This window comes from Nostoc sp. DedQUE08 (assembly GCF_034530895.1).
In the GTDB taxonomy this organism is placed as follows: Bacteria; Cyanobacteriota; Cyanobacteriia; order Cyanobacteriales; family Nostocaceae; genus Nostoc.
The window spans coordinates 1-57,671 of sequence record NZ_JAVRCD010000037.1; the positions used below are offsets into that span (position 1 = coordinate 1).

The following is a 57,671-nucleotide window of genomic DNA, read 5'->3' on the forward strand; positions in this document are numbered from 1 at the left end:
TCGCCTACATTTGTGATGACCCGTAGCCAAAAATGGATAAAGTCGAGCTTAGAGGTTGTTTGAAAAGTGGTTGGCTGTGATTAAAATTACCCCCCTTAATCCCCCGATACATTGGGGGTAAACCAAAAATCCAGTTCCCTCCCCTTTACAAGGGGAGGGTTAGGGTGGGGTAAAAAATATTTAATACATCAATCATGACTTTTCAAACATCCTCTCATACACAAGTTGGTAGTTTATGACCGCGATTATGAATTATTGAATTACTAAAACTGGTAAAGTGTAGCAAATTCAATATTATTTAACAATATTATTTTTAGTAGTGCTGAGTCTGAGTTATGAGTGCTGAGTTATGAGTTATGAGTTATGAGTGCTGAGTTCTGTATGCTAAGTGTTGAGTGCTTTTTCATGCAAGGCTTTTGAAACTCGTTTCACTGAGACTGTCTTAAATGAATACTTATTGTTCAGCAATTATTTGAGATAACAATGACAATCTGGCTTATCAATCAGTGACTCCACCAAAGCATTTAGGGCAGTTGCAGCTAAAGCACCACCTCCCAAAGTGCCTTCAACTGTAATATAAGGTATCCCTTGTTGCATCAGTTGTCGCTTGGCTGCGGGAGCATGACTAAAGCCAATGGGCATTCCAATTACTAATGCAGGCTGAATTTTCTGGTTGGCGATTCCTTTACAAGCTTCCAAAAGTACTGAGGGGGCATAACCAACTACCAACACACAACCCTGACTTACTTGCTGCAATTTTGTTCGCCATTCTCGATGCTGCCAAAAGGCGAGTTCTGCTTCAGTGGCGGTGGTAATATGGGGGTTATCAATCAAGGTTTCGGTGCGGCATCCCAAGTGAAGTAATCGGGTTTGATCTAAAGCAGCAGCAACCGTTTGAGTATCGACAACAATTTCACAACTTGCAGATAAAGCTTCTCGACTAGCTGCGATCGCCTCTCGACTCAATTTCACAAAGGATACTAAACTGACATCGCCACAAGCCAAAACCAACTGAGAAATTAAATGCTGTTCAATTTCCGAACGGTGAGACAAATCAGGTAGTAAGCGTTGTAGCGATTCAGTAAAAGCTTCTGAATGGGTATGAATTTCAGCATCCAAGCCACTCCAGAGATTTTCCAATCCTCCCAATCCAGCTTGAGTTTCGACATCAAGTAACTTCAGTTGCGCCAAAACTTCCGCCTGGATAATTTGACAATGGCGATCGCGCCCCAATAATCCTTCTAATGCTGATGCAGTTTGTCGCAGTTGAGAAATTTGTTGCATCACCGCGCGATATTGCTGCTGAAGTTGTCCCATGAGGTTAACCGTTGTGTCGGCTTCTGGTTCCACTTCCAAAATATTGCGAATATGGTTTAGCTGAAACCCCTGCTGTTTGAGTGCGACAATCCGTTGCAACCGGAGAACATCTTTTTTGGTATAGAGACGGTAATTGCTTGGCGATCGCACTGGTTGCGGTAAAAGTCCCAATTGATGGTAATGGCGCACCATCCGCGGAGTTAAACCTCCACCAACCGCTTCCGTAAGTTCCTTAATAGTTAAGCAACCAGCATTCATAAATTTACTCCAAAACAACAAAGATAAAGATTTACTCTGCGTACCTCTGCGCTTCCCTCAGCGATCCTTTGCGTTTCAAAATCATTATCAAGCTTGACATTAACATCAATGTCAAGGTTTAGCGTGAGAGAGTCCTTATTAATATCACCTCTCATGCTCTACCCCCAACGTTTGGGCCAATTCACCAGAGAACACGCAGATACCGTAGCCGCCCTTTTGTGTGGATTCCTATTATTTCTCGGATGGTTCGCCTTGCATCTCGGTTGGTTGGGATTGGCGTTCCTGCTACTACCCGCCGCTTATATAATTGGCGGTTATGAAAGTGCGCGGGAAGGATTGACTACCCTCTTCAAAGAAAAAGAACTCGATGTAGATTTGCTGATGATTGTCGCCGCCATTGGTGCTGCTAGTCTTGGCTTATGGCGAAGAGAATATCATTTAATTATTGATGGGGCAATTTTGATTCTGATCTTTGCCATCAGTGGTGCATTAGAAGGCTATGCAATGCAGCGAACTGAGCGGAGTATCCGCAGTTTGATGAGTTTAACACCAGATACAGCAAGGGTTTTACTTCAGGGAAGAGAAGAAGAAATTCCGATCGGTCAGTTAAAGGTGGGTGATGAAATTGTTGTCAAACCTGGAGAGCTAATTCCTACTGATGGGATAATTTTATCTGGTTACAGTACCCTCAATCAAGCTGCAATTACAGGCGAGTCTTTACCTGTAGAGAAAACAGTGGGCGCAGAAGTATTTGCCGGCACGCTCAACGGCTATGGTGCATTGCAGATTAAGGTACACAAACCAGCCCAAAGCAGTTTAATCCAGCGTGTAATTCGTTTAGTAGAACAAGCAAAGACAGAAGCACCTCCTTCGCAAGAGTTTATCGATCGCTTTGAGAAAGGATATGCCAAAGTCATTGTAGTAGCTGGGATATTACTGGCAACTTTACCGCCATTTCTTTGGAGTTGGGATTGGGAAACAACAATTTATCGGGCGCTTACTTTCCTTGTGGTGGCTTCTCCCTGTGCGCTGATGGCTGCAATTATGCCCACACTGCTTTCGGGAATTGCCAATGGTGCAAGACAGGGGATTTTATTTAAAAATGGGGCACAGTTGGAGAAGATTGGCCAAGTCCGAGCGATCGCATTTGATAAAACTGGTACTCTGACAACAGGACAGTTGCAGGTATTCCAGGTAGTTTCAATTAGTAAATACACGCAACAAGATGTGTTAAAAGCTGCCGCTAGTGTGGAATCCTATTCAGAACATTCCATCGGTAAGGCAATTGTACAAGCGGCTGGTGAAACAGTTCGAGTCTTCTCTGCGAGACGCTCCGCGAACGCGGAGCGTTCCGTTGGCGCAGCCTCTCGAAGAGAAGGAAAGGCGGTTCCCGTCGAGTCGAAACTGTTGAACCCGAAGGGTGATTTAGATTTGGTTGATGCAATCCAAGTGCAAGCCATACCGGGACAAGGAATTGTGGGAATTGCTCAAGAACAACAAGTGATTGTGGGTAATGCTGTTTTTGTACAGCAGTATGTCACAAATTTCCCTGAAGAACTGCGAAAAATGGCTCAATCTTGGGAGCAAGAAGGTAAAACTGTGGTTTGGGTAGCGAAGAACCCCACCCCCAACCCCTCCCCGCAAGCGAGGAGGGGAGCAGAGGTGATGGGTGTAATTGCTCTTGCAGATGAAGTAAGAGCGGAAGCCGCCGCAACCATTACCCGCTTGAAGAAATTGGGAGTTGAACAAATTGTCATGTTAACCGGCGATAATCAGGAAACTGCTCACAGTGTCGCCAAAGCAGTAGGAATCGATCGGGTATATGCCCAACTTCTACCAGAAGATAAGCTGAATATTATCCGCCGTTTACAGCAACAATATCAAACTGTGGCAATGGTAGGCGATGGCATTAATGATGCACCAGCTTTAGCGCAAGCATCTGTGGGTATAGCAATGGGAGTATCCGGTAGTGATGTGGCATTAGAAACCGCAGATATCGTACTGATGGCAGACAGGTTAGAAAAAATTGCTGTAGCGATACATTTGGGCAGGCGATCGCAAGCCATAGTAAAACAAAATATAGTTGTAGCGTTGAGTTTCATTATGTTGCTTTTAGTCGGCAACTTTCTCGGAAATATTAACCTACCCATCGGCGTCATTGGCCATGAAGGTTCCACAGTATTAGTTACCCTCAGTGGACTAAGATTATTGAAATAAGATAGGACGCAATATAAGCCCAAAAGCCAGTTGTAGAGACGCGATTTATCGCGTCTTCAAAGACCAGAAATACCCAAAATCACTGAAATTGATGAATTATATCATGTCCGCTTGATTGCTTATTAAACCCGAAGAACCCCACCCCGCCAAAGCTGTGCTTTGTCTCCCCTCCCCGCAGGCGGGGAGGGGTTGGGGGTGGGGTTCTTTTATTATGGGTAATTTGGCGGACATGATATTAGAAACTCTCATCGGGTCAAAAAACAATATTTGAGTATGGAGTGTTACCAATACTCAATTCGTATTAGACGTAAATTATTATTTTGACTTCTTAACTCTTAACTCCTAACCCCTAACTCTTAACTCTTAACTCTTGCTCATGCAAACCGATCCAAAACCAGGAACACTTTACGTTGTCGGCACACCAATTGGCAACCTGGAAGATATTACCTTTCGGGCGGTACGAATTTTGCAAACTGTGGATATCATTGCTGCGGAAGACACGCGTCATACTGGTAAACTACTACAGCATTTTCAAGTTAAAACACCCCAAGTGAGTTACCACGAACACAATCGTACCAGCCGTATTCCAGAATTATTAGAGCATTTAGTTAATAATAAAGCGATCGCTCTGGTGAGCGATGCGGGGATGCCGGGTATTTCCGATCCTGGATATGAACTAGTGAAAGCCTGTATTGAAGCGGGAATTCCTGTAGTTCCCATTCCTGGCGCTAGTGCAGCAATTACCGCTTTGAGTGCAGCTGGATTACCAACAGATCGGTTTGTCTTTGAAGGCTTTCTCCCAGCGAAAACTCAACAGAGACAAGAACATTTAGAATCTCTGCAAACAGAATCTCGCACCTTGATTTTCTATGAATCGCCGCACCGTTTGCGAGATACTTTGCAAGACTTAGCTCTTGTTTGGGGAAGCGATCGCCAAATTGTGCTAGGACGGGAGTTAACTAAATTGTATGAAGAATTTTGGCGGGGGACAATTGCCGAAGCGATCGCTTACTACACTCAACGAGAACCCCAAGGTGAATATACATTAGTTGTAGCGGGAATTCCAGCCAGTCAGCCCCAACTGACAGAAGCAGAATTGATAGCCGAATTGAAACAGTTAATTAGTCAAGGAATATCGCGATCGCAAGCTAGCCGTCAGTTAGCAAAATTTACTTCCCTTCCCCGTCGCCAACTATATCAACTAGCTCTTTCTATAGTCTCCAGTCCTGAGCCTTGAACGGCTAATATCGCTTTTTTGAAAATTAAAAATCTAGATGTTAAATGTCTTTAAATGTCTATATTTATTTTTTCTTCCTTTTCTGTCCTTCTCTACGAAATACTACAGATTCTTGAAAAGTAACTTTTGCTTTCCGGTTGGGGTGCATGTTAAAGGGAAAGTAAAATTCCATACCGTTACCCTTTAACCCACTTCTGTAATAAGTCCTATGCTTACCCATACAGGGAAGCAAGCTACACTAGTGTCTCATATAGAATGCGGTTAGCTTCCTTATCTACATCTTGTATGATGTCAAATAGGATTACTATATAAATAGTTGAATGTACAGAATGTGACTAATTTGTATATTCATCCTCAAAGATGACTTGACGAATATTCAAATGATATCTAAAGATTTATGATATTAGTTCTTTAGATAGATCGGAAATTTTAGAAGCAAACTTTAATATGAAATAGTCAAATGCAAATAAAGCAGATTTTTAGTGAAGGAGAAATTCGATGACTAACATTATTGCTTGGTTGGTTTTGGGTTTAATCGCAGGTGCGTTAGCTAAGTTATTTTATCCTGGAACCCAAGGTGGCGGTATTATCTCTACAATTATATTAGGAATCCTTGGAGCCGTATTCGGTGGTTATTTGGGTCAAGTATTACTAGGAAGTGGTTCGGCAGCAGCTGCATCTGCCGGAGCTTTATCTCTAGGAAGTATTTTATTTGCTGTTATTGGTGCAATGATACTAATTTTCCTTTGGGGTTTACTGACTCGTCGCGCTGTGTAATTACCTCAAATTGAGGTAACAATCTTGGGAATCACTTCTAACTGCAATAAACCGATAAAATGACATTAGAGAAAGAGCGAAGAACTATAGGAGTTTTCGCTGGGTATTCCGATGCACAATTGGTACTTCAGGAACTAAAAGCTTCTAATTTTCCAATGGACAAAGTTTCTGTTATTGCACGGAATACAGAAGAAAGTGATATTGCTGGTGTTAGAATCATCGAAAACACTGGCAATACATCCTTAAAAGATGCTGCTGGAGCTGTTGCTAGTGATTATTTAGGAAATATTGCTGATTTATCAGTCGATCTAGTCCTCTTGGTAATTCCTGGTATAGGCCCAGTCATCTTAGCCGGAGCGGAAGTAACAGCGATCGCTACCACTTTAGCAGGTGGTTTATCCAGTTTGTTCCTAAGTTTAGGAATTACTGAAAAACAAGCACAGGGTTATAGCGATCTTGTCTGTAAAGGTTACTATTTGGTGATAGTAACCGGTATAGACATAGAACTTCGTCTTGCCAAGAGGATTTTTAATCGCCGCGATATTCAACAATGGGGAGTCTTTGAGCCATACTCGACCCCAAATAATCGCTACAAATATGCACTCGGTATTTTTTACCGACATCAAGATGCACAAGCAGCGGTTACTGAATTGAAAACCGCCGGCTTTCCAATGAGTCAGATATCAATAGTTGTTAAAAATACAAGCAATCTGGGTGATATTTCTGGGGTGAATATCAGCAGCTCCCAAGATAAATATACTACTTTAGGAATTTCTGATGAGCTAACTAAATATTATGAGCATCATCTGACTCTTGGCCATTACTTATTAGTACTAAAAGGCACTGATATCTATGTAGCAGGTGCAAGAGCTATTTTAGAGAGTAACAAAGTTCAACATTTTAGTATTTATAGTCAATCCGAGCTTGATGCAGCTAGAAGCGATCGCCAGGTGATTAATAACTTCTAGTTAAATATTAAGTTGATATCAACAGATTTTTCGACACGCCATGATTGTGCGTGCATGTTCCTAAAAATACTTTTGTACTATAAATTATATACTTCTATTGAAACCTTGACTTTGTTGTGGAATGGATGCTGCTGGCGATCGCTAAGGTTACGGTTTGCGTAGATTGATGTATAATGGCATAGATGTCATATGCAATTGCGAAATACACTATATCTAGTGTCTAGATAAATTACGTTTTAATTAATTGAATTTTACCGATTAGGCTGTTTAATTTTACTATCCAGTCTTTTTATTAATTTCAGAGTTATTGAACCATTACAATATAAATTTAAAGATATCATTTTTTAGCTAATGTTAAATTTAGAATCTAAGCAAAAATTTTTACCTATCCCCGGCAATATTAAATTAAAAATATAATCAAGTAATTGCTTCTTTTGAAAGAAGTTATACTATTGAATGGCTTCTTGTCAAAATCTTAGATAAAAATATTAGTATTTAGTTATATACTTATTTAAGTGCCTTACATTTGTAAAAAGTTAGGATACAAATGATAATAGTTGGGGTGCAAAAAATTAGGTATATCCTAGATAAACTAAATATCCCCCATTGATTTTGCACAGCCAAAACATAATCAAAATAGTCTCAAAAACAGAAATAATTTGAATACGTGCCTGGAGTAATGTTAAACCGTTTGAAGATTGGACCCAAGATTGGAGTGAGTTTTGCCTTGAGTTTGGCAACTCTGACCACCATTGGTTTCATCTCCTACCAAAGCACCAATGAGCTTATTCAAACTTCGCGCAAAGAAAGCCATACTTACCAGGTGTTAAGTCAGCTAGAAGACCTCAACTTGCAACTGACAAATGCTGAGACAGGCCAACGCGGTTACATTATTACTGGAGAACAGCGGTATTTAGAACCTTATAACGCTGCTATTCAAGTACTGAATCAAAAAGTTAAAGAACTTCAAAGGTTAACGGCAGATAACCCCAACCAACAAAATCGGCTTGATATTTTACAGCCACTACTAACCGAGAGAATGGCTGTAATGAAAGATGTCATAGAGCTACGGCAAAGCCAGGGCTTAGAAGCTTCTCAAAAAGCTGTTCTGACAGACCAGGGTAAACAACTGATGGATAATATCCAGAAAGTTATCCAGGCGATGAAAAATGAAGAGAATACACTGCTAAAACAGCGCTCTGAGAAGGCACAAGCAGCTGGTCAGCAAACGCTCGCCAGCATTTTCTATAGTATTCCCTTATTTTCTTTGCTCTTAGCTTTGATTGGATTCGCCTTGACCAGACATATCTCAGTACCGCTGAAGCGAGTTTCTGATTTGGCAGAAAAAATGGCGGATGGGGATTTATCGGTAAGTTTACCAGATAGCGATCGCCAAGATGAAATTGGTGTGTTGACGCGCACCTTTAACGAGATGATCGTTAATCTGCGAAATACAACTCAAAAAAATGAGGAGCAAAACTGGCTCAAATCTAACTTAGCTGAATTTACTCAGATGCTCCAAGGGCAGCGAAATCTGGAAAGCGTGTCTAGTCTGATATTGTCGAATTTAGCACCACTAGTTGGGGCATCACAGGGCGTTTTTTATCTGATGGACTCCATAAACGACCAGCCTGTGCTGAAGTTGCTGAGTGGTTATGCTTATAAAGAGCGAAAAAACCTAGCAAATCAGTTTCGTTTGGGTGAGGGATTAGTGGGACAATGCGCCCTAGAAAAACAAAGAATCCTCCTCACAGAAGTTCCCAGTGACTATATCCGCATCGCTTCCGGCTTGGGAGAAGCACCACCGTTAAATATTATTGTCTTGCCCATACTATTTGAGGGGCAGGTAAATGCTGTAATTGAACTTGCCTCTTTTGGGCCTTTTAACCAGTTGCACCTAACATTTTTAGAACAATTGAGTGAAAATCTGGGTGTATTTTTAAATAACATCGCTTCACAATTGCAAACACAGCAACTACTTGAAGAGTCTGTTGCTTTAACAGAAGAACTGCAAACCCAGCAAGAAGAACTACAGCAAAGCAATCAACGCTTGGAAGAACAGGCGCACGAGTTAGAAGAATCACAATTCCTTGTCAAGCAATCTAACGAAGAATTGCAACAACTAAATGAGGAGCTAGAAGAAAAAGCAGAATTGTTAGAAGTTCAAAATCGGGAAGTGGGCCGCAAGAACCAGGAAGTCGAGCGAGCGAGGAAGTCTTTGGAAGAAAAAGCTGCACAACTGGCTCTGTCTTCCAAATATAAGTCAGAATTTCTGGCGAATATGTCTCACGAATTGCGGACACCGTTAAATAGCCTATTAATTTTAGCAAGGCTGCTAGCAGATAACTCTCTTAACAACTTGACCGACAAACAGGTAGAGTACAGTCGGACTATTTACTCGGCTGGGACTGACTTGCTGGAATTGATCAATGACATTCTAGATTTGGCAAAAATTGAGTCCGGTACTATGTCGCTCGATATTGAGCAAATTGCTCTTGCAGATTTGGAAACATCTCTAGAGCAGACTTTCCGGCAAGTTGCCCATAATAAAGAAATCAGTTTTACTATTGAACGGGATGAGAAGTTACCCCCAACAATTTATAACGACTCCAAACGTCTGCAACAAGTCCTGAAAAATCTCCTCGCTAACGCCTTTAAATTTACAGAACAGGGAGGTGTAAAGTTACAAATATTTCAAGTTGATAATTCCACGATCGCTTTTGCCGTCAGCGACACCGGCATAGGCATTCCAGCCGAAAAGCAGAAGATTATTTTCGAGGCATTTCAGCAAGCAGATGGCACAACTAGCCGCAAGTACGGCGGAACTGGTTTGGGCTTATCCATTAGCCGGGAATTAGCTCAACTGTTGGGAGGGAGAATTGAACTACTCAGCCAGCCAGGACAGGGAAGCACCTTCACCCTTTACTTGCCCAAACAACAGGAAAAGCACGGTCAAAATATCACCACACCACCCCTTGAGCCAACCACCCCAAGCCGTACAGCATCGACCATAAAAGAACTGCCAATGGTGGAAAACAGACCCCCAACTGTAGACATCTCTCCATCAGCGAAAGTACTTCCCAGCTTACCCCACGAGATTCCAGATGACCGAGAAATAATTCAACCAGGCGATCGCATTTTGCTAATTATCGAAGATGACGATAAATTCGCCCGCATCTTACTAGATATGGCACGTCAGCAGGGTTTTAAAACTATTGTTGCTTTACAAAGCAAACAAGGTCTAGCACTGGCAGAACAGTTTAAACCTAATGTGATTATGCTAGATATCCACATGCCAGAGATGGATGGTTGGACGGTGCTGGATCGTCTCAAACATAAACCAGATACCAGACATATACCAGTACACATACTTTCTGTTGATGAAAGACAACAACGGGGATTACAGCTAGGAGCAATTACCTATCTCCAAAAACCCGTGTCTCCAGAAGCGCTAACTCAGGTATTGACTGATATTAAAGACTTTATTGAGCGTCAAGTAAGAAATCTCCTGATCGTAGAAGACGATCCCGTACAAGCTCAAAGTATTATCGAACTGATTGGTAACGGCGATGTCCAGAGTACAGCAGTAGGTACGGGGGCAGAAGCTCTCTCGATTTTGCGATCGCATCACTTTGATTGTATGGTACTCGATCTCGGTCTGCCCGATATGAGCGGGTTTGCCCTAATTGAGCAGATAAAACTTGAACCCAAGCTTTTGAAACTGCCGATAATTGTTTACACCGGCAAAGAACTCAGCCGACAAGAAGAAACCCAGCTGCGGGGACTAGCAGAAACAATTATTATTAAAAATGTGCGATCGCCAGAGCGGTTGTTAGACGAAACTGCCCTATTTTTGCATCGGGTGCAAGCAAATTTGCCCACACCAAAGCGGCAAATGTTAGAGCAACTACATCAAACTGACCCAGTGCTGGCTAATCGGAAAATTTTGATTGTAGATGATGACCTCAGAAATATTTTTGCCTTGACTAGCTTTTTAGAAAGCTATCAAATGCAAGTGCTATTTGCCGAAAATGGCAGAGATGGCATAGAGAGGCTGCAAGCTAATCCTGAGATTAATATAGTTTTGATGGATATCATGATGCCAGAAATGGATGGTTACGAAACCACCCGCGCCATCCGCCAACAACAACAGTTTCGCTCACTACCAATCATTGCTTTAACTGCCAAAGCTATGCCAGGTGACAAAGAAAAGTGCATTGAAGCTGGAGCCTCTGACTACATCACCAAACCTGTAGATACCGAGCAGTTGCTTTCACTACTTCGGGTTTGGCTATATCGTTAAGGAAGTAGAGAGTCTCTCGTTCCCATGCAGAGCAAATCCCCGTTACAAAACTTGATTACGAATTACGAATTATTTTAACTTTTGCATAAATTCCTGCTGTTCAGTGGCAGCTAAACCTGCTTGCAGGACAGATAACACCGTTGCCATTTCTCCTGACAACAAGGCAGGTACTGCTAACCACAACCCCGGAAACACTTGAGAGCGAATAATTCCCTGGTCATCAATTGGTAGCGAAACATACTCGTCCGCTTGCAGCCTAAACCAATCTAATTGATTATCTAATGTTCGCCAGACAATATACTCCTGTACTCCATTGCGTCGATAGGTGCGTTTTTTGTCATGTAAATCAATGGCTGCACTGCTTGCTGCTACTTCTATCACCAGTTCGGGTGCGCCTTGGATATAATCATCTTCACTAATCGATGCCTGTCTGCCGGGAATGAATAGTACCGCGTCAGGCTGTGGTTCATTATCTGGATCTAAACGCACTGTGGGTTCAATTCCCAAAATAACGCCAGGGGTTGCAGTTTTATAGTTCCATAACCACCCGATCAAGTCTCCATGTGGTTCGCCATGACTTTTAATTCTCAGTGGCGATGCCGTGATATACACAACTCCCTCAACCAGTTCAGCTTTTCTTAAATGTGGCATTGCCTGATAGCGCCGCTCAAATTCGTAGCGAGATAAGCGATCGCCATTTTCCAAAGGTAAAACTGAAATGACTTTTTTAGGAGTTGTAACCATTCCTTTGTCCTCTTTACCCAAATTGTTCAAACTGAATCAAAGTATTCTAATTTGACACTGCTGCATTTATTTTACTCCACACATGAAAAAGCTCCTTTCGACTGAAACAGGAGCGTAATAACTAAAAGCCCACACTGACCCCCCAAACGGGTACAGTGTGGGTAATTTATGCCTATAACACTAATGGCAATCTTAGCGAAACATACTACTAACTGAAGTATCTTCATGAATTCGCCAGATAGTTTCTCCCAACAGATTAGCTACTGACAACACCACAAGTTGTGGAAAACGATTGTTTTCTGGTATGGGAATAGTATTGGTGACAATGACTTCCTCAAACAAGCCACTAGACAACCGCTCCATCGCTGGTGGAGAGAATACTGCATGAGTTGCACAGGCATATACCTGACGCGCTCCTTCTTCACGCAGTAATCGCGCTCCTTCTGCGATCGTTCCCCCAGTGTCGATCATGTCATCTACTAACACTGCCGTTTTGCCTTTAACATCGCCGATGATATTTAACACTTCAGCAACATTATGTGCCTGACGACGTTTGTCAATAATTGCCAGTGGAGCATCATCCAGTTTTTTGGCAAATGCTCTGGCACGCGCTACACCGCCAACATCGGGGGAAACAACCACAAGATCGGGCAGTTCTTTGCTTGCTAGATAATCCAGCAATACTGGCGAACCGTAAACATGGTCAAAGGGGATATCGAAATAGCCTTGAATTTGAGCCGAGTGTAAATCCATTGCTAGAACGCGGTTGGCACCTGCTTCCACGATCAAGTTAGCAACCAGTTTAGCGGTTATTGACTCTCGTCCTGCCGTTTTGCGATCGGCACGAGCATAACCATAGTAGGGAATTACTGCCGTTACCTGTCGCGCAGAAGCTCGACGACAGGCGTCAACCATAATCAATAATTCCATCAAATGATCGTTGACGGGTTGACAACATGGCTGGATTAAATAAACATCACAACCTCGAATCGATTCTTGGATTTGAACGTAAAGTTCTCCATCCGCAAATCTTTTGCGAATCATTGGCCCCAAGTCCATACCCAGATAACGAGCGACTTCTTGAGACAGTTGTAAATTGGCAGAGCCAGAAAACAGCCGCAGGCGATGATTATCGTTCAGTCCTGTTGCAGATGGTTGCACTTTGAAAGTTGCAGAACTGAGCACAGCAGATCCTCTATGTGCATTCATAGTAATATTATCATTAGAGATTTAATAGATTTAACCAAGAAATAGCCTAAAAAAACATCTGTAAGTTTTATTGAAGCTTCCATACAAAATTTAAACATTTTTCCATGAAATTATTATTCGCTACTTATCTAGTCTTCTTGGCAAACAAGCTATTCATAGCTTAACTGACATCAAGTCGATGCACTAGGTCTATAGTTCAATTTTTTGGTTGAGGTAAATAAGCCTAATTGCTTAAACATTATTGGTGTGCTAAGTTCTTCTAATTACCTCATTGATAGCTGACAGTAAAGCATTGACAACTTTAGTTGATATTAAAAAGTTTGTTCTCACACAGTATAGCACTTGTAACTAAGTAGTCAAAGAGTAGCTTATTACTCTATGACCTACGCATTGACAAAAGTGACAGTTATTATAAAGCCTAAAAAAAGCTGGCAGTGGACAAAATTTATCCACGCACTAGCAAGTTTTTAGATAAAGATTAAATAAAGATGTTTTTTTGATACTTAATCTTACTTAACACAAGTAATTTAATCTAAGTAATTTATTGTAAATATTTTTACTTAAAAGATTTTAGTTGAATATAGAAAAATTGTTGAATATCATTGATATTGAATTTGTTTGCGAACATCCTGTCAAGTAGAAGCGACGAATCACATCTGAACTAGTTAGTGACCGTATTATTGCTGAGATAAAATTAGGACTTTTGGGTATGCCTGATTTTTGAGTGGTTGCGATCGCTCTACTTGGGTGCAGCGAGAACTGCCTCTGCCCAGCGATTCAAACGAATCGTAATTTTGGATGTTGGGGCGATCGCCGAGCGAATAAATTCGGTAAATAGCCCAATGGCAGAATTTTGAGAACTTTGCAGATGAAAAATTTTAAAATTTTTTGATGCAGTAGCCCAAATCTGGGATCGAAGAGAAACGCCATCTAGCTTAAATAAGAATTGACAAAATCAAGATTTGTAGTGCTAAATAAATCATTATTGAGTGAGATATAGCGATTACCAGTTACGTGAGGTATAGATAATATTTTGAAACGCAAAGGGACGCAAAGTAAAGCGCAGAAGTACTCAGAGATTTGTACCTCAGCAGACTAGGAAACGCTATAACACTATTCTTTATAAAGACGATCGCTAGCTATTTTATTGTGCAGAAGCTTGGCTTACACAAGCACAGTTAGCCGATTGCAATTTTTATTTTTCCACAGGATTGATTGAAAAAGAGATGAGTGATTTGTATAACTTCGATTCTCAAGTTAATTTTGAATATTTCAAAATTTATCGTTTTCTCAGGCAGAGAAATTGAATTGAGGAGTTATGCAGTAGGAAACAACCTTGCTCTGGTAGAGTCTACTTGTTGAGTATAGTAGAATATTGCCGCAGGTAACTGTCCGTCGCCTCTTGGACTTAATCTTTGTGGGCGATCTCCTCAGTTGCTACTACACTCAATCAACCGATCATGCAACCACCGATTACAGTTGGCACTGTCTTGCAAAACCGTTACCGCATAATTCAAATTCTCGGACAAGGAGGATTTGGTAGAACCTATCTGGCAGAAGACCAGAGGCGCTTTAACGAACTTTGCGCGATCAAAGAATTGAATTCAACAGCAAGGTCGGCTTTGGATTGGGAGAGGGCACAAGAGCTTTTTCACCGAGAAGCTGCCATTTTATATCAAATCGAACACCCACAAGTGCCGAAATTTCGGGAAAGATTTGAGCAAGACCAACGCTTATTTTTGGTGGAGGACTACGTTGCAGGTCAGACTTACCGCACTCTGCTGGCTGAACGTCAAGCTGTGGGTAAAACTTTCACAGAGGCTGAAGTATTGCAGCTAATAGAGTTGTTGTTGCCTGTTTTAGAGCATATTCACAGTCGAGGCATTATTCACCGGGATATCTCGCCAGAAAACATTATTTTGCGAGATAGTGATGCGAAACCTGTGTTAATTGACTTTGGGGTAGTGAAGGAACTGGCAACGCGTTTACAATCGCCAAATAATCCCCTGCCAGAAACCACCGTGGGAAAATTAGGCTACTCTCCCAGCGAACAAATGCAAACAGGAGGAGCTTATCCTAGTAGTGATTTGTATGCATTAGCGGTAAGCGCGATTGTTTTGCTGACTGGTAAAGAACCAAAGGATCTATTCGATCAAAACCAACTAACTTGGAATTGGCAGCGGTGGGTAAAAGTGAACCCGCGATTTGCTCTAGTGTTGAATCGAATGTTGAATCATATACCGAGCGATCGCTATCAAAGTGCTACTAGTGTATCTCAAGCACTACAACCTTTACATGAAGTCAGTCTTCCGAATGTAAATGTGTCTAACTTGCAGACAATGGCAGTTAGTCGCCGTCCTGACTTAGTAGCACCAGCAGCTTCGCCCAAGAAAACCGATCCTGTGATTCCACCAAGTCCCACTAACTCAATTTTGGATAATCCGTTAGCGATCGTCGCAATTGCCATTGGTGTAGTGATCGTAGCAGGATTTGGTTCTTGGGCAATAGTCAGTTCCATCCGCAGTCAGTCAAAAACATCAGATGAGACGCTTCCACAAAATTTCCCTTCACCAGTAATTTCTGGTGGTACTACATTCACACCGACACCGACATCTATACCCACACTGACACCAACACCGACATTAACACCAACATCCACACCTACTAACGATCGCCCTGTTATATCTACTAAGCGCCTCAACCTTACAACATCTAACCCGATCGCGGTTGAAGGTACTCTCAAAGCAAATCAAATTATCCAATACAGCTTTTTTGGACGAGAAGGTACTAAATTAAATACGTCTATTGACCCAGGAAGCAGCATTTTGCTAACAGTCTTAAGTCCCAATGGACAACCAATTGAGAATACTGCCCAACAAGTCACATTTTATCAAGGCACATTGTTGGTTACTGGTAGATATACTATTGAGTTAACTCTGCTTTCAGGTGTTGCCGAAAGCAATTACAATCTCAATGTTGCATTAGAAAAACCAGTCAAACCAATTCCCACAGAGACACCTTTGCCAATTCCCACAGAAACACCCTTGCCAATTCCCACAGAAACACCCTTGCCACTTCCTACAGAGACACCTTTGCCACTTCCTACAGAAACACCCTTGCCAATTCCCACAGAAACACCCTTGCCACTTCCGACCATTACTGAAGCGCCGACTTTGCCGCCGACTGATGGAACCCAACCATTTTCTGGCCAAAGAAATTAATGTTAAACACACTACTGATTACTGGAACTGATACGGAAGCTGGTAAAACTGTTTTAACAACAGCGTTAGCAGCTTATTGGCAAAAATATTACCCGCAGCATCACTGGGGAATTATGAAACCGATTCAATCGGGGATTGGCGATCGCGAGTGGTATCAAAAGCTATTCGTGCTAGAACAATCTGCTGAAGAAATTACACCTTTATACTTTCAAGCACCTCTGGCTCCTCCCATAGCAGCAGCAAAGGAAAATCGCCAAGTAGATTTAGCAGTAGTTTGGCAAGCTTTGTCTAAGTTGCGATCGCAGCGTGATTTTGTACTTGTAGAAGCCTTGGGAGGGTTAGGTTCGCCAATAACTGAAGAATTAACGGTAGCTGATTTAGCGGGGGAATGGCGTTTACCAACAGTATTGGTAGTACCAGTGAGATTGGGTGCGATCGCTCAAGCAGTGGCGAATGTAGCATTAGCTAGACAATCGCGCGTCAATCTCAAAGGCATTGTTTTGAACTGCGTACAACCCCGAACGGATGCAGAAATAGCCGACTGGACACCATCTCAATTGATTCAATCACTCACTAACACGCCAGTTTTAGGCTGCTTACCCTATCTAGATAACCTGACTGATTTAGATAAACTTGCTCAAATAGCATCAGATTTAGATTGGGAAACACTAATACCAATTCAAAATTCAAAATTCAAAATTCAAAATTAAGAAAGCCAGACACAACAAAGGTATGTCCGTATGTATCTGTTGCATTCTTTTTTCAAAGTGGTATAAGACTTGAGAATGATTTAAATTGACATTACCGAAGGAAGGCAGGGGAGAAATCAATTCAAAATTCAAAATTCAAAATTCAAAATAAAAGAACTTCTGCCTCTTGCCCCCTGCCTCCATCCTAAATAGCCTTCATTGACAGACTGACAACGAATGTCGCCCCCTGTCCAATTCCTGGACTTTCGGCTAACACTGTACCACCGTGTAATTCTACTAAGTGACGGACGATCGCTAACCCTAATCCTAGTCCGCCATGCGATCGCGTGCTGGAACTGTCAGCTTGACGAAAGCGTTCAAATACATGGGGTAGGAATTCGGCAGCAATTCCCGCTCCCGTATCACTCACCCGAATTTGCACGTAAGATTCAATACACTCTAATTGCACATCAACCCTGCCGCCCTTGGGTGTAAACTTGACGGCGTTGGAGAGCAAATTCCACACAACCTGTTGCAAGCGGTTGGCATCGCCCACAACTATCTCCACTTTCGGGTCGAATTTACATTTGATGCTAATCTCTTTAGCCTGGGCTGCTGGATACACAGTATCAATTGCCGCCTCTACAAGCGATACAAGTTCAACCTGCTCCCTCTTTAAATGGAGTGTGCCTCTAATAATTCGTGATACATCGAGAACATCTTCAATTAGTTGTGTCAGCGATCTAGTATTCCGTTCAATTGTCTCTAGTGCCCGGCCAGTAGTAGCTCGATCGAAGTTTCGAGTTATAAGTAGCTGTGTCCAGCCCAGTATAGCATTGAGGGGTGTACGGAGTTCGTGGGAGAGTGTGGCGAGAAACTCATCCTTCATCCGGTTTGCAGTTTCGGCATCGGCGCGTGCTGCTTGTTCGCGTTTCAGCAGTTCTTCGCGTTCTTGCTCTGCTTGCTTGCGATCGCTAATATCAATCATGAATCCATGCAGTAACTGTGGGCCATTTTCATCCCGCACTACATTTACAATGTCATATAGCCAGACAACTCTGCCATCAGCAGCTAACATTCTGTATTCAAATTCGTAATTATTTAGTGATAAAGAAGATTCTTGGCAATACTGAATAGCCCACTGCCGATCTTCTGAATGCATATTTTTTTCCCAGAAATTATCGGTGTACCAGTCTGACAATGGATAGCCTAGAATCTCAACAGTTTGCGGCCCTACGTAAGTAAAATTCCCAGTATTAGCATTTACCTCCCAAGGAATCACGCGGACTTTTTCAGTCAGCATCTTTAACCGTTTCTCGCTTTGTTTGAGAGCTGCTTCTGCTAACTTGTGAAGTGTAATATCTGTGACAAGGGCAACAAATCCTGCAACTTTCCCCTCCTGACTGAACTGGGGAATGTAAGTGACATTCACGTAACGGTTTGTGCCATCTTTATCGGGTAATTGGGTTTCGTAAGTTACTTGCTCTCCTGAAAGTACTGCTTCTACATAAGGAAGAATAGACTGATAAACCGACTCTCCCAAAATTTCTCTAATATGTTTACCAGAAATTTCGGAAGCAGGAAGCTCATACCAGTCTTCATATTCTTTATTATTAAAGCGATAACGCTGCTCGCTATCAACATAAGAAATTTTGACGGGCACAGCATTGGTAATTAGACGCAGTTCATCTTCTCGTTGACGGAGTGCTGCTTCGGCTCGTTTGCGTTCTGTGATGTCGCGTTGAGTTCCCCACGCTCTCACTAAAAACCCATTTTCGACAATTCCCACTAGATTATTCAAAAAATATTTAGAATTACCTTGCTTATCTATTTCATGAGACTCGGCATCAATTAGTCGGTAGTTAGAACGGATAAAGTTACGCAGGTATGCAATATTATGTGGATCGGAGGCAACAAGAAAGTCTCCTAATCTGACACCGATAATTTCTTCGGCACGAGAACAGCCATACATCTGTGCCATAACATTATTGCATTCTGCCAAGTAACCATATTGGTAAAAATGTTGAATTTGTTCATCTTCTGGACAATCTAGCGAAATTGGTACTTCCAGTTCGATGCACCAAATACCTTCTGAACTCTGCTCTAAAAAAGTGCGGTAGCGTTCTTCGCTTTTAGAAAGGGCAAGTTCTGCTTGTTTGCGTTTGCTTATATCAATCACAAAAGAAATAATATGATTTTGGTTATTTTCTAATAAAGCAGAATCTAACAGAATAGGAACGCGGCTCTTATCTTTGCGGATGTATTCGTTCTCAAAAGGCTGACACACGCCTTTAGTTTTGAGTTCTGCGATTGCACTGTTGTTAGTTTCAATATATTCTGGTGGGATCATGTCGTGCCATCTGACTCGTCCTGCTAGCAAATCCTCCTGAGAATAACCTACCATTCGTAAAAAAGCATCATTAGCTTCTGCGATCGCCCCGTCCATATTGGCTACAATTACCCCAATAATGTTGGACTCTACCAACCTTTTAAATCTGGCTTCGCTCACCTGTAGTTTCTGCAAACTCGTTTGAAGATGTTGTTTGGCAGTGCGTAATTCTGAGTTCAGCAAGTTAATAATTGTTGTCACCAGTACAAACAAGCATAAGCGCAGTATGTTGTCAAGACTTACAACCAAGAGCGAAAACACTGGTTCTAAGAAAAAGTAGCTGACGGCTAAAGTAGACAAAGCAGTAGCCAGTAACCCTGCTTCCATATCGCCATACCAGGCACTAACCGCCACAGCAGCAAAAAATAGCAGAAAAATACTTGGTTTGAGTAGTGGCTGTAGCAATAGTGTTAATAGCAATACGCTACCAACAGCCAATAGTGCCACAGCATAAGGCGCTAGAAGGGAACGTGTTCCTCTCAATGTGGCTTCTCCTTTTATGCAGCTAGCTAAAAGATTATTCCCAAAATCAGCTAGAAAATGCGTAGGCGTAGCCCGTCATAGACAATTTTAAAAGCATATATTTTGCCTTCTAATTGTGAATTTACCCAAAGAAAAAAAGTAATAAAAGTCAACCCAGCTATTAATATAATCTGCGCCTGCAATTACAGATGTTTCAGCAAAAAGCTCTGTCGCTGTTCTTTGTAAAATTCAGACAGGTTATTGGTGGTTTGTCGATAGGACATTCCATGACTAATGAGCGCATCTAGTTGGGTTTTGTCGGAGTTAGTTGGATGAATCATGCACTTTTTGCGTTATTAGTAATCAATAGACTGGGGAATGGGGACTGGGGACTGGGGACTGGGGACTAGATACTAGATACTAGATACTAGATACCAAGTACTGAGGACTAGGAAAAACTTTCCCATCCCCAGTCCCTAATCCCCAGTCCCTAATCCCCAAAATGGCTCGTACCCCTACATTAAATTTTGATCGTGGCACATTAATTTTGCATCCACCACCACGCGGTAAAGGTTGGATGGACTATGCTACGTGGGATGATAGAGTTGAAAAATTCCGCATCCCAGCAATTAGATACCGATCGCTAGTGGAAGCACTACAAGCGGAAGATGTGAATTTTATCGATGAGGCCAAGCAATTTTATCCTGTAGATTTGGTTCCTACTCTGGAAATGGAACCCTATTCTCACCAGACTGAGGCGCTAGCAGCTTGGAAACTGGCGGGTAGGCAAGGGGTGGTTGTGCTTCCCACGGCGGCGGGAAAGACTTATTTGGCGCAAATGGCGATGCAGTCAACGCCACGCACGACGCTGATTGTAGTACCAACTTTAGATTTGATGCATCAGTGGTATGCACATTTAGTAGCGGCTTTCCCCGATGCTGAGGTGGGATTACTGGGAGGTGGTTCGCGGGATCGAACAGCAATTTTAGTTGCAACTTATGATAGTGCCGCAATTCACGCTGAGACGTTGGGAAATCAATATGCGTTGATTGTTTTTGACGAATGTCATCATTTACCAACAGATTTTAATCGAGTAATTGCAGAATATGCGATCGCACCTTATCGCCTGGGACTCTCCGCGACACCGGAACGTACTGATGGCAAGCACGCTGACTTAAATATCCTCATTGGTCAAGAAGTATATCGCAAACGCGCTGAAGATTTGGCAGGGAAGGCATTAGCAGAGCATGAAATTGTCCAAATTAAGGTAAAGTTATCGCAACTTGAACGGGAAAGATACAACCAGTTAATTCAAACCCGCAACGACTTTTTGAAGCAATCAAAGATTTCTTTGGGGAGTTTGCAAGGTTGGCAAATGTTCGTGCAAATGAGTGCGCGCTCGCAATCTGGACGTAGGGCAATGTTAGCGCATCGAGAAGCGAAAGATATCGCTTTGGGTACTGATGGAAAGTTGCGAATTCTGATTAATTTATTGGCAGAACATTATCCGGCAAGAATTTTGATTTTTACTGCGGATAACGCGACGGTTTACCGCATTTCTCAAGAGTTGCTCATTCCGGCAATTACTCATCAAACTCCTGTGAAAGAACGGCATGAGATATTAACCAAGTTTCGAGAGGGTAAATATAATACTTTGGTTGCTTCTCATGTTTTGAATGAAGGTGTTGATGTACCTGCGGCAACTGTTGCAATTATTTTATCGGGGACTGGTTCGGCTAGGGAGTATACTCAGCGGTTGGGTAGGGTTTTACGGAAGGGGAATATTGAGAATAAACAGGCGATTTTGTATGAGGTAGTGGCGGAGGATACGAGTGAAGAGGGGACTTCGGCTAGGAGAAGAGGACAAGGGGACAAGGGGACAAGGGGGCAAGGGGAAAATCAAGGGAAGTTACAGGTTGTGTATGGGAGTGGGAAGGAAAGGAGTTTGAAGGCTGCGGAACAGTTAGAAATTAATTATTCGATCCAAAATCCAAAACTTATACTGAGCGAAGTCGAAGTATCTAAAATCCAAAATTCAGCAGATGTTACCAACAGATTTACTGATGCATCGCCAAAACGGGGAGGAGATCATCCCGAAGAGACTGAAGATTGATCGAGCAACTTCGGAGTTGGCGATTGAGTTAATTAATTATTTTCAATCAGCAGTGGGGAAGACTCAAGGTATGCTTGAGCGACAACTAACTGATTTTGAAGGAGATTCTACAGATTATCGAGTGAAGCGGGGGTTAGCTTATATTCTCAAAAGCAGTTTTTGCACTTTTGAGATAGTTAGTCCGCTGGAACCACAAATGTTAAGAGAACGGGTGTTTTCGTTGGCTGCAAAGTCTGTTGCTAGTCGGGAATCAACCCAAGTTACTTTGAGTAAAATTGCTGATGAGTTAACTCAAGAACTTGAGCGGGAAGTTTTGTTAGAACAGGTTCGGAATGGACTCTATGCTGATTTATCTGAAAATAAGATTTTGACAGTGTTTGAGGCACCAACAGCGCCAGATTTGTTAAATCGATATAACTTATCTCAAGTACAGGGTGTGTTTTATAAGGCCAGTCAACTGGTGTTAAATGCTCACCGGAATGTTCCAGGAGAATATAAGTTGTTATTTCGCTATTTAAAGTTGTTTCAATTGATGGCTTATATTGAAGGTGATGCTGACCACGGGTTTACAATTACTATTGACGGGCCGACGAGTTTATTTAATCCTAGTACGCGATATGGATTAGCGATCGCTAAACTTATTCCGGCTTTACTTCACGTTACTAAATGGAGTCTTTCTTCGATTCTCCAAACCCGCGATGCTTATACAAATACTTGGAAAACTGGACGTTTTACTCTCAATTCCGAATGTGGTTTGGTATCCCATTATCCACCAGGTAAGCCCTACGATAGTATGCTAGAGGCATCCTTTGCTGATAAATGGGATGCGTTGAAAAGTGGTTGGGCATTAGAGCGAGAAGTTGATTTGATCCCAATTCCTGGTAGCGTAATGATTCCTGATTTTCGCTTGGTGCATCCTGATGGACGCACTTTCTTGTTAGAAATTGTTGGTTATTGGCGACCAGAATATTTACAAAAGAAGTTTTCTCAGGTGCGGCGGGCTGGACGTGATGATTTGATTTTGGCAATTTCCGAGCGACTTAATTTAGAAAAAGCGGGAGTAAAATTAAATGATGTCCCCGCCAGAATTGTTTGGTTTAAAGATAAGTTATTGCCAAAAGCTGTGTTAGCTGTGATGGATTGAACAAGGAAAAATGACTGGGAAAATCATAATTAATTTATGCGGAGATAATATTATTTTTTAAACCCAAAATGTAACTTTTACTAATTGATTTGGCAATAAACGCGGATCTTCTCCACGAGATATAGCTGCCATAATTGACTCGACAAATATATGAATTGTGTCCGCAGGCGTATTATAAAATTGTGTCCCGTATTTAGCGATCGCTTCTCCCTGAATACCCAAAATTTCCACATCTTGACGGATAATGTGTTGAGCAGTCCACCGCACAAAGGGACGTGCTAACTTATTCCAAATACCGTAGTTATAGGTGACATCGGTGTAAACCAGAGTTGAATTATCGGTTTCTGGAATAGATTGACTGGTAATGAACAAATGGCGATTCTGTGCCATTTTATATTCCACAGAGGTAATATTGGGCATATAAAAGCGATCGCTATGTTTAATCTCTGCACCCTGCAAATTCAGAAAACGGCTGTACCATCCCAAATTACTGTTTTCGTTGCGATACTCCACCAAAACCGAACCATTACAGCGTTCTACAGTCATCTCTAACTTTTGTTGGCGGGAAGTACGGAAAACACCAGGATGAACAAAAGCCGTATGGGGAATATCAATAAAGTTCTCCGCACAATTAGTAACATTGTTAGCAAAACGGTTAATTACCCGTACCGTCTCCCATCCTGTTTGTCCATAGTGAGGCATAGAAAAGGGTTCAAAATCAACGCTATCGGCTAACCGCACATAAACATAGCCATCCTGTTCTTTGGTAGCGTAACCCTTGGCTCGACGCTGTGGGGAAGGTTTGAAATCATCTCCTTCCGCTGGAACAGCAATGACATTACCAACCGCGTCATATACCCAACCATGATAGGGACACTGTAAAGCACCGTTACAGATTTTACCTGTTGATAGACGGCTATTACGGTGTAAACAGCGATCGCGCAAAGCTACGGGTTGTCCATCTTCACCGCGAAATATTGCTAACCATTCTCCTAAAACGGTGCGTGATAATACTTTGTTAGATTGTAACTGTTCGCTGAGTGCGACAATGTACCAGAAATCTGCAAATTGCATAGTGGGTGGGAGCGATCGTATTTAAATTATGGCAATGTCTTGAGTAGAACAGCATTTCTGTAACTATCGAATTCCAAAAGAGCTAATTTACAATTAAAAATGAGATAACCTAAGACGAGGAAACGATCGTGACATTAGAACAATTGCAAAAGCAGGTATTAGAGTTACCAATTAGCGATCGCTGGACATTAGTGCAGATCCTTTTGGAGTCGCTACAGCAAGAAACTAGTTCTGAATTGAAAAAGGGTAACTTGTCTCGACTGCGAGGGATTGCAAAAACTACAGAAATATCAAGTGAAGATGTTGAAGTAGATTATGTTAACTATCTGACTGAAAAATATCAATAATGCGAATTTTAATTGATACAAATGTTGTGCTTGATTTTTTACAAGAGCGAGAACCTTTTGTAGAGGATGCGGTAAAACTATTTGCAAAAATTGATGCTGGTGAAATCGAGGGGTTTATTGCAGCAACAACAATTACAAATATCTATTACATTGTCCGCAAAATATCGGGTGCGATCGCTGCTCAAGATGCGATCGCACAAATTCTGACAGATTTAAATATTTGTGCAGTCGATAGAGGAATTTTGGAACGAGCAATCGCACTTAATTTTCAAGATTTTGAGGATGCGGTGCAGTGTGCTTGTGGAATAGCACATGGGGTTGATGCGATCGTAACTCGTGATGCGTCTGGATTTGTCAGCGCAGGAATTTTAGTAATTGCACCAGGGGAGTTAAAAAATATTGGTAGTGAGTAAATGAAGCGATGTCTACGACGGGCTACGCCTACGCGCAAAGCTACGGGTTGTCCATCTTCACCGCGAAATATCGCTAACCATTCTCCTAAAACGGTGCGTGATAATACTTGGTTAGGTTGTAACTGTTCGCTGAGTGCGACAATGTACCAGAAATCTGCAAATTGCATGGTGGGTGGGAGCGATCGTATTTAAATTATGGCAACCGTTCGGTAAACTGGGCGTTAGATTTCATGTTATTTAAGGGCAACCTAATTTTAAGCATAAGTTGAAGTAGATGCCTCAATCTCGTACTAACAATTTGAGCTAAAAACTAAAAAATTAGGTAGCTGAGTACAACAATGGTAAATCAACCACAACGCCCTTTTACAGTAGATGCTAGTACCCATGCGTCAAATCCTGGAAATCTGCATATTGATTATTTCTATTGGATTCGTTCATTTCCTAGCGAACCAATTGAATTGATTTTTCCGCTCACCATTGTGGTTGTGCTAGCTTTTCTTACCAATTGGATTTTTGGGTTTGCGTTTTTCGGAACACTGCGTGAGGGCAAAAGTTTACATCTTCTGCCATCTGCATTATTTGGAATTGCTATATTTAATATTTTTTTCGGCATAGGAATATTTTGGATTCTTAAAAAACTTATATTTCTGACAATCCGTACCCGCGAACACTTCCTTTATGGTTGTGTCAATCCTGGTGTTGTTGTTGCATTAAAGCCACCTCTAGTTGCAGTATTCACAGACCTCACTACAGGTAAAGCGCCACGTCATGCGATCAAAATTTTGCCTCAACCCCTTAAGTGGATGAAGAACGGAGTACCACCAGTGGGTACAAGGTTGGCTACAGTCGCTCTATATGAGGGCAACCTTCATAAAGGTTACTGGGACGACTTTTATCCAGTAGTAATTGATTGTGTCACTGGCAATCAAGCCGATATACAAAGAGTCTTAGAGAGTATTCCAGATTGGGAATGGGAGCAGCTTGAAGCAGGACTTGGATATATTAGGACAACTAAGCCAGGACTGTATACCATACCTTTTGTTCGTTGTGCATTCTGCCACCAACTCATCTTCCTGCCGCTTTATCCGATGCACAGAGAAAAGCACACAGAACCTTTGGCAGATGGTCAAATGACTGACCATGTTACTATTCATCCAGAACGCCGTTATCAGGGCGCACTTGATATAGTTCCGCAAGCTTACATCCACCCACATTGTAACGGTGCAACAAGGATGCCAGAGGAAATAATTCGTAGCTACCTAGTTAACCCATTCCTATACAATGAGCACACATTTTGTTGTGAATGCAATGATTACATCCATCAAAAAGAACTTTACTGGATTGAAACAGGGCAATGCTTGGCAGAATATTTTCAAGACTTACAAAAAGAATACATCCGTTTACATGGTAATCCTCCTCCCAATCCATTCGTGTAGCAGTAAGTAAGTTGGTTTGAGGCTAGGAAAAAACCAACATTTTACAATACTGATAGTAGCGATCGCCAAGTTGATAGTATAGACAGTGGCGAATTAAAGTTTTACTCCTCACCGCCCTCAAATGCTGCCAATATCTCATCCGGTAAAGGGGCGTTAAAGTCCTCTGGTACTACAAAACGCCCTTTATCCTGTCCTAAACTATCGCGGCGATTTGATGAGATGCGAAACGGAACTAATTTGGCAATGGGAATGTCTCGATCAGAAATAATGATTTCTTCTCCATGCTCTACCCACAACAAAAGCTGTGAGAGATTCGTTTCAGCTTGATGGATATTTACAGTTTCCATGATTTTATCTAAGTCTCTAAATTGAGTTTAACAAATTCATCTTTCCATAAAATATTACTGTAAAATAAGCTTTGTAAATTCGCTTTTAGTGGGTACAAATACAACGTTCTTGGTTAAGAGGAAAACTGATTGTCAATTTGATATGGCAAATATCTAACTCGCTAGAGACATTGAAGACTTTAAATATAGCTCTATTTCCACCGCTAAAAAATCACTAAATGTATCATGGCTTTTGACAAAATAAGACTCTTCCTGCCCTTCGCAATATGAATAAGTTGGTGGATTATCACCTTCTGAAAGCCTGAAAAAGCTAAACTGATAACCCTGGTGCATGAAAAATACAAAAGCATCCTCTGGTAAAGCTTCAGGAAAATCATTTTCTACCAAAAGTTGTTTAGCCCATTCTTGAATTTGCGGTAGATGCTGGTAAAAGCAATCTGAACCACGCAAAAACTTACCTGCACTATGCCCCATCATCTTAAGAAAGTCTTTGTAAATACTGGGCAAAGTAATACCTTGTTGTTGTTCAAATTGAATTATTTCCAAATCTGAACATGGCGAAAGCTGATTCTCGTTAAAAATCAGTTGAAGTGGTTCGGGTAAATTGCGAATTAACATTTATACCGACTCCTTTACGCAATGTTTCCGTGATGTACATTTAGCTGAATGTTCGGGAAAGTTTGCCTAAACTGCTTAATGACATACTCATACGAATCACATGGCTCTCTCTCGGTGAATAACTCAATTTTACCTTTTACTTCTCTATTATTTGTATATTTTTGAGTAATAGCTTCTAATATTTTGTATTCTGAGTCTAAGTCTCTTCGGTGTCCGGTAACTTCAAAGGTTTTAAACATCGGTTGATTCGGTAAAACAACCGCTCCCTCTCGCAACAGCTTACCACTAAAGGCGAATAGCTCGGTAAACGTCTCATCTACCCATACTCTAGCAATAGCAACATTTCGGGCTGGTGCTGGCACGTTACAAGTTTTACGAATTTCTGCGACGCGCTTTAACCAATCCATACTTGCTCTTTTAGTTGTTTTTAAATCACCATCTAAATCCTACGAATTTCAACATTACCTGTAACATCAAGCTGACAAGCTAACCGCGCATGAGAATAATTAGCTGCTAATGTCTCCAGCATTTCCTGTTCTTCAGGTTGAGGAGGAGGAATATCACCAATAACCTCAACCAAACAAGTTCCACAAATACCAGTCCGACAACCAAATAAAACAGGTGAATTCTGAATCGTGAGATGTTCAGATAAATTTTGATGACATTCCAAAGTTATAGGAACAAAATCACTTCCCGGAAACGATATTTTACATAATTCAGCCATAATACGCAACAATTTTACCTAAACAACACTCTTCCATTCTTCTCTGTGGCTCTGCGTATCTGCATGAGATAAAATCAAATCTTTTTGATATTCAAAACTTTGAAAAGCCCTTTGTTGAGTTACCAAATATCGAGAAATTGAATTAGTAGCCATCAGTGACATATCTCGATTACGTTGCCAAAGATAATCAAGTTTTTCAATATACACTTGATAAGATTTCATTGCCTCCTGATGAGTTGAAAAACTGCGGTGTAATCCTTCCGACTCCTCGGTAAAACAACGGCGCATCATTTCTTTAGCATCTCGATCACTCATACCAAAAATAGGCGATCGCAACACCCGATAAATCTTATTATACAGCGCCGGATCGTACCAAAATATCCCGTTAATCGCAGCCGAAAAATGAAAATGATCGCGTTGACATCCCAGCAATCCTAAATTAGCTACCAGTCGCTCAAATGCAGTCGGTGGCTTCAGACAAGTGACAACATCGTGAGATATAATTGTCGAACTATTGAAATGAAAACTTTCATCCATAAAGTGATAATAGGAGACTTTAGCAGGGATTGGAGCAGCTTCAGGATGAGGATGTTTTTGATAATAATTGCTGAGTTTGTGCTGTACTAACTTGCCGTTTAGTGTCCGCACTCCCCGGACTGTAAAATACTGACAAGCCAAAAAAGTATTATTCGCAGAAATCAGCCCAAAGTATTGAAGTTGAATTTTTTTCCACCAAGTTTTTAGAGCATTGGTGTCAGCATAAACCATCGTTTCTGTAAAGGGGCCGCGCATGGGGTAGGTAAAGATAAGTTCCCCAAACAACGCTTGTTCAACCTGTTTGGCAATTGTGCGGAAAGCGTTAATGTGCGATCGCTCTTGGGAAGACTCCAAATCTAATGTATCGCAGATTAAGCGAAAATCTTCTTGAGCGTAAAGTCCGGCTGCACTGGTTTGATTGAAAAATATAGTTGCAATTTCGGCAGAAACAATTTGTGAGTAGTAAGCTACCCAGTAAAGTTGGTTCAAAATTATACGCTGATGTTGAGTAGACTGTTCCCATAAAGGTGTACCATATAGCAGGGAAAATTCCTCTGGATTCCAATACTCGTTTTGACAATCTTCGTAGCGAAACTTGGTGACTGCTTCATCCATTAAAGCAGTATGATCTTGCTGTTTGTTGCGGGTGTGGTTGATTTGTAATTTGCGATGAATAGTTTTTTCCATATCCGTTTTTATTTAACGCAGAGATAAGATTGATATTTATTACACGCATTGATGGGCGGGGAGTGGTTCAAAAGCTCCGCGTTCTTCTAAATTTTGCAGGATAGACTGGGCTGATGTTCCCCCCATGAGCGATCGCAATATTTGTAATCGCGTTCCACTGTGGGTTTCTGTATCTAGTTCTTCTAAAACTTGGATTTTTTGCGATCGCGTCAGATGTCCTTTCACTTGTTCGATTGCTATAAGTAAACTTTGCGGCCCCACCTGTACCATAAACAAAAACTGTGCCAATACATCAAGAATTGTTGTTTGACTGAATGCTGAAACAGTAATTTGATCAAACAAGGTGGTTCCCGTAGCATGATGACGGGATTCAGATTGTAAAAAACTGGAAAAAAGTTCTGCTAAAGCTGGATGGCGACATTCCTTAGCTAAACGCCGATAATGGCTTAAACCCCATCCTTCTAAAACAACTTGCAGGACAAACAATAAAACTGTTTTATCTGCACTTTCAACCACTTCTGATAGTAAGCGCAAAAACGGATCGTCCGTATTAGTTACTTCCATTTCTGGTAAAAAATGGCTAATTTGGTGAAGGTGGGTAGCTTCATCAGCCGTAAACAATCCATAAAGCATTCGTTCTTCAACTGTTTCTGCTAACAGTACCATTTTTGCCATGTAGCCAACCCCTACTTTCTCGATGAAATATGATTCTTCTAACAAACTGCGGTTGGCAAGTTCTAGAATAGCAGATTGTTCAGTAATATTAGATTGTTGAAAAATTTTGACTTGATGTAAGTTAAAAAAATCAGCATTCCAATAATTTAATTGTGGATAATTATCATAATTATTCTGATTGGGTAATGCTGCTGTTAATATCCGTCGCAAACGGTCATTAGAATCTGTGTGTGGTAAATCAAAAGCAACAATATTATATTTTAAATCCATTTTTTCTGTTCAATTAAAGTGAATTCAGGGTCATACCAATTCTCCGTAAGTTTACACTTAATAATTACTCCTTCTCTCTCTTGGCGTACTTGGCAGTTCGTTTAATAATTAATTGCATCTTCATAGCGAATTACTATTAGGTGTTGATATTTGAATATTTGGATAATTAACAGTTTCCCAAGTTCCCCAGGTTAAAGCTTTCTGGTGATTAACGTGCTGAATAAATTCTAGAATAGATTGATCTGCTTTAGTAGGAGTCTTTAAATCAAACTGAATTGTCTGAAATACCTGTGTATCCCCTTTGGCAAAGTAATTACCAACTTGCTGAGTTAACCATAATAAACCACGATTTAAAATCCATCCCCAAAATCCCGGACGCTTAGGAGTGACAAGAATTGTTTGTCCTTCAGTTTTACCACCTTCTATCATTCGCAGTGTAAATATAATGTAGAAGTGCAGGAAATCCGGGCCTAGCGTCACAGTGCCAGTACTGCCATACCAGTAACACATACTATAAGTAACTTCGTTGCGATATAGAGGACGAATCAGGCGAATTAACCAGGAATCATCCCCTCCGCGTGTAGTGTTACTGAAGGTAATAGCGCTAGGGTTGAGGTTTTGAGAATCAAATACAATCTCTAAGGGCAAATTGTGTACTGTATTGAAATGGTGAGCATCAATCGCATTAATTAGTAAGACATTGGGATGGCAGTTTTTGACAAAGCGAGTCCCCAATATGTGATCGCAATCTGCCTGTTCTAGTTCTGGTACGAAGGGCAGCGAGCTTGGCTTCTTTTCTCCCAACCAAACCCAAATCATGCCGTACTTTTCTGCCGTATGCCACGTTTGAATACACACAGGTAGCGGTTTTCCCAGAGAAGGAACATCTACACAAATTCCGTGACTGTCATATTTCCAATTATGAAAAAAGCAGCGAATTCCGTCACCTTCTACCTTACCTTCTGCTAAATGAGCGCCCATGTGTGGACAATAAGCATCTATAGCTACTACCCGATCGCTAACTCCCCGATAAATTGCAAGATTTCTACCTAGCAAAGTTATAGCTTTTACCTTGCCAATTTTTAATTTTTTTGATGCTAATACCCAGTACCATCCCTCTATAAATTGTGTCGGGTTGTTAAAGTTTGATTGTGGGTTTGTAAATACCATAAAAGTTAAATGAGGACACAATCTTGCACAAATTGTAACGATGATTCTGACTCCCACATCCGTTTTCCCGCACGAGTGAGATTGTCATAGTTAATTTCAGTTAAACAAACTAATTCGTCCCCTAATCGATAGCCAGGGTTTTTTTCTTCAAAAAACTGAATATGGGGGTTAGTTTGTCTTCCTGTGGGGATTTCAATTAACCCCTCACAGAGAATTTGGGGATGCGGAAAATTGACGATACCAGTTGATTCTTGGTATAAACTACCATAGTATTCGCGTGCTAAACTCACCATTATATTTGTAATATTGGCAGGTGTTGTAACATCATAACGCGGGTAGAAATCTTGCCAAAAAGTAGGGAGAAAACGATAAGTGCGAAAACCAGAGCAAATTAGCAACCAGTAAAGTTTATTTTCTGCATAGTGTTGACGCAGAAAATTGATGGCGGCAATCCAACTACGTGGTAGTGTTGTACTCGACCAAGCACTAGGATCAACAATAGTGTCGCCAGAATACACCACACTAATTTTTTCTCCCAAAAAAGTCGTTTGGCATAACATCAGAGTTGAAAATCCTTTGAGTATATTAGATGTTTCATCTCTTAACAACAAAACCCAGTTTTTGCGCTCTAGATCGATTTGAAAGCCATCCCAGGTTATACCTTGAAAGTGATTTTGCAGCAACGCATACATGGCGGTGCGATCGCTTTGTTGCAAATTTTCAACAGGAATCAGCAAACTCTTCATTGTGCGGAAATTACTTAAATTCGATTTGTATTATATTTAATTAAAACATTATCGACCATTATGGTAAATTTACGGTGTAATGTGACAGATTCCAGAATGGTTATTTACGTTACAATTCCGTATTCACATTTTGCACCCTCTCAATAAGAGTTAATGGAAATCGCCTACTCTACAAAATAATTAAGATGTATTTAGATTGAGAAACAAAACGCAACATTATCAAAGCTTTTGTTGGGTTAAGCGATCGCTAATCCAAGCTACTATTCTACACCCCTACTTTTTGACCATCGAGACGGTTCTAGCTGATTTACATACTCCATATATTTAGCTAATGGCCGATCGATACTAAGGAGTAAATTCGGATTAAAGCGAATATTATCGTAAATTTTGCCATCCTCATCTCTGAGCATATAGTAAGCTAACCGAGTACAGAATAACAAAAATTGACTTTGCAGATACCCTTGAATACCTTGACGTTTTTCAGTTACATAAATCGGTTGAATTATCGTTTTTCCAGATGAAATTGGAGTATAAGCATATATCATAAATAGTGGCGGAAAAAGCCTGACATCTTTCATCATTGTTAACAAACCAATGCAACCATGAGCATAACGCATTGAATATTGATATGTAGAACCAAGAAATCTTTGACCTAACTTTTCTCTCCAAGTAGTTTGAGGGAATTGTCCCCGCATTGTAAAGTCAATTTGTGTCCCTAATTCACTACGATTTAGCGATAGATCCATTTTGATATCTAAATGATGAATTGTTTTTAAATGTTGAGCATCAATCCCATTCATCATACAAATATGGTGATGACAACTTCTTTCAAATGCAATATCAGCTTGTGCAATAATTTCTTTTCCCTTCAATTCATCAAAGTCAGCCACTCCCTCTGGTGCTTTAGCATCTGGATAAATCCAGATAAATCCATACTTTTCCTCTGTTGCATAAGCTTGTAACTTAGCTTGAGTAGGAATTTCTGATTGACAGGGAATATTTTGACAAAGCCCTGTTTCATCAAATGCCCAATGATGAAATGTACAACGAATCAAATTACCATCAACCTTCCCAATTCCTAAATCTGTCCCCAAATGAGGGCAGTAAGCATCCAAAGCCCGTACTTGCCTATCTTCACCTCTAAAAATGGCAATTTTTTGACCGCATACTTCTACAGATTTTGCTGTTTTTTTAGGGATTTCATGACTAGGACAGGCAATATACCAACCCTTAGCAATTACATTCCAATTATTGAATATTTGCATAATTGTTTGATAGATAATTATTTAATATTTCTTGCCGTTGGCGAATATCATCTCGATATTTACCCGTCAAAATTCTAAATAACATTTTACCTAAACAATAAGAAGCCCGCCAAGAAAATACAGCATCTTGTAAATCAATATGGCTACGCTCAAATAGAAAATGTCCAGATAATCCCAATAATTGAGTTAACGGTAATCCTAAGAGTAACCAAAAATTTTGCAATTTCCAAGTATAAAAGAGTAAACTGTAAAAAAATAATATTCCTAGAATGTGTAGAGTAATATTAATTGGATGTTGATGTTTAAGAATAAAAATATCCCAATAGTCTGTAAAAGGATGATCTTTAATTTTATTATTAATACGATTTTTTAACTTTACTTGAGGAATAAAATTGATATTACTCATAAGATAATGTATGACCAAGCAATAGAATTTATATATTAATAATCATTGTCAGCTACACAAATCCCTTTACATTTAATGCCGTTCGTAGCAGTACGCTGACAATGAGGACATAGAACTTTTTCATTTTCTGTTTCTTGATTTGTCTTTATACTAGTGCTTGCCTGTAGCTTGTCTTTTTCGGTCTGGACTTTTTCACTCATAAGAATGGAGGAACTTTTTGGTGTTTAAATTTTACACTTCATTAAAGAGTGATTATTGTTGACGCACTATCTAATATAGCAAAATGATACTTCTGCTAAATAAAGCTTTTTACTCGGTAATAAAGTTTAATCAGGGATTATATTTAATCCAAGGGACTTAGCCAAATATTATTGGCAATAAATAACAAACTCTTTGCTCGTTCCTCAATTTCTGACGTTCCCCAACTGGTCTGCTGAAGAATCCAACGGTTTAACTCGATATGAGTATTTTCGAGTTTAGCTTTCTTCTCTGAAAAAGGGAGGTTGCTCAACTCTGGGTTATAACTAGTCAAAGTCAAGTTGCCGAATGTATTAACCAGGGTGGTATGTATTTTCTCTGATTCTGAACCTAGCTCATTTCTCCATTCCTGAGTCAGCGTTTGAGGTAGAATATGCTCTATTGTTGCCGTTGAAAGATCCACAGTTTCTTTATGTTTAAAGGATTTTTCAAGACGGCAAAGGATAAAACGAGTGCTCCCACGTCCATACTGTGGTTGGTTCATAAAGGCTGCGGCGAACTCACTATCTTTCGGAAAACGACTCGTACCACCACCTGATGACAAAGAACCGTGCAACCATTTGACATGATCCGTCTTGGGAAAGTTTTTAGCCCACTGGATAAAGAGTTTGTTTAGACGGTTAGTCGGCACTTCACAAACAGCCCGCCGAACCACGAAGGATTCGATCAATCCAAGGCATTTCTCCAATTCAACGTCGCTGAGATGCCCATTCTGGCGAGCATCAAACAGGCGGAGCAAGAGCGGATAAGAGGTCGTTACTTTAAGTTCTTTAATATTCTCCAAGCAGTCACGAATGCTTGCTGTTTCTTCTTTGTCTGGCAAAAGTAATCTAGCATAAAACTCTCCAAACCTTTGCATAGACCGAACTTCTGCTTCGACTTCTTGCGTTAAGTCCATACTTTTTAGCTTCGCCCTGGTAGCTGCATATATGCCACCTTGCTTGATGTCATCCCCATCTTTCATCATGTAATGGCGAAGAAATTCGGTGAGGTTGGACTTAAGCATACTCTCAAGTGGAATCCAATATTTTGAGTAAACCCGCTCCTGCTCTCCATCAGCAGAAATCGAGTGGCGGAAGCGCATCAGCAGATAATTCCTCACTAAGTCAGCTTGGGTGAGTGGTTCACCCTTAAAATTAAGGCTCTCAAAAATTAAATACGGATCGTCATCGTCGCCAAGGTTGATCATCACAACTTGGAGACATTGCTCCAGGGTAATTAGCACTTTGGCGGGATTTACAAGATTGTCATTAAGGTCAGTGCTTTTGGTTAGTTTGTCTTTAAAAAAATGATAGGCAACAGCCATCCGAACATCTTTGTTTTTTGGCGGAACCTGACGGTCAAGGGCAATGGTACGGTACACATCCCGGTCTGCCTGGGTTGGCACAAACTTCAAGGTGTCCTCTGGATCGCGGAAGCGATTAGTTAGATAAACCTCCTGTATTCGTGAGGCAGAATTTGAATCAAGACAATCACGCAGAGCGCAGAGAAGTAACGACACGGTTGTAAGGCGCTGTTGTCCATCAATGATGAGATACTTACTAACTCCTACAGGCACACTGCGCGCTGGGACAGAGACAATCGCCCCCATAAAATGGGCTCCAGTATCGCCCACTTCATACTGCACCATCAGATCATCCCATAGGGTTTGGCAATTGTTCTCAGTCCAGGTATAAGGGCGCTGGAAAAGAGGAATTAAATTTTGCTTTTCACCGTTGAAATACTGAATAACTTTAGCGGGTGAGGCTTCCATTGAATTTGCTTTGTCCTATTAATCTACGAAATTTACATACTTCAGATGATATTCCGAACCGCGCTTAACTATCCAAGGTTCACCATTTAAAACTGGATCTAATATCTGCACCTGCGGGCTAATTGGCTGACTTAAAGCATTGGGATCAAATAAAACTATATCCATTTAGTGCGAAGAATGCGATCGCTGTAGGTATTGCTTTACAGATAAAGTTCCCTTTCATAGGTATATTATATCGATATATCAGATATGATATAAATACAGCATGGGAGATCAAAGTAAGCTTTTAGTTTGGTTACATGGTGAAGTTAAAACCCCACCTTTCACTCAAGAAGCACGCATAGAAGCAGGTGTTCTGCTCAGACAATTACAAGAAGGTGAATCCCTTGGGTTGCCACATTCACGCCCTATGCCAAGTATAGGAATTCACTGTCATGAATTACGTATTCGAGATGCAGATAAAAACTGGAGAATCATTTATCGAATTGATGACGACGCAATCTTGATTGTTGAAGTTTTTAATAAAACAACAAGAACAACATCCAAAAAGATAATTGAGATTTGCAAAAAGCGTCTGAGCAAATACGATATCGATCAACAGGAGTAATGTGATGGATCGAGCTAAGAAAGAACGTTTGGAATCTAAAGGCTGGAAAATTGGCACAGTTTCAGATTTTTTGGAGTTAACACCCGAAGAAACTATCTTGGTTGAAATTAAGCTAGCTCTCAGCCAAAACTTGAAGGAGCGCCGACAAAAACTGATGACTCAAAGTGAACTCGCTGCTAAGATTAGTTCTAGCCAACCTCGAATTGCTAAAGCTGAAAATGGCGATGCTTCAGTATCAATTGAATTGTTGATCCGGGCAATGTTAGCAACAGGTGCAACTCCTCAAGATATTGGACAGGTGATTGCTGGTGTGGAGTAAAAGCAATTCAATGCTACAATCTCAAACTTTTCTTTGTGCCTCTGCGTGAGATAATTCAATAAGGAAACAAAACCGTTCCCAACTTTTCACGCCCCAAGCGATCGCTCACTTTCCCCCGACAAACAACCCGAACTCCATTAATATAAACTCCTTGCACAATCTCATCTGAACCGCGCTTAACCATCCGAGGTTCACCATCTAAAACGGGATCTGATATCTGCACTTGCGGGCTAATTGGCTGATTTAAAGCATTGGGATCGAGTAAAACTATATCCGCTTTCGCACTAAGTTTGATAACTCCCGTATCAAGACGGAACCAACTAGCAGGTTCTCCGGTAACGCGGCAAATCGCAGCTTCCGGTGAAAGGAACTTTGTTGCAACTGCTTGTTTGAGCAAAGACAAAGCTCCATCATAGTAGCCCAGGTTACGAACGTGAGCGCCAGCATCGGTAAAACCAGGCAAAATATGCGGATGCTGCATCATCGCTAAACGGGGTTTTAGGCGATCGTTCGCTCCTGTCGCCACCCAGCGCAAATCTGTATCGTATTTTTGTAATGCGTGGATAAATAAATCCACTGGTTCTTGTTGCTTTTGACGAGCAATTTGGGCAAAACTTAACCCTTGCCAACTTGCTTCGGGACAGTGAATAACTTCCATCAAATCTAACTGACGATGGAATGATTTACGCCGTTTACTCAGCCATTCTTGGCGAAACTGACGACGAAACATTTCCGATGCCCATAGTTGTTGTCTTTCTTCTCGTGACTGACAGCCATTGAGTTGTGCGCCTGTGGAAAATTCTTCAAATAAGGGAGTCACAGATCCATCAGAGTAAATGGTGAAAGGTTCGGTTAGGGTTTGAAAGCGCACATTCCCATTTAGAAGCCGATTCCAAATAAAAAGTAGGGGGGAAAATATTCGCCATAGTTTGCGATCGTGTACGGCATCTAAGGCTGAGAGGACAGTTAGCCGCAGTGGTTTTTGTCCAATTCCTGAACCCATACGCAGAATTTCTACAAAGGAAGCAAATCGTTGTAAATTGGGTGTGACTTGAAAAACACGATCGCACCGCCGACATAAATCCGCTAACATTGCATATTCTTTAAATTTGGCGTGTTGAGAGGGAATTGTACAACCTTGCCATTCTCCACTCATCCGATGCCAAGGAAACATATCAATAGAAATGCCAATAAAGCCAGCATCTATTGCATCTCTGGCTATGCGCTGCATAAGTTTTAGTTCAAATTTTGTCGGCTGAACGGTTAAACTGCGTTCTAACCCCATCACATGAGCGCGTAAGGCACTGTGTCCAAACATTGGGGCAACATTGGGGCCAAGGGGTAACTGTTGCAAATGCTGTAAATATTCTGCTGGTGTTTGCCAGGAAACTGACTTTTGTAGCCATTTTGCAATCAGCCGATGGGAAAGTGTCTCTACCCTCTGAAAAATATCAGCCAAGATTTGGGGTTGGGCGATCGCAACAGACAAGCTACAGTTACCAATAACCACGCTGGTAACACCATGACGCACTGATTCGCTCAATCCTGGTGCAATTTCTAACTCTAAATCGTAATGAGTATGAATGTCGATAAATCCAGGTGTCACCCATAACCCAGAAGCATCAACCACTTCACGCGCTGGGGTAGTTAAGGAGGGTGTGAGGGTGACAATGTGGCCGTTTTGAATGCCGATATCTCTGCGAACAGGTGGAGAGCCTAAGCCATCGAAAATTAACCCGTTTTGAATCAGCAAATCTAACATGATTGTTTGTTTTCCTTTGATGTCGCCACCGGAAAGGGCGGGTACGCCATCGCACTACAGTATGACGCAAATATTCATTGCTACATCTTATACTACATAATCAATAACCCCTTCAAGCGATCGCTTGGAGGATGTCTAAGAAGTCTCAAATATTTGTTGATTCCCCCTAACTCCTTTAAAAAAGGGAGAATAATAGTTTTAAAATCCCCCAATTTATCGAGGGATTTAGGGGGATCTCCAAAGGTAGGTGTATACAAAAAAACTTTTTAGACATCCTCTTCAAGTCACAGACGTTACTTAGCTTTTACATACATCGAAACAAGCATTTTTGTAACTAGCAATTTCAGTTATCTCTATCTGTCTTATGTAATAAGTCCTATACCTACCCTAAGTAGGGTTATCTATCTATATTTGTTCGTTAAGTTGTATGAAGTATTGAAAGCAGAATACTTTTAACTTAGTTGGAGTTTTTATGACTTACACCATTGATGAAGCAACAAGACCAGCTTTAGAAACTTTTCAACGCTTTGATGTAGATACTCAACTAGCCCTACTTTGGTTCGGTTATCTCGATCTTAAAGAGCAGCTACAACCAGCACCTCCTCCAAGCGTTGAAGCGCCTGCTAAAGCAGTGTTTGACAAATTCCTGGATTTGTCGAAAGAAGAGCAACTGCAAGCACAACGCGACATTATTAATGGTGCAGCTAACGATATCAGCCAAACCTATAATAGTCTAAGTCCCAATGCCAAATTAGACGTTTGGTTTCTGCTGGCACAAGGAATGGAGGATGGAAGCATAATTCAAGTGCCCTCCGACTATCAACTACCTGGTGAAACGGATGAATTTGTCGCATCGATCAAAAATCTAGAGTTTGAGCAACGGATTAATTTCATGTTGAGTGTAGTGGAAACAATGGGTTAGTCAAGTCCAACAACTCTCAAACTTTCTAGAATTAAGGATAACTCAAAGTACCAAATTAAGCTAGACTTGGCTATTTTTGCTTTACTTTAATAGACCTTAACTTAGAACTACCGCAGAGATGCTCATCTTTGCGGTAGTTTTGATGCAAATTTTATCAAGTCCGCTTGATTATACGAACTCAATTAATGATTGTAATGATTGGAACACATCCTTGGGTAAAGACGCGATTCATCGCGTCTCTACAAATGCTCTATTTGTCGCCTTTTTTTCCAAGCGCACGATCGCATTATAATCAGGTACACTTCGAGCGATCTTTTTAAGCTTTCAACAGAAAATATTTTATAAATCTTTAAAGCAGTAGTTGAAATAAAAATCCCTGCCACAAACAGTTGACAGGGATAGCAGTTTTGAGATGTAGCTTGTCTTTTAGCTAACAAAATCTTTATGGGCAGCGACAAGCATCTGAGCTTGCCTTAAAACGTTTCCGAATAAATAAAAAGGAATCTGCCAAGCTGCAACGGTAACTTCTTTGACTATATCTTGTACGCTAACTGCGATTAATTCATGCTCTGGCGGCTCTCCCTCAACTGTACCAGACCAAGTAAAAGCTAATAAGAAATCATCGTCTCCAGGCAAGGATGCAATCAAACATTCTTCTGGTGTTGGTTCGCAAATAATTCCATAATCATTTGCAAGTTCTACTAATCTTTGAAATTTGTTTCCGTTTGTCATTTGTTCTTAGGATGTAATTGAATCTCAGTTTTAGAAGAAATCATATTTTGAACTCCAGAACTCAAGTGAGTTGCTATATAGCAGAAAGTACGAATTATTAATTATTCGTTGAAAATTATGAGTTATTGGAGTTGGATCGGGCTTAAGTCCAAAATCTTACCGCGATCGCTTGGTTGTATCAGCAACAATTGTTACTGTTTTAGAAAAAGCTAAACTACTTACTTTTTCGGTTTACCCTATTTACACACACCTCCATTTGTTACCATTTCAAGATTGATGCTTTAATCTCACCCTAGCTGACGCAGTGCATTGAGAATTGCGTTAGCTTTTGGGGGAACTGCTGTAAACCGAAGCAGAAAAAGATGCTCGTCAACATTAGACTGTTCGATCGTCTTGGCATAGATATCTTCTTCTGTAGCCATTTCTGCCTCAATCAATAACTGGAGTTTGAGATTACTCAAGAGTTCTAAAGAATGTGGCGATCGCAGCTGCGCTCCTTTTTCTGAGAGGCTAATCAATTCCCCCATAAATACTGTTCCTACTGCATGTTTTGCCTGCAAAATCGAGTATTTTACAGGTATTTTTTGAGTAAGAACGATCGTTTCTTCATCATGTTTAGGCAAGAATAAATTATATTTACCACCAATGCCACGAATTTCACAAATTGTCACAGGGTGTTTTATACCTTTGGGTTCTATTTGTAATTGCCCAGCAATTTGTAAGTCAATATCGGCATCCTTACAGGTATTTTCGGAAATTAAAATTTGTCCTCCCACTGTATAAGATTCAATTCGAGCAGCCAAATTAACATGACTGCCAATAACTGTATATTGAGCGCGTTTTTGAGAACCAACATTTCCCGCTACGGCTTCGCCTGTATTAATACCGATTCCCATTTCCAGAATTGGGAAATTCATTAGCTGATTTTGTTCATTCACTTGCTCCATTGCCAATTGCATCGCAATCGCACAAGCGATGGCTCGTTGAGAATCATCCTTGCGACTAATTGGCGCACCAAATATCACAAAAATCCCATCACCCATAAACTCATTAATTGTGCCTTTATACTGGTTAATCACATCTGTCATTGTTCCCAAATAAAGATTCAAAATCTTTACTACTTCTTCCGGGGGCAATTGTTCAGAAATAGCCGAGAATCCTCTTAAATCAGATACGAGAACCGTAACTTTTCGGCGTTCTCCTCCTAGCTTTAACCCAGAAGGAGTTTCTAAGATATTGGCGACGATTTCATCAGTTAGATAGCGGCCGAGGGTTTTTCGCATCTCGGTAGCACTTTGGGCAATATACTGAGTAAGTGCGATCGCAGAACCTCCAAAAGCCAGCAATGAAGGTATAACGGGAATCCACCAACCAAGCAAAAACGCCAGAAAACTACCACCAATTAAACCGCCACCTGCCAACAAAACACTAATAGCCATGAGGGTTTTCTGGTTGCTACTGTGGCGTTGCAGCCAACACAAGCTAGCACCAATAATTGACCAGATTAAAATTAATAGCCATTCTAGCGGCTCAGGTAGACACTTAATCAATGGACGGCCTTCCATCGCCGTACTTAAAATTTGACTAATCAAATTAGCATGAATTGTCACACCCGCCATTCGTTCTGGGTCAGTCAAGACATTACTGCTGTAAGGTGTATAGAATAGATCCTTCAAACTCTCAGCAGTAGCACCAATTAATACCACCTTATTTCGCATTAAATCTCTTGGAATAAGATTCTCTTGCACTTCGGTAAGAGATACTTTAGTAAACTGCTGTATCCGTCCTCGGTAGTTCAACAGCACTTGATAACTCCCAGCATCAGCTCGGACGTAACCTCCATCATTAGCTTCAAAAATCGGGAAAATACCCCGATTTAACTGCAAGTAATTAGAGTTAGTTGCCGATGGCTTGGCAGTAATACCTTCAGGTTTCAAGTACAACAATGCCAGTTTTAACCCAAAACTTTCCAGAATCTCGTCATTATTTAAATTTACGTACAATAATGCTCGTCGAATTTTGCCATCTCCATCTATGGGTAAATCATTCGACCCAATTTGATTAAGTTTCTTCAGTTCTGGAGATGAATCAACCGCCGAACTATCAATAGTATCAGAGACTTTTTGGACTCCAATCAAATTAGGAGTAGACTTAAATACCTTAAGTAAGTCTTGATGACCGGGATTTACAGGTAAATCACGATAAATATCTAAACCAATCGCTCTGGGTTTTTGCTGTTTGATTTTTTCTAACAAACTAGCAAGTTTTCCATCAGGCATAGGCCACTGTCCCTGCTTGCGGACATCTGCCTCATTAATCTCAACTATGACAATGCGGGTATCAGCCGATTCTCTTGGACGAAGGAGAAAAAATTGATCTAGTGCTGCCAATTCCAACAATTGCAGTAATCCAGTCAAGCGTATTGCAATCACCAGGGCTGTAATATTGGGAACAGCAAGTAAAACACCCCGCCATTGCCAAATGTGCGGTTTCAGCTTTGTCCACATAATATTTAGTGCTGAGTGCTGAGTGCTGAGTTAGGAGTTAGGAGTTAAGAGTTAAGAATTTTTCCTTAGCTTAATGCCCTCTGCCCAATGCGCCGTGCCCTTGTTTCGTAAATGTGCAACAATCAATCAATGGTTCGGAAGCGATCGCACTCAAACCTACAGACTTGAAAAATTGTTTCCAATCCAACCTCGCTTTGAAATTATTCGGCTCAGTCCGGCGTAGCTGCACCAAACTAGTCAGCGCTTCATGCCAAATCCCAGCTTCTGCATAGATAGTGGGCAACTTGTACAAATTCGCCTTTGCTAATGCCTCTGACAAAGTTGCTCCTGGTTGAGTGCGTTCCACCCAACCATCTACAGTCGGATTTTCACTCTTGTCTTGATTATCACAAATAATTGTTAGATACCAATGATAAGTTTTACCTACAGCGAGTGCAGGGGCACTGTCAGGAAGTTTAAAGCTAATAATTCCCGATTTATTTGGAAGTGTAAAAGAGGTTTCATAAAATACGTTCTGGTCTTCAGTCAAGAGCAGAAACTTGGCTGTTTTGAGTTGAGATGGAGGTATATACCAGAAAAATGTTGGATGTTGAGCAAATGTCAGCCCTAATTTATCTGGAGGTATTAAGGGAGTTATTAGTTGTTTGCCTTTTAGGCAAGAACTACCACGGGTAGAACCACCAGCACTTGCGGGAAGTTTTCCCCGCTGTGGTGGTTTAAATGTTTGACTAATTTGCCAAGTTTTATTGGCATGGTACGACTGAGCTTGTACCTGTGCTGTTAAAGCAGAAAGCAAATACAAAGGTAAGGAAAAGGGTACAAAATATAGAGATGGTTTAATCCCTTTCATATTGATAATGCCTGAGTTCTAGATTAGTCAGGTGAATAAATCAAGTATTCCCAAAAGCAGAGTTAGATTTTTCACTCAACTACAGAACTATTTATTGGGCATTGGGCATTGGGCATTGGGCATTGGGCATTGGGCATTGGGCATTGGGCATGGGGCATGGGGAAGAGACAAGGTAGACAAGAAAAAAGGAAAAGACTTGTTCAATAATTCCCCCTTGTCCCCTTGTCCCCTTGTCCCCTTGTCTCCCCTGCTCCCCTGCTCCCCTCTCCCTACTCAAATATATGGCGATACATCTTCACCGCATTTATCTGCTAAATAGGAGAGGGCGCGGAAACGTAAGCCTACTAGTTGCTCATATAATGGGTTAATTTTACACATCGGTGGAATATGCACTATCTTGCGTCCAAATAGGGTGACATCCCGTTCAAAGGGACACTGGGCGGGAATCATTTTACACAGAAAGCGGGCTACTCTTGGGTCTTGGATATCTAGCCTATCAAGCCAGTCTTGCAGAGAGTGTAGGGCATTGATTTGACGCTTTGTCAGCCCTGTGCTGGCGATAGTGGGGGTAATTTGCTCTGGGTATTCCAGAGTGGGGCGAAGGGCTTCGAGTAACTTCTCTGGCTGTTCCAAAGCTTGACAGAACTGTTGCAGAACCTCATCTTCGCTGGGAGAATAAGTACCATCTGCGATCGCTACCATTATCGCTGTCCTTAAGAAATTTTCGGCAGCTGGTGTACCTTTACCCAACGCTGCGGCTAATTCCTCTGGCGTAATTACCTCTAGTGAGTCAAATTTAATCTTAGGAGCTAATTCATTTTCGGTGATGCTGGCAATTAATTCCTGTTCTCGATCGTCAAAATTACCATCAGCCCAAGCAATAGTAAGCAGTCCACGCAACCAAGCGGCAATCTGTTCGCTGCTGTATGGGGATTGAACGGTACTTGTCATAAACTCTATGTCTCAAGCTTTCCTCAGTCACTACTACGCTACCCTAACCAGTGACTATGAAGATAGTGGAAGCAGCACAGAAAAATAAATCAGAGAAGTTTTCAAATCGCAATAGTCGGTCTTAAGGTAAAATTCATTTGTACCATTATTGAGAATTTTTCTACTTAAAGTAAATTTAATTGGAGTATCTCAAATATTCATCAGGTTAAAGACTGTAATTTACGCTACAGAATGATGGAGTTTTCTAAGTATGCGAATCTGCCAGCTAAATATCGCCGACGCTTTTCTCTAATGAATCGTTTACTGATGTTACTTACTTCTCTATGGAATTGCGATCGCTTGGCATTAGTGAAATTAGGTTAACTCTAAAAAATTAAGGTATATAATGTTTTTCTTTGGCATTGAACATGAAGTCGCGTTTTTGAATAATGAGGGAAAATTTGCTGATTTCTCCCACACAAAATTTGCTGATTTCAATCAAATTATTGCAAGGCTACCTACATACCCCAGTGATTATCCTCAACTCCGCGTTGGCGATGCGGGTATTAAGATGAAGAGATGGTACATTGAGGGATTTGAAAGATTTGCGGATTCTGATGAAGTCATAGACTGTCATGTTAAAGGTATTGAAATTAGAACAACTATCCATTCCAATATTCTAGGCGCTATTACTGAATTATCAGAAAGTTTTAACTTGCTACGTCAGGTTGCCGCTGACTTTGGCTTATCACCAGTTTTGGTGAGTTTTAATCCCTACAATCCAGCTTTTGAGCCTCAACCCCCATTAAACAATTATGAAATTAAACAGCTAGAAGCTTATCCTGAGGAACAAACTGCTAATATTCACATGGTATCTTATGGGCCAGATTTAAATATTTCTGTGGCAGATTTGCCAACTGAAGATGTAATTGATATTGGCAGAAAGTTAACTTATTACAGTCCCTATATCGTTCCTTTTAGTTATAGCTCTCCCTTTTATAATGGAGGTTTATGGGATGGACTATCGGTACGAACATTTATCAGAACTGGCAAAAGACCAGCTACTCTGGTTTTTGTCCAAAAAGAAGAACAACTTATTAATAGCATACCTGCCTTAACAAAAATTGCTCGGATTCCGGCGGAAGTGGGACGCATCGAATTTAAGGCTTGTGATAGTTGTGATAATTTTTTAATCTATGCGGCTTTGCTGGTATTATTGAAAGGTTTGGTGTTAGATAAAACCTTACTGGGTAGAGCAACTGTACCCGATGCAGCGTTACACCAACTTTCTGCAAAAGAAGCGTTTGAAAACGAAGATATTTTTGAAAATGCGACAAAAATCTTCCAAGCAGCCGAAGTTGCTTTAGGAGATGACCCAGATGTTCGTTATTTAACGCCCTTAAAAATGCTGCTGGAAAAGCGAAAAACAAGATCCCATGAATTAATAGAAATATTTCATCACGTAAATTCAATAGAAGAGGTTATAAGGCAGACTTATCAAATTTAAAAAAAAGATTTATTTTTCTCCTTTTACTTATTAAAGGGGATTAAGCACAGTATTTATATAAATTGATACTTTACAAATGTCCTCTAAGGTGCATCTTCCTTCAATTACTTTAATTTGATAAAGTCCAGATAACTGAACATAAATAGTATAGCCATTAGCTTGAAAAAACTAGATTAAGTCGATATACCTAGAGACTGATTTTATTATAACTAAAGATGTAGTAAACTTCATTCTAGAGATTGATGCATACCCTAGCTTTTTCAAAGTACAAGTGTAAACAGGGAACTGAAATGAAGGATTTCAATTATGAAATCTAATAATTTTGCTAAAGAATTAAGGTGGTATTTGCTTATTATCCCTTACTAATTCGATGCAGAAATACAAAAAATCTCTTCGTCAGGTTCGTTTTTCAAGAACTTCTAAATTGAAGCGGAGCTTTGCAGTTTTATTATTGCTTAAAATTGCTGAGTAAGTAAAGGTATATGCTTCGCTCCTTCACTAAAAGTTCTGCGTTGTTAAAGCTGTTATCGAGGATTTCAAATGAAGATGATTACTTCTGTTTTATCTATTTTCCGTCCAGTACGTTTTTTAGTAGTAGCTTTTACTTGTGCTCTAGTATTATTCTCTAATGCTTTTCCTGCTTTTGCAATCGATAGCTACCAAAGTAATCCCACAGAAGGTACTACACAACTGCTTGACATTCAGCGCAAAACTGACGAAGCCGGTAAAGAACCACCAATAGGATTGGAAAAGACTCAAAAGGAGACTAACGAAGGACTTAATGAGGTTCAGGGAGCCGCTGATATCGACAAGCAGAAGCGTCCAGAAAATTCACAGGGTGCTACCTCTGTAGAAGAAAAAGCAAAGAGTTTCTTAGAAAAAGTTACAGGTAAGTAACAGAGTTAATACCTTGGTAATTTTTTGGTAGTAATGGGTCACGGCTTTCATGCAATGACCCATTACTACTTTTTAATGTGACGATCGCAACTGAAATTAAATATAAAAATATGTTCATCCCTATTAAGGTGTAAGTATAGCTATGAAATGTGATGATTAATCTAAACTCAATAATGTTTCCTTTGGTTGATGCGGATTATATGGAAAATTTGGCAAGTTAATAAATAAGTTTGCTTAGGGATGGAAAATAATGCGTGCGATAAACATTGGTTTGACAGACGAACAGCGTCAAGGTGTAATTAATCTGTTGAATCAGGATTTGGCAGATGCCTATTTACTGTTGGTGAAAACCAAAAAGTATCACTGGGATGTCGTTGGCCCTCAGTTCCGCTCTTTGCACCAGCTTTGGGAAGAACACTACCAAACGCTGACTCTAAATATTGATGCTTTGGCAGAGCGGGTTCGCGCTTTGGGCGGTTATCCAGTTGGTACATTGGAAGGATTTCTCAATCTTGCTACCCTCAAGGAACATGGTGGTAATGTGCCCACAGCAACAGGGATGGTAGCTAATTTAGTGGACGATCACGAACAGGTTATTCGTAATTTGAGAGACCATGTAGATCAGTCTAGTGAAAACTTCCACGATCAAGGAACTGCTGACTTTTTGACTGGACTACTCGAACAGCATGAAGAAATAGCTTGGATGCTGCGTTCATTTATTGAAGGCGAGGCACTAGATGCAGATGGCAGACAGCCAGCAGCAGGGGCTAAGACTCCCGTAGGTGTATAGCTCATAACATCTGAGTTCAGGAAGGCTGTATGTGAAATCAATTGAGGGAGGAGCGATTCCTCCCTCAATTGATGTGAAAGAATTAATCTGCCTGGATCTACTCATTCACCTTGCCAATTTGGGAATTGAAAATTGGTTCATGCGCCAATCCCACTTAACGCCAGTCCGCTCAAGTCGGAAATTCCGCCTAGGCGGCTGGTTCATTTATGTATGCTGGGAATCTGTCTAGTGCAGTGCTCTTGGGGGCTGCTAGTGGAGCGATCGCAGGTAGTGCTGGTGCCGGTCTAGTATCGGTTCTGACTACTTTGGGAATGCCAGAAGATAAAGCGGCTATCTACCAAACTCGCTTACAAGCTGGCGAATTTTTCGTGATGGCAGAAGTTCCGAGCGATCGCACTGGCGAATTTCAATTGCTGCTCGAAAGTGCTGGTGGCGAAGAAATTAACACGATTGAGAAAACTCTGGATCGTTCTTGTTCTGGACAGTGCAACAGTCCAGCAGACTTGTCTTTTGAAGTTCGCGCTCATCTTTCTGATGAAGCTCAGATGCCTTTCTTGTTAAACTACTGTGCAAGACTAGATATCAGGGATTTATAACAAATAAATTATCCAATATTGTGGGGTGGGTTTTGTGGCTTACCCCACAAAAAGTAAGTATATTGGCAATAATCTGGAACTAATTGTAGATATTTATACGTATTATGGCAGGCGATCGCACTTAGATGGAAATTGCCTACTCTGGGTCTGGTTTGCATAATTTTGGGTACATTACCGCAAATGCGCTGATACTTTAATTTTACCTCTTCATAAATTCCGCAAAAACACCGTTACGCTATTTGTGTTTGCGATCAAAACTTAGAGCATCCAGTTTATGAGGGCGGATTTATGACCAACCCTGTAAAGACGGTTATCCAAGTCAATCTGGAGATGGCTCTAGAAGTAGCTCAAGAATTAGAGCAAGCTCCATACACTCAACTCGGTGCTTATTGTTTGGAAATTTTACGGGAAATCGGATGTGCTGGTACTGAACTCCCAGTTAACTTACAAACTCGCGATCAGCAGCTAAATTTCATTACAGGCTTTGCATCTTATGCTTTTGGGGAGGTACAAAGTGTATAAAGCATTAATTGATGATATATTTTCTGATTCTGAAGATACAGAAGAAACTACCTTTCCTGCCACAGATGAAGATTTATTAATCTTAACAGAAAAATATTTAGGGTTTGAAATTCCCTCAAAGGTTTTCTTGCAAGCTATAGCCATTGCTGATTACGACGGTGCAGCTGCTTTTCGCTACGTTGATAATTATTTGATTACTCTCAAAAATAAGAAGAAGCGTAAGCAGAAGAAATTACTTGTGTTAGGTTGTTCGACTAGATTTGAAAATAATTGACGTGTTTATTCACCAGCTAACTAAAAACCAATACGATTTAGATAAGATAATTTGCACGGCTGATGTAGAGGCGTTGTATTACAACGTCTCCGCACATTTGTTTCAAAAAGACAATAAACAACAATAACAATTTATCTAGAGTTAGTGGCAGGGCAAACGCATTTTATTTACTAATAAAAAATAAAAAGGATTCTCAAGTTATCTAATTGAAGAAGGCATGAGGCAGAGAGCAGAAGACACTATTCATTCTGCCCTCTGCCTTTTTCGATAACTGTCAAAATTGATGAGATTATAAACAAAACAAATCCGATTTTTTCGGAAAATATTAATTAGCTTATTTTAAAATATATAACTCTTTAGTAAAAATAAAAACTCACGATTCGGGTAATAGATAGCTTTACCAAAGAGAGAGGTTAGGAGTGAGGTTAAGACTCGCTAGATTAGGAAAAGCTATATGAAATTTAAAATATTATTTTTTAGTAAGCAAACTAGTACATTAAACATATATCTAAAGAAAGAGATTAATTAATAATTAACTAAACAAATACTGTCTAGAACATCACAAATTAATTTAATATCAGACCATACTTTAGGCAGAAGGTTAAGAAAATCAATTCAGCTAACTTAGTTAATTAAATAACAACTTATCGGCTCAATACTTTTGATTTAGATCCTTGCTTGGAGTTGAGAAATAGAAAAACTTCTTCTATATTTCAACAAATTGCTTAGTAGCAGTAGCATAAGAACCATTTAACTTCAAACTCAGGCTCAGGAGATACCAATGAACTTAAACCACAGTAAAAATTTGCTCAAAATGCTTGCTAGCCTCGTGGGAGTTGCTAGTACTGGTGCTTTAATAAGTCTTCCAGTATACGCTCTGCCCCAACCCATCTCTAGAAATTTGGAGACTAGTCAAGCCCCCATAGGTAATAGATTGTACTCTCAAGCAGGGCAATCTACAGGAGGTGATTCTACCACTGGAACGCAGCAGTATCCAAATAATGGCACTAGTGGTAGTGGAACTGGTACTAGTGGGACACAGCAGTATCCAAATAATGGCACTAGTGGAATAAATAATGGTACTGGAACACAGCAGTATCCAAATAATGGCACTAGTGGTAGTGGAACTGGTACTAGTGGGACACAGCAGTATCCAAATAATGGCACTAGTGGAATAAATAATGGTACTGGAACACAGCAGTATCCAAATAATGGCACTAGTGGAACAAATAATGGTACTACCGGAACGCAGCAGTATCCGAATAATGGCACTAGTGGAACGCAGAACAATACAGGAGGTAACAACACCACAGGTGGACAAAACACTGGTGGAGGTGTCAGAGCGCTCTGGTAATTTCTTAGCCTTATACAATACAGGCTAGAGAGCTTGTTAAGCTTGCTTCCTCTACTTAGATGATTTCAAATCATGACTGTTATCAACAGTAAATGCAGTAGAAAAGATGAAATGCCCTGTCAATTGATTCGATTTCTACTGCAACTACTTTTGACAATTTTGTTTTCCCTTCCTCACAAAATTACATATCTAATGCTAGACTATTCTGTTCATCAGAATGATTTCTCACATAACTACAGAGTATAACAATCTCAAAAATTAAACAATTGATAATTAATTTGGTACTAAAATTTTGATAGACAGAATTTAAAATTTGAAAATGCTCAAGCAATTAGATAAATTAGTTATTTTTATTTGTGCATCTGGATTAAATTTTAATCCGGCTATGTCGTTAGCTTCTGAACTAAGAGTTCCTTCTCATACTTCAACCAACAATTTAGTCTCTCAAACGGCTAATATTAATAATAATTTAATTATTCAACCTCTTCACCTAGAGATCAGCCTTCGCAACCGTCGAGTAACCCTTTATCGAGGAAAAAACCGAATTAAAAGTTATCCCATAGCAGTAGGTCGCCAAGACTGGGAAACCCCAATTGGTAATTTCCGAGTGCGTACAATGTTAGAAAACCCTACTTGGATAAACCCTTTTACAGGTAAAGCCATCCCAGGAGGAGATCCTGAAAACCCACTTGGCAAATACTGGATTGGATTTTGGACAAACGGTAAAAACTGGGTTGGCTTTCACGGTACCCCTAATCCTGATTCGGTAGGTAAGGCTGCCTCACACGGTTGTATTCGGATGTACAACAACGATGTTAGAGAATTATTCTATCAGGTTAATATGGGAACACCAGTTACTGTGGTGCGATAGCTGATATAGAGTTATGACGAAAGTCTTAGTCGAGGGTAGGTAGTTATTAACCCAAGTTGCGGCTTTTCATTTTAATCCAAAATCTAAAATCTAAAATCTAAAATTGTTCGGTCATTACAAATTACGGATTAGTATTACTTCTGGCAAGACAAACTTGTTCATAGCTTTTACCAGCAATATCCCAAGTGAATTCTGTTTCTACCAGTTGTCTGCCGTTGTGAGACAACTCTGAACGCAGATGTGGACGATCGAATAGTTGACTAATAGCGGTGACGTACTCTGCGGGTTTATTGGCTCGTAATGCCCGTAATGGATGACTAGCAGCATCTACAGTTAATCCCTCTAAGCCGCGATCGCTGGCTACTACAGGTATACCAGCTGCCATTGCTTCTAAAGTTTTATTTTTAATACCAAACCCAGTCCGCATCGGTACAACGCAGATGGTGGCTTGATGTAAATATTCTGCCATCGAAGGTACACGCCCCAGCACATTAATTCCTGGTTTTTTATCAAGTGCTAAAACTTCTGCCACTGGGTGAGAACCGACAATATCAAAAGTTGTATCGGGATAAAATTTTTGGATTTCTGGCAAAACTTCATTGCTGAAAAAGCAGACAGCATCAATATTTGCTAAATTATCCATTGCACCAATAAAAATTAGGCGATGTCCTCCGGGATCGGTGGTACGCTTGGGGAAAGAAACTAAATCTACGCCATTTGGAATAACTGTAATTTCGCTATTGGGGTTAAATTCTTGTAGTTGAATTTTATCTTCTTGTGTTGTCGCCACAATTGCCGAAAATTTAGCGCAGTAGTTTTGCTCATAACGCCGCAAAAGTGGGAGATTAATTTTGTCTCTGAGTGAATTTTCCGAAATACCTGTTGCTAATTGGTTCTGACAGGTAGCGTAAACGGAACTATGAACATTAACAATGGTTTTTAGCTGTTTTTGAAAATGTGGCTGCACATAAATTTCATTAACGCTATGTTCGCAAGTAATTACATCACATTTTCCCGCTTCCACCCAGTTATTAACCCATGTTTGCATCTCAACTGAGTAGCGGTTAAGTACGCTTGGCGGTGTTCCCTGCTGCAAAAATCTGCCAAATCGCTGTATTTTCTGCAATATTCCGGTGGTTTGAGAATCTGGCGGGCGTTCAAAAATAGCTAGACGATCCACACAATCGCGTAATCCTGCTACTTCTGCGTCTGTAACATCACCCTCACGTTGAGTCACGAGGGTGACAGTATGACGTTGACTCAAGTACTTGAGTAAATTAAATGTCCTAACTTGGGTTCCTCCACGCGTTGCTGGGTAAGGAAAGGTGGAAGATAGCATTAAAATGTTCATATCAGCGTCTTCAAAAGTTTTTGGTTTAGCCAAAATAGGAAGGTGCAGCCAAAGTCAATTCTAAAGGGTGCGATCGCATCGGAATTTTAATCATAAACTCTGTTCCCTGACCGGGTGCTGAAATACAGGTTATTTGACCACCATGTTTGGACACAACAATTTCCTGGCTAATCGACAAGCCTAAACCCGTTCCTCTACCTACGGGTTTTGTTGTAAAGAAAGGGTCAAATAGGCGATCGCGTACTTCCTCTGTCATACCGGGGCCAGTATCGCCAATCCTAATAGTCACAAAATTATCGTCAGTTACTTCGGTGCGAATCCGAATTGTGCTGCGGCAAAAGTAAATTTCCTGGGGCGATCGCTCTTTATCATACTCCTCCAAAGCATCAATTGCATTCGCCAATAGATTCATAAACACTTGATTGAGTTGTCCTGCATAACACTCCACAAGCGGTAGGTCGCCATACTCTTTAACAAGTTGAATCCCTAGTTGGTTAGAGCTGCCTTTAAAGCGATTGTGCAAAATCAGCAGTGTGCTATCTAGCCCAGCATGAATATCCACTGACTTCATTTGGGCTTCATCCACGCGAGAAAAAATCCGTAAGGACTGAATAATTTCACGGATGCGGTCAGCCCCAACCTTCATCGAACTCAGCAATTTAGGCAGGTCTTCACTCAGAAATTCTAAATCTATCGCTTCAGTTAGCTTCTGAATTTCAGGTAGCGGTGAGGGAGTGTACTTAGCATAGAGGTTCAAGAGGTCGAGCAAGCCTTGGGTATATTCATAGGCGTGAGTCAGATTCCCATAGATGAAGTTGACGGGATTGTTAATTTCATGGGCGACACCCGCCACCAATTGTCCCAGACTGGACATTTTTTCACTATGAACCAGTTGGCTTTGAGTTTCTTGAAGTTGGCGAAAGGCAAGTTCTAGTCGATTGGCTTGTTCTCGATAGCGTGCTTCTGATTCTTGCAATGCTTGTTCTGTACAAATTCGCTCTTGGATTTCCTGTTGCAGCAGCTGATTAGATTTAAAAAGTGCAGCCGTCCTTTCTTCCACGCGTTCTTCTAACTCAGATGTCAGTTTTAAGAGGGCGTTCTCTGCCTTAGTTCGTTCTTGAATCTCTTGTGCCAGATGCACATTTTGTTCTTGCAATTTCTTAGTCAGGTTTCGGATGCTTAAATGGATTTTGACACGGGCTAAAACCTCTTCATGCTGAAGTGGCTTAGTGATATAATCAACCGCCCCAAGATTCAAACCTCTGACCTTATCCACTGTCTCAGAAAGCGCCGTCATAAAAATTACGGGGATGTCTTTAGTTGATTCTTGAGCTTTCAAATGCTGGCAAGTTTCAAACCCATCCATACCAGGCATGAGTACATCTAACAAAATTAGATCGGGGAGAGCATATTCGACCTGTTCAATTGCATCCTCGCCATCCTGCGCTACTAAAACTTGGAAGCCAGAATCAGCCAAGAAATCGAATAACACTCCTAAATTTGTCGGGTTGTCATCAACGATTAAGATAATGCCATTTTCGATGTTGGAAAGACTCATTAATTTACTCCTATATTTTTTAAAACTTCACGGATTTTTTTAACTTGAAAACCTTTAGCTAATTGACGCAATTCTAAAGAAAAAGGTGCATATTTAACATCCAATTCTTCCAATCGCTCGACTTGTTGTACAATACCTTTGAGATCGCCTTTCATTGCTAAATTCAACAGAATTGCAATTTCGTCTGCGGAGGGAGCTACCAATGATTGCTGAAAATTTTCTTGTTTATTCTCTGTAGATACTTTTTCACCATCTTCATAAATCCATTCCAGTTTTAAGTGATACTGCAACTTTTCTAAAAGCTCTGTTATGCGGATGGGCTTAGGTAGAAAATCATTGCAACCTGCCTCCTTACTTTTGTTGAGATCGAAATCAAAAACACTGGCAGAAGTGCCAATCACGATCGCATTCTTTAGTTCAGGCGATCGCCGAATGCGACGGGTAGTTTCAAAGCCATTCATTTGAGGCATCAACAAATCCATTAAAATACAATCTGGATTCAATTCAAATGCCTTATTGAGACAATCATGACCATCTGCCGCTTCCACAATTTCAAATCCTAAAGGCGATAGCATCTTAACCAAGATTGCACGATTTTCTGCTCTGTCATCTGCTACAATAACTTTCCGCTTATAGCCTTTAAAACTTTGGATATTTCGTTGCTCTTTCTTGACAACATCAGCGTATTGAGAAACTTCAGTTAAATCTAAATCAAAGAAGAAAACGCTTCCTTTTCCTAAAGTACTCTTCACCTGGATTTCGCCACCCATCATCTGAACTAATTGGCGGGTAATTGCCAGTCCCAATCCCGTTCCTTCTGCTTTGCGATCGCCATCTCCTACCTGCTGGAATGGCAAAAATATCTCTTCTAATTGCTCTGGTGCCATGCCAATTCCTGTATCTTCCACCTGAAACCGAATTCTACCTTCCTGATAGCCGACTTTGAAAGCCACGCCTCCAGTTTCAGTAAACTTAACGGCATTACCCAGTAAGTTAATCAAAGCTTGCCGCAACCGTTTTTCATCAGCTTTAACACCTATAGGAAGTTGAGTAATCTGTTCAAAAATTAAGCAAATACCTTTTTGTTCGGCACGGATACGGCAGATTTCGGCAATGCCTTCGAGAAATTCTGGAAAATGAAAATCCGTTAGATGGAGTTCCATTTTTCTAGCTTCAATTTTAGAGAGGTCTAAAATGTCATTGATCAGGTTCAAAAGATGGTCGCCACACTGATGAATAATATTCACACCATCTTTTTGTGAGTTAGTTAAACTTTTTTCACGCTTGAGAATTTGGGCATAACCCAAAATGCCATTAAGCGGTGTTCTCAGTTCATGGCTCATGTTAGCAAGAAAATCACTTTTAGCACGGTTGGCTGATTGGGCGATTTCTTCTGCTTTTTGCAGATGCACATTTTTTTCCTGTAATTCTAAAGTTCGCTCTTGTACTTTGGCTTCTAAGTTAGTGTTGGCTAATTTTAAGTCTTTATAAAGACGAGCATTTTCAATGGAAATCGCCGCTTGAGAAGATAACAGTTGTAATACTTCTAAGCGATCTGATGTAAATGCGCCAATGGTGAGATTATTTTCTAAATAAAGAATGCCACTGAGTTTGCCTTGATGGATGAGCGGTGTACATAAAACCGATTTAGGTTTATGGTTGACGATGTACGTATCTGTGGTAAATGTTCCTTCACGAGTTGCATTATTGAGGACAATATTTTCTTTAGTTCGGGCTACATAGTTAATCAGTGAAATTGGTAGTTGCTGACTGGTTGATACTGAGATTCCTTGTAATACAGTTACATCGACTTTATCTACTGTTCCTGATGCTTCTATTAGCAAGTCTCCTGATTTTTCTAAAATTAAGTAGCCTGTTTGAGCGCCAGCATTCTCTAGCACAATTGTCATTAATTTAGCGAGCAACTTGCCTAAAACTATTTCTCCAGAAAGAGCTTGAGATGCTTTCATAACTGTGGCTAAATCCAGGGAGTCTGAGGCATTTTCACCCGTAGAGTTAATTATCTGAGTCACATTCGTACTGACGCTTTCTCGCTTTGATATGCGAAATAGTTGAGGATATCTTTTCTCCAAGTCTTTGACTTTTGCCTTCGCTCCCCAGCAACCATATCCATAGTAGGCATCGTTGAGATAGGTATTAGCAACTTTCTCTCTGCCACAAGCAAAATAGAACTCTGCTGCTAGTTCCGAGGCTAGGGCTTCTTCTTGAATATATCCATGTTCTCTAGCTCCAGTTATGGCTCGGTCGTAAAACGCGATCGCTTTGGCATCTTGCTTCAATACTCGCGCTTTTTCTGCTTCTACTAAATCGTACTTATGCTGATAGTTCGCAGGAGAATGCAACGCCCATTGCTTCATTTTTTTCTGCTGCGCTATCACTTGGCTGAAATATTGTTGGCGAGCGCTTTGTGATGCACTGGGATACAAAGCTAGGAGAGTCAGAGAAGAGTAAAACTTGTATTCGGCTTTGTACATCAATCCTTGTCCACCTTGTTCGTATTTTTCTGCCAGCAAGGCATTCTCAGCAGCGCGATCGTAATTTTTAAATAAATAACCCAGAAGCAGTTTAGAAACATAGATAGGATAAATAGCCATATAATTATTGCTATTTATCAGAATTGGCAACATTTTATTTTCATCAAAACTTTCGCCAATTAATCGATATGGTTCCGCAGTTTTTCTAGTTAAATTTAAACTTGTTTGTCGGACTATCTGAGCATAAATAATTTGAAACTCTTGTTTGGTTCTTTGCATTAAAGCAATATAATGCGCCTGTTTTTGGAGAGCAATTTCTAGATTTTCGCCGATAAAAAACAAATGCGTACAATAAAAACAAGCCGAATAAGAAGCATATTCTAAATCTCCTGTTTCTAGCCCTCTTTGGACACCCTCAATTAACGGTTCTATAGTATTAATACCTGGTTCTTTCCAATGCCTGATAAAATAATTAAATGTTTCATAGATTTTCGCTGTCATTTCCTTAGCATTGAATTGATTTAACAGCTTTAAGCCTAGCTGACCGAATTGATAACCAGAATCCATGTCTTCAAAAGCGCCACATAAGAACATTCCATAAAGTACATACGCATAAGCTGACAGAGGAGAGTTTCCATCTTTGAGACAGAGATTGGTCATTTTAAAAACGACCTGTGGATAAAGTTCGGGAGCTACAATATAAACCGGAGGAATCAAATTTATCAAAATTCGCAATGCAGCTAATTTATAAACATCAGTCATTTCTGGTAATTCTATTAAATCTTCAATGCGTTTCCCTCCTAAATTCAATCTAGTCAGTCTTGTTGGGGATTTAGCTGCTAAAGGTAAACCTAGCATTTTCAGCACTTGCAGTCCGGTATTTAATGCGGCTTGCATTTGGTTTTTAGCAATATAAAACTGCATTTTTGTCTCATACACCTGGACTCGATCGAGCAGGGTTTTTGCCTGTGCCAAAACTACATTGGAAAGTATTTCTGCTCGCTCGAAATTAGTGTTGAGGAATTCTACTGCTGCTGTTTCTACATAGAGGTT

General features: G+C 40.6%; 51 protein-coding genes and 2 pseudogenes (1 of these 53 running past the window's edge). 26 read left to right on the top strand and 27 right to left on the bottom strand.

Going from position 1 to position 57,671, the window contains the following annotated elements:
- Window positions 1-468 precede the first annotated feature (468 nt).
- Entirely contained in the window at window positions 469-1,575 is a 1,107-nt protein-coding gene (locus RMY64_RS22655; protein WP_322701170.1) for a precorrin-8X methylmutase, read from the bottom strand.
- 153 nt (window positions 1,576-1,728) lie between these two features.
- Between RMY64_RS22655 and RMY64_RS22660 the strand changes: the two genes are divergently transcribed.
- From RMY64_RS22660 to RMY64_RS22680, 5 genes are all read left to right on the top strand, one after another.
- Window positions 1,729-3,792, top strand: a complete 2,064-nt coding sequence (locus tag RMY64_RS22660; RefSeq protein ID WP_322701171.1) for a heavy metal translocating P-type ATPase — start codon at window positions 1,729-1,731, stop codon at window positions 3,790-3,792.
- Window positions 3,793-4,168: 376 nt separating this feature from the next.
- Window positions 4,169-5,029: a 16S rRNA (cytidine(1402)-2'-O)-methyltransferase gene (gene rsmI, locus RMY64_RS22665; protein ID WP_322673641.1), complete on the top strand. Its 861-nt coding sequence runs from the start codon at window positions 4,169-4,171 to the stop codon at window positions 5,027-5,029.
- Window positions 5,030-5,527: 498 nt separating this feature from the next.
- On the top strand, window positions 5,528-5,806 hold the full coding sequence (locus tag RMY64_RS22670) for a GlsB/YeaQ/YmgE family stress response membrane protein (RefSeq protein WP_322673642.1): 279 nt from the start codon (window positions 5,528-5,530) through the stop codon (window positions 5,804-5,806).
- Between the two features lie 59 nt (window positions 5,807-5,865).
- The gene (locus RMY64_RS22675; protein ID WP_322673643.1) at window positions 5,866-6,774 is read left to right on the top strand and encodes a hypothetical protein; all 909 of its coding nucleotides are present in this window, start codon (window positions 5,866-5,868) and stop codon (window positions 6,772-6,774) included.
- A gap of 679 nt (window positions 6,775-7,453) precedes the next feature.
- Window positions 7,454-11,077: a response regulator gene (locus RMY64_RS22680; RefSeq protein ID WP_322701172.1), complete on the top strand. Its 3,624-nt coding sequence runs from the start codon at window positions 7,454-7,456 to the stop codon at window positions 11,075-11,077.
- A gap of 69 nt (window positions 11,078-11,146) precedes the next feature.
- Here RMY64_RS22680 and RMY64_RS22685 read toward each other — a convergent pair whose 3' ends face one another.
- Window positions 11,147-11,821, bottom strand: a complete 675-nt coding sequence (locus tag RMY64_RS22685; RefSeq protein WP_322701173.1) for a Uma2 family endonuclease — start codon at window positions 11,819-11,821, stop codon at window positions 11,147-11,149.
- A gap of 192 nt (window positions 11,822-12,013) precedes the next feature.
- Window positions 12,014-13,030, bottom strand: coding sequence for a ribose-phosphate pyrophosphokinase (locus tag RMY64_RS22690; RefSeq protein ID WP_322673646.1), 1,017 nt, complete (start codon window positions 13,028-13,030; stop codon window positions 12,014-12,016).
- A 728-nt stretch (window positions 13,031-13,758) separates the two neighbouring features.
- Here RMY64_RS22690 and RMY64_RS22695 point away from each other — a divergent pair.
- The 3 genes from RMY64_RS22695 (at window position 13,759) to bioD (ending at window position 16,961) form a co-directional block, all read left to right on the top strand.
- Entirely contained in the window at window positions 13,759-13,887 is a 129-nt protein-coding gene (locus RMY64_RS22695; RefSeq protein WP_322673647.1) for a hypothetical protein, read from the top strand.
- A 603-nt stretch (window positions 13,888-14,490) separates the two neighbouring features.
- Entirely contained in the window at window positions 14,491-16,251 is a 1,761-nt protein-coding gene (locus RMY64_RS22700; protein ID WP_322673648.1) for a protein kinase domain-containing protein, read from the top strand.
- Window positions 16,251-16,961 carry a dethiobiotin synthase gene (gene bioD, locus RMY64_RS22705; protein WP_322701174.1) on the top strand — a complete coding sequence of 237 codons (711 nt, stop codon included), beginning with the start codon at window positions 16,251-16,253 and terminating at the stop codon, window positions 16,959-16,961. The genes RMY64_RS22700 and bioD overlap by 1 nt, the downstream gene beginning before the upstream one ends.
- Before the next feature lie 184 nt (window positions 16,962-17,145).
- Here the strand turns inward: bioD and RMY64_RS22710 are convergent, their stop codons facing one another.
- Both RMY64_RS22710 and RMY64_RS22715 read right to left on the bottom strand, forming a co-directional pair.
- Window positions 17,146-19,812, bottom strand: a complete 2,667-nt coding sequence (locus RMY64_RS22710) for a PAS domain S-box protein (RefSeq protein WP_322701175.1) — start codon at window positions 19,810-19,812, stop codon at window positions 17,146-17,148.
- Window positions 19,813-19,994: 182 nt separating this feature from the next.
- Complete coding sequence (locus RMY64_RS22715) at window positions 19,995-20,132, bottom strand: hypothetical protein (RefSeq protein WP_322701176.1); 138 nt, start codon at window positions 20,130-20,132, stop codon at window positions 19,995-19,997.
- Between the two features lie 161 nt (window positions 20,133-20,293).
- Between RMY64_RS22715 and RMY64_RS22720 the strand changes: the two genes are divergently transcribed.
- Together RMY64_RS22720 and RMY64_RS22725 are read left to right on the top strand one after the other, a co-directional pair.
- The gene (locus RMY64_RS22720) at window positions 20,294-21,904 is read left to right on the top strand and encodes a DEAD/DEAH box helicase (protein WP_322701177.1); all 1,611 of its coding nucleotides are present in this window, start codon (window positions 20,294-20,296) and stop codon (window positions 21,902-21,904) included.
- Window positions 21,834-23,048: a DUF790 family protein gene (locus RMY64_RS22725; protein WP_322701178.1), complete on the top strand. Its 1,215-nt coding sequence runs from the start codon at window positions 21,834-21,836 to the stop codon at window positions 23,046-23,048. Before RMY64_RS22720 ends, RMY64_RS22725 begins: the two co-directional genes overlap by 71 nt.
- A gap of 57 nt (window positions 23,049-23,105) precedes the next feature.
- On the opposite strand, the gene RMY64_RS22730 is transcribed toward RMY64_RS22725, so the two are convergent.
- Window positions 23,106-24,122: an aromatic ring-hydroxylating dioxygenase subunit alpha gene (locus RMY64_RS22730; RefSeq protein ID WP_322701179.1), complete on the bottom strand. Its 1,017-nt coding sequence runs from the start codon at window positions 24,120-24,122 to the stop codon at window positions 23,106-23,108.
- A 128-nt stretch (window positions 24,123-24,250) separates the two neighbouring features.
- On the opposite strand from RMY64_RS22730, the gene RMY64_RS22735 reads away from it, so the two are divergent.
- Window positions 24,251-24,469: a hypothetical protein gene (locus tag RMY64_RS22735; RefSeq protein WP_322701180.1), complete on the top strand. Its 219-nt coding sequence runs from the start codon at window positions 24,251-24,253 to the stop codon at window positions 24,467-24,469.
- Window positions 24,469-24,882 (top strand): PIN domain-containing protein, encoded by a 414-nt coding sequence (locus RMY64_RS22740; RefSeq protein ID WP_322701181.1) that lies wholly within the window; start codon window positions 24,469-24,471, stop codon window positions 24,880-24,882. Before RMY64_RS22735 ends, RMY64_RS22740 begins: the two co-directional genes overlap by 1 nt.
- A gap of 89 nt (window positions 24,883-24,971) precedes the next feature.
- On the opposite strand, the pseudogene RMY64_RS36885 reads toward RMY64_RS22740, so the two are convergent.
- A pseudogene (locus RMY64_RS36885) lies at window positions 24,972-25,049 on the bottom strand (hypothetical protein); the annotation flags it as partial.
- A 171-nt stretch (window positions 25,050-25,220) separates the two neighbouring features.
- Between RMY64_RS36885 and RMY64_RS22750 the strand changes: the two are divergent.
- A complete protein-coding gene (locus RMY64_RS22750) occupies window positions 25,221-26,318 on the top strand; it encodes a DUF3239 domain-containing protein (protein ID WP_322701183.1) in 1,098 nt (365 codons plus the stop codon).
- A gap of 101 nt (window positions 26,319-26,419) precedes the next feature.
- Here the strand turns inward: RMY64_RS22750 and RMY64_RS22755 are convergent, their stop codons facing one another.
- The 12 genes from RMY64_RS22755 to RMY64_RS22810 all read right to left on the bottom strand — a co-directional run bounded on the left by RMY64_RS22755 (window position 26,420) and on the right by RMY64_RS22810 (window position 35,939).
- The gene (locus RMY64_RS22755) at window positions 26,420-26,665 is read right to left on the bottom strand and encodes a type II toxin-antitoxin system Phd/YefM family antitoxin (protein ID WP_322701184.1); all 246 of its coding nucleotides are present in this window, start codon (window positions 26,663-26,665) and stop codon (window positions 26,420-26,422) included.
- Between the two features lie 153 nt (window positions 26,666-26,818).
- Window positions 26,819-27,283, bottom strand: coding sequence for an SMI1/KNR4 family protein (locus tag RMY64_RS22760; protein ID WP_322701185.1), 465 nt, complete (start codon window positions 27,281-27,283; stop codon window positions 26,819-26,821).
- A 14-nt stretch (window positions 27,284-27,297) separates the two neighbouring features.
- Window positions 27,298-27,690, bottom strand: a complete 393-nt coding sequence (locus RMY64_RS22765) for a deaminase domain-containing protein (protein WP_322701186.1) — start codon at window positions 27,688-27,690, stop codon at window positions 27,298-27,300.
- A gap of 32 nt (window positions 27,691-27,722) precedes the next feature.
- Entirely contained in the window at window positions 27,723-28,007 is a 285-nt protein-coding gene (locus RMY64_RS22770; protein WP_322701187.1) for a 2Fe-2S iron-sulfur cluster-binding protein, read from the bottom strand.
- Between the two features lie 18 nt (window positions 28,008-28,025).
- Complete coding sequence (locus RMY64_RS22775; protein ID WP_322701188.1) at window positions 28,026-29,231, bottom strand: P-aminobenzoate N-oxygenase AurF; 1,206 nt, start codon at window positions 29,229-29,231, stop codon at window positions 28,026-28,028.
- A gap of 39 nt (window positions 29,232-29,270) precedes the next feature.
- Window positions 29,271-30,176 (bottom strand): ferritin-like domain-containing protein, encoded by a 906-nt coding sequence (locus RMY64_RS22780; protein ID WP_322701189.1) that lies wholly within the window; start codon window positions 30,174-30,176, stop codon window positions 29,271-29,273.
- 120 nt (window positions 30,177-30,296) lie between these two features.
- A complete protein-coding gene (locus tag RMY64_RS22785) occupies window positions 30,297-31,346 on the bottom strand; it encodes an aromatic ring-hydroxylating dioxygenase subunit alpha (protein ID WP_322701190.1) in 1,050 nt (349 codons plus the stop codon).
- 5 nt (window positions 31,347-31,351) lie between these two features.
- Window positions 31,352-32,092, bottom strand: a complete 741-nt coding sequence (locus tag RMY64_RS22790) for a hypothetical protein (protein WP_322701191.1) — start codon at window positions 32,090-32,092, stop codon at window positions 31,352-31,354.
- A 260-nt stretch (window positions 32,093-32,352) separates the two neighbouring features.
- On the bottom strand, window positions 32,353-33,357 hold the full coding sequence (locus RMY64_RS22795; protein WP_322701192.1) for an aromatic ring-hydroxylating dioxygenase subunit alpha: 1,005 nt from the start codon (window positions 33,355-33,357) through the stop codon (window positions 32,353-32,355).
- Entirely contained in the window at window positions 33,341-33,763 is a 423-nt protein-coding gene (locus tag RMY64_RS22800) for an Mpo1-like protein (protein WP_322689855.1), read from the bottom strand. Before RMY64_RS22800 ends, RMY64_RS22795 begins: the two co-directional genes overlap by 17 nt.
- A gap of 343 nt (window positions 33,764-34,106) precedes the next feature.
- Window positions 34,107-35,774, bottom strand: a complete 1,668-nt coding sequence (locus tag RMY64_RS22805; RefSeq protein ID WP_322689856.1) for a DUF262 domain-containing protein — start codon at window positions 35,772-35,774, stop codon at window positions 34,107-34,109.
- A gap of 18 nt (window positions 35,775-35,792) precedes the next feature.
- Window positions 35,793-35,939 carry a hypothetical protein gene (locus tag RMY64_RS22810; RefSeq protein WP_322701193.1) on the bottom strand — a complete coding sequence of 49 codons (147 nt, stop codon included), beginning with the start codon at window positions 35,937-35,939 and terminating at the stop codon, window positions 35,793-35,795.
- A 100-nt stretch (window positions 35,940-36,039) separates the two neighbouring features.
- Here RMY64_RS22810 and RMY64_RS22815 point away from each other — a divergent pair, with 100 nt between their 5' ends.
- Both RMY64_RS22815 and RMY64_RS22820 read left to right on the top strand, forming a co-directional pair.
- Window positions 36,040-36,381, top strand: coding sequence for a type II toxin-antitoxin system RelE/ParE family toxin (locus tag RMY64_RS22815; protein WP_322689858.1), 342 nt, complete (start codon window positions 36,040-36,042; stop codon window positions 36,379-36,381).
- Window positions 36,382-36,385: 4 nt separating this feature from the next.
- Window positions 36,386-36,700 (top strand): helix-turn-helix transcriptional regulator, encoded by a 315-nt coding sequence (locus RMY64_RS22820; protein ID WP_322701194.1) that lies wholly within the window; start codon window positions 36,386-36,388, stop codon window positions 36,698-36,700.
- A 55-nt stretch (window positions 36,701-36,755) separates the two neighbouring features.
- On the opposite strand, the gene RMY64_RS22825 is transcribed toward RMY64_RS22820, so the two are convergent.
- Window positions 36,756-38,462: a D-aminoacylase gene (locus RMY64_RS22825; protein ID WP_322701195.1), complete on the bottom strand. Its 1,707-nt coding sequence runs from the start codon at window positions 38,460-38,462 to the stop codon at window positions 36,756-36,758.
- Between the two features lie 472 nt (window positions 38,463-38,934).
- Here RMY64_RS22825 and RMY64_RS22830 point away from each other — a divergent pair, with 472 nt between their 5' ends.
- The gene (locus tag RMY64_RS22830) at window positions 38,935-39,384 is read left to right on the top strand and encodes an orange carotenoid protein N-terminal domain-containing protein (RefSeq protein WP_322685439.1); all 450 of its coding nucleotides are present in this window, start codon (window positions 38,935-38,937) and stop codon (window positions 39,382-39,384) included.
- Between the two features lie 142 nt (window positions 39,385-39,526).
- Window positions 39,527-39,676, top strand: a complete 150-nt coding sequence (locus RMY64_RS22835) for a hypothetical protein (protein ID WP_322701196.1) — start codon at window positions 39,527-39,529, stop codon at window positions 39,674-39,676.
- Window positions 39,677-39,810: 134 nt separating this feature from the next.
- Here the strand turns inward: RMY64_RS22835 and RMY64_RS22840 are convergent, their stop codons facing one another.
- From RMY64_RS22840 to RMY64_RS22855, 4 genes are all read right to left on the bottom strand, one after another.
- On the bottom strand, window positions 39,811-40,116 hold the full coding sequence (locus RMY64_RS22840; protein ID WP_322673668.1) for a hypothetical protein: 306 nt from the start codon (window positions 40,114-40,116) through the stop codon (window positions 39,811-39,813).
- Window positions 40,117-40,403: 287 nt separating this feature from the next.
- Window positions 40,404-42,623, bottom strand: coding sequence for an adenylate/guanylate cyclase domain-containing protein (locus RMY64_RS22845; RefSeq protein WP_322701197.1), 2,220 nt, complete (start codon window positions 42,621-42,623; stop codon window positions 40,404-40,406).
- Window positions 42,624-42,693: 70 nt separating this feature from the next.
- Window positions 42,694-43,473, bottom strand: a complete 780-nt coding sequence (locus RMY64_RS22850) for a DUF928 domain-containing protein (RefSeq protein WP_322673670.1) — start codon at window positions 43,471-43,473, stop codon at window positions 42,694-42,696.
- Between the two features lie 273 nt (window positions 43,474-43,746).
- Entirely contained in the window at window positions 43,747-44,424 is a 678-nt protein-coding gene (locus RMY64_RS22855) for a Mo-dependent nitrogenase C-terminal domain-containing protein (RefSeq protein WP_322701198.1), read from the bottom strand.
- Between the two features lie 231 nt (window positions 44,425-44,655).
- Here RMY64_RS22855 and RMY64_RS22860 point away from each other — a divergent pair, with 231 nt between their 5' ends.
- The 9 genes and pseudogenes from RMY64_RS22860 (at window position 44,656) to RMY64_RS22900 (ending at window position 51,214) form a co-directional block, all read left to right on the top strand.
- Window positions 44,656-44,787: a hypothetical protein gene (locus RMY64_RS22860; protein ID WP_322701199.1), complete on the top strand. Its 132-nt coding sequence runs from the start codon at window positions 44,656-44,658 to the stop codon at window positions 44,785-44,787.
- A gap of 22 nt (window positions 44,788-44,809) precedes the next feature.
- Entirely contained in the window at window positions 44,810-45,910 is a 1,101-nt protein-coding gene (locus RMY64_RS22865) for a glutamate-cysteine ligase family protein (protein ID WP_322701200.1), read from the top strand.
- Window positions 45,911-46,450: 540 nt separating this feature from the next.
- Window positions 46,451-46,807 carry a hypothetical protein gene (locus RMY64_RS22870; protein WP_322673674.1) on the top strand — a complete coding sequence of 119 codons (357 nt, stop codon included), beginning with the start codon at window positions 46,451-46,453 and terminating at the stop codon, window positions 46,805-46,807.
- A 250-nt stretch (window positions 46,808-47,057) separates the two neighbouring features.
- Window positions 47,058-47,597, top strand: a complete 540-nt coding sequence (locus tag RMY64_RS22875) for a Dps family protein (protein WP_322673675.1) — start codon at window positions 47,058-47,060, stop codon at window positions 47,595-47,597.
- Between the two features lie 197 nt (window positions 47,598-47,794).
- A pseudogene (locus RMY64_RS22880) lies at window positions 47,795-48,163 on the top strand (hypothetical protein); the annotation flags it as partial.
- 318 nt (window positions 48,164-48,481) lie between these two features.
- A complete protein-coding gene (locus tag RMY64_RS22885) occupies window positions 48,482-48,715 on the top strand; it encodes a hypothetical protein (RefSeq protein ID WP_094352841.1) in 234 nt (77 codons plus the stop codon).
- Window positions 48,708-48,989 (top strand): hypothetical protein, encoded by a 282-nt coding sequence (locus tag RMY64_RS22890; protein WP_322673676.1) that lies wholly within the window; start codon window positions 48,708-48,710, stop codon window positions 48,987-48,989. The genes RMY64_RS22885 and RMY64_RS22890 overlap by 8 nt, the downstream gene beginning before the upstream one ends.
- 781 nt (window positions 48,990-49,770) lie before the next feature.
- Complete coding sequence (locus tag RMY64_RS22895) at window positions 49,771-50,343, top strand: hypothetical protein (protein ID WP_322701201.1); 573 nt, start codon at window positions 49,771-49,773, stop codon at window positions 50,341-50,343.
- Window positions 50,344-50,662: 319 nt separating this feature from the next.
- The gene (locus RMY64_RS22900; RefSeq protein WP_322701202.1) at window positions 50,663-51,214 is read left to right on the top strand and encodes a L,D-transpeptidase; all 552 of its coding nucleotides are present in this window, start codon (window positions 50,663-50,665) and stop codon (window positions 51,212-51,214) included.
- Window positions 51,215-51,335: 121 nt separating this feature from the next.
- Here RMY64_RS22900 and RMY64_RS22905 read toward each other — a convergent pair whose 3' ends face one another.
- The 3 genes in view from RMY64_RS22905 to RMY64_RS22915 are tightly spaced (at most 25 nt apart) and all read right to left on the bottom strand, a layout consistent with a single transcriptional unit that may run on beyond the window.
- Window positions 51,336-52,565 carry a glycosyltransferase family 4 protein gene (locus RMY64_RS22905; RefSeq protein WP_322701203.1) on the bottom strand — a complete coding sequence of 410 codons (1,230 nt, stop codon included), beginning with the start codon at window positions 52,563-52,565 and terminating at the stop codon, window positions 51,336-51,338.
- A gap of 25 nt (window positions 52,566-52,590) precedes the next feature.
- Window positions 52,591-54,123, bottom strand: a complete 1,533-nt coding sequence (locus tag RMY64_RS22910; RefSeq protein WP_322701204.1) for a response regulator — start codon at window positions 54,121-54,123, stop codon at window positions 52,591-52,593.
- On the bottom strand, window positions 54,123-57,671 hold the 3' portion of the coding sequence (locus RMY64_RS22915; protein WP_322701205.1) for an AAA family ATPase. It continues 2,415 nt past the right edge of the window; the window shows 3,549 of its 5,964 coding nt (coding positions 2,416-5,964); the start codon falls outside the window, past its right edge; its stop codon occupies window positions 54,123-54,125. Before RMY64_RS22915 ends, RMY64_RS22910 begins: the two co-directional genes overlap by 1 nt.

What these genes read in the sequence shown, in the direction of transcription:
- RMY64_RS22655 (WP_322701170.1), bottom strand. Translation starts at nt 1,575, where the DNA reads ATGAATGCTGGTTGCTTAACTATTAAGGAACTTACGGAAGCGGTTGGT.
- RMY64_RS22660 (WP_322701171.1), top strand. Translation starts at nt 1,729, where the DNA reads ATGCTCTACCCCCAACGTTTGGGCCAATTCACCAGAGAACACGCAGAT.
- rsmI (WP_322673641.1), top strand. Translation starts at nt 4,169, where the DNA reads ATGCAAACCGATCCAAAACCAGGAACACTTTACGTTGTCGGCACACCA.
- RMY64_RS22670 (WP_322673642.1), top strand. Translation starts at nt 5,528, where the DNA reads ATGACTAACATTATTGCTTGGTTGGTTTTGGGTTTAATCGCAGGTGCG.
- RMY64_RS22675 (WP_322673643.1), top strand. Translation starts at nt 5,866, where the DNA reads ATGACATTAGAGAAAGAGCGAAGAACTATAGGAGTTTTCGCTGGGTAT.
- RMY64_RS22680 (WP_322701172.1), top strand. Translation starts at nt 7,454, where the DNA reads ATGTTAAACCGTTTGAAGATTGGACCCAAGATTGGAGTGAGTTTTGCC.
- RMY64_RS22685 (WP_322701173.1), bottom strand. Translation starts at nt 11,821, where the DNA reads ATGGTTACAACTCCTAAAAAAGTCATTTCAGTTTTACCTTTGGAAAAT.
- RMY64_RS22690 (WP_322673646.1), bottom strand. Translation starts at nt 13,030, where the DNA reads ATGAATGCACATAGAGGATCTGCTGTGCTCAGTTCTGCAACTTTCAAA.
- RMY64_RS22700 (WP_322673648.1), top strand. Translation starts at nt 14,491, where the DNA reads ATGCAACCACCGATTACAGTTGGCACTGTCTTGCAAAACCGTTACCGC.
- bioD (WP_322701174.1), top strand. Translation starts at nt 16,251, where the DNA reads ATGTTAAACACACTACTGATTACTGGAACTGATACGGAAGCTGGTAAA.
- RMY64_RS22715 (WP_322701176.1), bottom strand. Translation starts at nt 20,132, where the DNA reads ATGATTCATCCAACTAACTCCGACAAAACCCAACTAGATGCGCTCATT.
- RMY64_RS22720 (WP_322701177.1), top strand. Translation starts at nt 20,294, where the DNA reads ATGGCTCGTACCCCTACATTAAATTTTGATCGTGGCACATTAATTTTG.
- RMY64_RS22725 (WP_322701178.1), top strand. Translation starts at nt 21,834, where the DNA reads ATGTTACCAACAGATTTACTGATGCATCGCCAAAACGGGGAGGAGATC.
- RMY64_RS22730 (WP_322701179.1), bottom strand. Translation starts at nt 24,122, where the DNA reads ATGCAATTTGCAGATTTCTGGTACATTGTCGCACTCAGCGAACAGTTA.
- RMY64_RS22740 (WP_322701181.1), top strand. Translation starts at nt 24,469, where the DNA reads ATGCGAATTTTAATTGATACAAATGTTGTGCTTGATTTTTTACAAGAG.
- RMY64_RS22750 (WP_322701183.1), top strand. Translation starts at nt 25,221, where the DNA reads ATGGTAAATCAACCACAACGCCCTTTTACAGTAGATGCTAGTACCCAT.
- RMY64_RS22755 (WP_322701184.1), bottom strand. Translation starts at nt 26,665, where the DNA reads ATGGAAACTGTAAATATCCATCAAGCTGAAACGAATCTCTCACAGCTT.
- RMY64_RS22760 (WP_322701185.1), bottom strand. Translation starts at nt 27,283, where the DNA reads ATGTTAATTCGCAATTTACCCGAACCACTTCAACTGATTTTTAACGAG.
- RMY64_RS22765 (WP_322701186.1), bottom strand. Translation starts at nt 27,690, where the DNA reads ATGGATTGGTTAAAGCGCGTCGCAGAAATTCGTAAAACTTGTAACGTG.
- RMY64_RS22770 (WP_322701187.1), bottom strand. Translation starts at nt 28,007, where the DNA reads ATGGCTGAATTATGTAAAATATCGTTTCCGGGAAGTGATTTTGTTCCT.
- RMY64_RS22775 (WP_322701188.1), bottom strand. Translation starts at nt 29,231, where the DNA reads ATGGAAAAAACTATTCATCGCAAATTACAAATCAACCACACCCGCAAC.
- RMY64_RS22780 (WP_322701189.1), bottom strand. Translation starts at nt 30,176, where the DNA reads ATGGATTTAAAATATAATATTGTTGCTTTTGATTTACCACACACAGAT.
- RMY64_RS22785 (WP_322701190.1), bottom strand. Translation starts at nt 31,346, where the DNA reads ATGGTATTTACAAACCCACAATCAAACTTTAACAACCCGACACAATTT.
- RMY64_RS22790 (WP_322701191.1), bottom strand. Translation starts at nt 32,092, where the DNA reads ATGAAGAGTTTGCTGATTCCTGTTGAAAATTTGCAACAAAGCGATCGC.
- RMY64_RS22795 (WP_322701192.1), bottom strand. Translation starts at nt 33,357, where the DNA reads ATGCAAATATTCAATAATTGGAATGTAATTGCTAAGGGTTGGTATATT.
- RMY64_RS22800 (WP_322689855.1), bottom strand. Translation starts at nt 33,763, where the DNA reads ATGAGTAATATCAATTTTATTCCTCAAGTAAAGTTAAAAAATCGTATT.
- RMY64_RS22805 (WP_322689856.1), bottom strand. Translation starts at nt 35,774, where the DNA reads ATGGAAGCCTCACCCGCTAAAGTTATTCAGTATTTCAACGGTGAAAAG.
- RMY64_RS22810 (WP_322701193.1), bottom strand. Translation starts at nt 35,939, where the DNA reads ATGGATATAGTTTTATTTGATCCCAATGCTTTAAGTCAGCCAATTAGC.
- RMY64_RS22815 (WP_322689858.1), top strand. Translation starts at nt 36,040, where the DNA reads ATGGGAGATCAAAGTAAGCTTTTAGTTTGGTTACATGGTGAAGTTAAA.
- RMY64_RS22820 (WP_322701194.1), top strand. Translation starts at nt 36,386, where the DNA reads ATGGATCGAGCTAAGAAAGAACGTTTGGAATCTAAAGGCTGGAAAATT.
- RMY64_RS22825 (WP_322701195.1), bottom strand. Translation starts at nt 38,462, where the DNA reads ATGTTAGATTTGCTGATTCAAAACGGGTTAATTTTCGATGGCTTAGGC.
- RMY64_RS22830 (WP_322685439.1), top strand. Translation starts at nt 38,935, where the DNA reads ATGACTTACACCATTGATGAAGCAACAAGACCAGCTTTAGAAACTTTT.
- RMY64_RS22835 (WP_322701196.1), top strand. Translation starts at nt 39,527, where the DNA reads ATGCAAATTTTATCAAGTCCGCTTGATTATACGAACTCAATTAATGAT.
- RMY64_RS22840 (WP_322673668.1), bottom strand. Translation starts at nt 40,116, where the DNA reads ATGACAAACGGAAACAAATTTCAAAGATTAGTAGAACTTGCAAATGAT.
- RMY64_RS22845 (WP_322701197.1), bottom strand. Translation starts at nt 42,623, where the DNA reads ATGTGGACAAAGCTGAAACCGCACATTTGGCAATGGCGGGGTGTTTTA.
- RMY64_RS22850 (WP_322673670.1), bottom strand. Translation starts at nt 43,473, where the DNA reads ATGAAAGGGATTAAACCATCTCTATATTTTGTACCCTTTTCCTTACCT.
- RMY64_RS22855 (WP_322701198.1), bottom strand. Translation starts at nt 44,424, where the DNA reads ATGACAAGTACCGTTCAATCCCCATACAGCAGCGAACAGATTGCCGCT.
- RMY64_RS22860 (WP_322701199.1), top strand. Translation starts at nt 44,656, where the DNA reads ATGATGGAGTTTTCTAAGTATGCGAATCTGCCAGCTAAATATCGCCGA.
- RMY64_RS22865 (WP_322701200.1), top strand. Translation starts at nt 44,810, where the DNA reads ATGTTTTTCTTTGGCATTGAACATGAAGTCGCGTTTTTGAATAATGAG.
- RMY64_RS22870 (WP_322673674.1), top strand. Translation starts at nt 46,451, where the DNA reads ATGAAGATGATTACTTCTGTTTTATCTATTTTCCGTCCAGTACGTTTT.
- RMY64_RS22875 (WP_322673675.1), top strand. Translation starts at nt 47,058, where the DNA reads ATGCGTGCGATAAACATTGGTTTGACAGACGAACAGCGTCAAGGTGTA.
- RMY64_RS22885 (WP_094352841.1), top strand. Translation starts at nt 48,482, where the DNA reads ATGACCAACCCTGTAAAGACGGTTATCCAAGTCAATCTGGAGATGGCT.
- RMY64_RS22895 (WP_322701201.1), top strand. Translation starts at nt 49,771, where the DNA reads ATGAACTTAAACCACAGTAAAAATTTGCTCAAAATGCTTGCTAGCCTC.
- RMY64_RS22900 (WP_322701202.1), top strand. Translation starts at nt 50,663, where the DNA reads ATGCTCAAGCAATTAGATAAATTAGTTATTTTTATTTGTGCATCTGGA.
- RMY64_RS22905 (WP_322701203.1), bottom strand. Translation starts at nt 52,565, where the DNA reads ATGAACATTTTAATGCTATCTTCCACCTTTCCTTACCCAGCAACGCGT.
- RMY64_RS22910 (WP_322701204.1), bottom strand. Translation starts at nt 54,123, where the DNA reads ATGAGTCTTTCCAACATCGAAAATGGCATTATCTTAATCGTTGATGAC.